The sequence below is a fragment of the Nocardia glycosmidis genome (assembly GCF_052545115.1).
On sequence record NZ_JBQWRH010000016.1, the window covers coordinates 1 to 57,671 of the forward strand.

48 protein-coding genes, 2 tRNA genes and 2 pseudogenes (1 of these 52 running past the window's edge) are annotated in these 57,671 nt (G+C 68.0%); 30 read left to right on the forward strand and 22 right to left on the reverse strand.

What is annotated here, in order from left to right; genetic code table 11:
- Positions 1–155: 155 nt before the first annotated feature.
- Positions 156–1,124, reverse strand: coding sequence for a M23 family metallopeptidase (locus ACT86A_RS19965; RefSeq protein ID WP_445093689.1), 969 nt, complete (start codon positions 1,122–1,124; stop codon positions 156–158).
- A gap of 51 nt (positions 1,125–1,175) precedes the next feature.
- On the opposite strand from ACT86A_RS19965, the gene ACT86A_RS19970 reads away from it, so the two are divergent.
- From ACT86A_RS19970 to ACT86A_RS20005, 8 genes and pseudogenes are all read left to right on the forward strand, one after another.
- The gene (locus ACT86A_RS19970; RefSeq protein ID WP_445093690.1) at positions 1,176–2,345 is read left to right on the forward strand and encodes a pyridoxal phosphate-dependent aminotransferase; all 1,170 of its coding nucleotides are present in this window, start codon (positions 1,176–1,178) and stop codon (positions 2,343–2,345) included.
- Positions 2,346–2,470: 125 nt separating this feature from the next.
- Positions 2,471–3,067: pseudogene (locus tag ACT86A_RS19975) on the forward strand (TetR/AcrR family transcriptional regulator); the annotation flags it as partial.
- A gap of 296 nt (positions 3,068–3,363) precedes the next feature.
- The gene (gene purB / locus ACT86A_RS19980) at positions 3,364–4,785 is read left to right on the forward strand and encodes an adenylosuccinate lyase (RefSeq protein WP_445093691.1); all 1,422 of its coding nucleotides are present in this window, start codon (positions 3,364–3,366) and stop codon (positions 4,783–4,785) included.
- 297 nt (positions 4,786–5,082) lie between these two features.
- On the forward strand, positions 5,083–5,505 hold the full coding sequence (locus tag ACT86A_RS19985) for an HIT family protein (RefSeq protein WP_445093692.1): 423 nt from the start codon (positions 5,083–5,085) through the stop codon (positions 5,503–5,505).
- Positions 5,506–5,595: 90 nt separating this feature from the next.
- The gene (locus tag ACT86A_RS19990; RefSeq protein WP_445093693.1) at positions 5,596–5,754 is read left to right on the forward strand and encodes a hypothetical protein; all 159 of its coding nucleotides are present in this window, start codon (positions 5,596–5,598) and stop codon (positions 5,752–5,754) included.
- Between the two features lie 10 nt (positions 5,755–5,764).
- Complete coding sequence (locus ACT86A_RS19995) at positions 5,765–7,942, forward strand: S9 family peptidase (protein ID WP_445093694.1); 2,178 nt, start codon at positions 5,765–5,767, stop codon at positions 7,940–7,942.
- Between the two features lie 171 nt (positions 7,943–8,113).
- Positions 8,114–8,743 (forward strand): TetR/AcrR family transcriptional regulator, encoded by a 630-nt coding sequence (locus ACT86A_RS20000; RefSeq protein ID WP_445093695.1) that lies wholly within the window; start codon positions 8,114–8,116, stop codon positions 8,741–8,743.
- A 459-nt stretch (positions 8,744–9,202) separates the two neighbouring features.
- Positions 9,203–9,904 (forward strand): DUF2334 domain-containing protein, encoded by a 702-nt coding sequence (locus tag ACT86A_RS20005; RefSeq protein ID WP_445093827.1) that lies wholly within the window; start codon positions 9,203–9,205, stop codon positions 9,902–9,904.
- Between the two features lie 80 nt (positions 9,905–9,984).
- Here ACT86A_RS20005 and gad read toward each other — a convergent pair whose 3' ends face one another.
- Together gad and ACT86A_RS20015 are read right to left on the reverse strand one after the other, a co-directional pair.
- Complete coding sequence (gene gad / locus ACT86A_RS20010; protein WP_445093696.1) at positions 9,985–11,376, reverse strand: glutamate decarboxylase; 1,392 nt, start codon at positions 11,374–11,376, stop codon at positions 9,985–9,987.
- Between the two features lie 412 nt (positions 11,377–11,788).
- On the reverse strand, positions 11,789–12,433 hold the full coding sequence (locus ACT86A_RS20015) for an MBL fold metallo-hydrolase (RefSeq protein ID WP_445093697.1): 645 nt from the start codon (positions 12,431–12,433) through the stop codon (positions 11,789–11,791).
- Between the two features lie 130 nt (positions 12,434–12,563).
- On the opposite strand from ACT86A_RS20015, the gene purS reads away from it, so the two are divergent.
- From purS to ACT86A_RS20030, 3 genes are all read left to right on the forward strand, one after another.
- Entirely contained in the window at positions 12,564–12,800 is a 237-nt protein-coding gene (purS, locus tag ACT86A_RS20020; protein ID WP_445093698.1) for a phosphoribosylformylglycinamidine synthase subunit PurS, read from the forward strand.
- On the forward strand, positions 12,797–13,474 hold the full coding sequence (gene purQ / locus ACT86A_RS20025; protein ID WP_445093699.1) for a phosphoribosylformylglycinamidine synthase subunit PurQ: 678 nt from the start codon (positions 12,797–12,799) through the stop codon (positions 13,472–13,474). The genes purS and purQ overlap by 4 nt, the downstream gene beginning before the upstream one ends.
- 152 nt (positions 13,475–13,626) lie before the next feature.
- Positions 13,627–14,922, forward strand: a complete 1,296-nt coding sequence (locus ACT86A_RS20030; RefSeq protein ID WP_445093700.1) for a M18 family aminopeptidase — start codon at positions 13,627–13,629, stop codon at positions 14,920–14,922.
- Here ACT86A_RS20030 and ACT86A_RS20035 read toward each other — a convergent pair.
- Entirely contained in the window at positions 14,871–16,181 is a 1,311-nt protein-coding gene (locus tag ACT86A_RS20035; protein ID WP_445093701.1) for a glycosyltransferase 87 family protein, read from the reverse strand. The genes ACT86A_RS20030 and ACT86A_RS20035 overlap by 52 nt on opposite strands.
- A gap of 270 nt (positions 16,182–16,451) precedes the next feature.
- Here ACT86A_RS20035 and purL point away from each other — a divergent pair, with 270 nt between their 5' ends.
- Positions 16,452–18,746, forward strand: a complete 2,295-nt coding sequence (purL, locus tag ACT86A_RS20040; RefSeq protein ID WP_445093702.1) for a phosphoribosylformylglycinamidine synthase subunit PurL — start codon at positions 16,452–16,454, stop codon at positions 18,744–18,746.
- 58 nt (positions 18,747–18,804) lie between these two features.
- On the opposite strand, the gene ACT86A_RS20045 is transcribed toward purL, so the two are convergent.
- Positions 18,805–19,095: a YiaA/YiaB family inner membrane protein gene (locus ACT86A_RS20045; RefSeq protein WP_445093703.1), complete on the reverse strand. Its 291-nt coding sequence runs from the start codon at positions 19,093–19,095 to the stop codon at positions 18,805–18,807.
- Between the two features lie 147 nt (positions 19,096–19,242).
- Here ACT86A_RS20045 and ACT86A_RS20050 point away from each other — a divergent pair, with 147 nt between their 5' ends.
- Complete coding sequence (locus ACT86A_RS20050) at positions 19,243–20,982, forward strand: alpha/beta hydrolase (protein WP_445093704.1); 1,740 nt, start codon at positions 19,243–19,245, stop codon at positions 20,980–20,982.
- The gene (locus tag ACT86A_RS20055) at positions 20,979–21,626 is read left to right on the forward strand and encodes a CPBP family intramembrane glutamic endopeptidase (RefSeq protein ID WP_445093705.1); all 648 of its coding nucleotides are present in this window, start codon (positions 20,979–20,981) and stop codon (positions 21,624–21,626) included. Before ACT86A_RS20050 ends, ACT86A_RS20055 begins: the two co-directional genes overlap by 4 nt.
- 252 nt (positions 21,627–21,878) lie before the next feature.
- Here ACT86A_RS20055 and ACT86A_RS20060 read toward each other — a convergent pair whose 3' ends face one another.
- Positions 21,879–22,301, reverse strand: coding sequence for a sterol carrier family protein (locus ACT86A_RS20060; protein ID WP_445093706.1), 423 nt, complete (start codon positions 22,299–22,301; stop codon positions 21,879–21,881).
- 161 nt (positions 22,302–22,462) lie between these two features.
- The gene (locus ACT86A_RS20065; protein WP_445093828.1) at positions 22,463–23,731 is read right to left on the reverse strand and encodes a YhgE/Pip domain-containing protein; all 1,269 of its coding nucleotides are present in this window, start codon (positions 23,729–23,731) and stop codon (positions 22,463–22,465) included.
- Between the two features lie 216 nt (positions 23,732–23,947).
- Between ACT86A_RS20065 and purF the strand changes: the two genes are divergently transcribed.
- The 3 genes and pseudogenes from purF (at position 23,948) to purM (ending at position 26,953) form a co-directional block, all read left to right on the forward strand.
- Complete coding sequence (gene purF, locus ACT86A_RS20070; protein ID WP_445093707.1) at positions 23,948–25,543, forward strand: amidophosphoribosyltransferase; 1,596 nt, start codon at positions 23,948–23,950, stop codon at positions 25,541–25,543.
- 31 nt (positions 25,544–25,574) lie between these two features.
- Positions 25,575–25,880: pseudogene (locus ACT86A_RS20075) on the forward strand (hypothetical protein); the annotation flags it as partial.
- Positions 25,877–26,953, forward strand: a complete 1,077-nt coding sequence (gene purM, locus ACT86A_RS20080; protein ID WP_445093708.1) for a phosphoribosylformylglycinamidine cyclo-ligase — start codon at positions 25,877–25,879, stop codon at positions 26,951–26,953. The pseudogene ACT86A_RS20075 and the gene purM, both read left to right, overlap by 4 nt.
- A gap of 146 nt (positions 26,954–27,099) precedes the next feature.
- Here purM and ACT86A_RS20085 read toward each other — a convergent pair whose 3' ends face one another.
- The 4 genes from ACT86A_RS20085 to ygfZ all read right to left on the reverse strand — a co-directional run bounded on the left by ACT86A_RS20085 (position 27,100) and on the right by ygfZ (position 30,339).
- Positions 27,100–27,312 carry a DUF3073 domain-containing protein gene (locus ACT86A_RS20085; protein ID WP_445093709.1) on the reverse strand — a complete coding sequence of 71 codons (213 nt, stop codon included), beginning with the start codon at positions 27,310–27,312 and terminating at the stop codon, positions 27,100–27,102.
- Between the two features lie 173 nt (positions 27,313–27,485).
- Complete coding sequence (locus ACT86A_RS20090; protein WP_445093710.1) at positions 27,486–28,439, reverse strand: asparaginase; 954 nt, start codon at positions 28,437–28,439, stop codon at positions 27,486–27,488.
- A complete protein-coding gene (locus ACT86A_RS20095; protein WP_445093711.1) occupies positions 28,436–29,143 on the reverse strand; it encodes an MOSC domain-containing protein in 708 nt (235 codons plus the stop codon). Before ACT86A_RS20095 ends, ACT86A_RS20090 begins: the two co-directional genes overlap by 4 nt.
- Before the next feature lie 101 nt (positions 29,144–29,244).
- Complete coding sequence (gene ygfZ / locus ACT86A_RS20100) at positions 29,245–30,339, reverse strand: CAF17-like 4Fe-4S cluster assembly/insertion protein YgfZ (protein WP_445093829.1); 1,095 nt, start codon at positions 30,337–30,339, stop codon at positions 29,245–29,247.
- A 284-nt stretch (positions 30,340–30,623) separates the two neighbouring features.
- Between ygfZ and ACT86A_RS20105 the strand changes: the two genes are divergently transcribed.
- The 5 genes from ACT86A_RS20105 (at position 30,624) to ACT86A_RS20125 (ending at position 38,234) form a co-directional block, all read left to right on the forward strand.
- Positions 30,624–31,544: an aminodeoxychorismate lyase gene (locus ACT86A_RS20105; protein ID WP_445093712.1), complete on the forward strand. Its 921-nt coding sequence runs from the start codon at positions 30,624–30,626 to the stop codon at positions 31,542–31,544.
- A 252-nt stretch (positions 31,545–31,796) separates the two neighbouring features.
- The gene (locus ACT86A_RS20110) at positions 31,797–33,287 is read left to right on the forward strand and encodes a cytochrome ubiquinol oxidase subunit I (protein ID WP_445093713.1); all 1,491 of its coding nucleotides are present in this window, start codon (positions 31,797–31,799) and stop codon (positions 33,285–33,287) included.
- Between the two features lie 9 nt (positions 33,288–33,296).
- Positions 33,297–34,328, forward strand: coding sequence for a cytochrome d ubiquinol oxidase subunit II (gene cydB / locus ACT86A_RS20115; protein ID WP_445093714.1), 1,032 nt, complete (start codon positions 33,297–33,299; stop codon positions 34,326–34,328).
- Positions 34,329–34,332: 4 nt separating this feature from the next.
- The gene (locus tag ACT86A_RS20120; protein WP_445093715.1) at positions 34,333–36,249 is read left to right on the forward strand and encodes an ABC transporter ATP-binding protein/permease; all 1,917 of its coding nucleotides are present in this window, start codon (positions 34,333–34,335) and stop codon (positions 36,247–36,249) included.
- Entirely contained in the window at positions 36,246–38,234 is a 1,989-nt protein-coding gene (locus ACT86A_RS20125) for an ATP-binding cassette domain-containing protein (RefSeq protein WP_445093716.1), read from the forward strand. Before ACT86A_RS20120 ends, ACT86A_RS20125 begins: the two co-directional genes overlap by 4 nt.
- Positions 38,235–38,747: 513 nt before the next feature.
- On the opposite strand, the gene ACT86A_RS20130 is transcribed toward ACT86A_RS20125, so the two are convergent.
- From ACT86A_RS20130 to ACT86A_RS20155, 6 genes are all read right to left on the reverse strand, one after another.
- Positions 38,748–39,455: a heme-binding beta-barrel domain-containing protein gene (locus ACT86A_RS20130; RefSeq protein ID WP_445093717.1), complete on the reverse strand. Its 708-nt coding sequence runs from the start codon at positions 39,453–39,455 to the stop codon at positions 38,748–38,750.
- A 203-nt stretch (positions 39,456–39,658) separates the two neighbouring features.
- Entirely contained in the window at positions 39,659–39,964 is a 306-nt protein-coding gene (locus ACT86A_RS20135) for a DUF1416 domain-containing protein (protein ID WP_445093718.1), read from the reverse strand.
- Positions 39,965–39,969: 5 nt separating this feature from the next.
- Positions 39,970–40,803: a sulfurtransferase gene (locus ACT86A_RS20140; protein ID WP_445093719.1), complete on the reverse strand. Its 834-nt coding sequence runs from the start codon at positions 40,801–40,803 to the stop codon at positions 39,970–39,972.
- Positions 40,804–40,860: 57 nt separating this feature from the next.
- Positions 40,861–41,430: a DUF4395 domain-containing protein gene (locus ACT86A_RS20145; RefSeq protein WP_445093720.1), complete on the reverse strand. Its 570-nt coding sequence runs from the start codon at positions 41,428–41,430 to the stop codon at positions 40,861–40,863.
- A gap of 286 nt (positions 41,431–41,716) precedes the next feature.
- Positions 41,717–42,175: a thioredoxin family protein gene (locus ACT86A_RS20150; protein WP_445093721.1), complete on the reverse strand. Its 459-nt coding sequence runs from the start codon at positions 42,173–42,175 to the stop codon at positions 41,717–41,719.
- Positions 42,172–42,972, reverse strand: coding sequence for an LmeA family phospholipid-binding protein (locus ACT86A_RS20155; protein ID WP_445093722.1), 801 nt, complete (start codon positions 42,970–42,972; stop codon positions 42,172–42,174). Before ACT86A_RS20155 ends, ACT86A_RS20150 begins: the two co-directional genes overlap by 4 nt.
- Before the next feature lie 293 nt (positions 42,973–43,265).
- Here ACT86A_RS20155 and ACT86A_RS20160 point away from each other — a divergent pair, with 293 nt between their 5' ends.
- The 6 genes from ACT86A_RS20160 (at position 43,266) to pstB (ending at position 49,196) form a co-directional block, all read left to right on the forward strand.
- Positions 43,266–44,030 carry a winged helix-turn-helix transcriptional regulator gene (locus ACT86A_RS20160; RefSeq protein ID WP_445093830.1) on the forward strand — a complete coding sequence of 255 codons (765 nt, stop codon included), beginning with the start codon at positions 43,266–43,268 and terminating at the stop codon, positions 44,028–44,030.
- 130 nt (positions 44,031–44,160) lie between these two features.
- Positions 44,161–45,081, forward strand: coding sequence for a mycothiol synthase (gene mshD, locus ACT86A_RS20165; RefSeq protein ID WP_445093723.1), 921 nt, complete (start codon positions 44,161–44,163; stop codon positions 45,079–45,081).
- Between the two features lie 241 nt (positions 45,082–45,322).
- A complete protein-coding gene (gene pstS, locus ACT86A_RS20170; RefSeq protein WP_445093724.1) occupies positions 45,323–46,435 on the forward strand; it encodes a phosphate ABC transporter substrate-binding protein PstS in 1,113 nt (370 codons plus the stop codon).
- An 88-nt stretch (positions 46,436–46,523) separates the two neighbouring features.
- The gene (gene pstC / locus ACT86A_RS20175; RefSeq protein WP_445093725.1) at positions 46,524–47,495 is read left to right on the forward strand and encodes a phosphate ABC transporter permease subunit PstC; all 972 of its coding nucleotides are present in this window, start codon (positions 46,524–46,526) and stop codon (positions 47,493–47,495) included.
- A complete protein-coding gene (pstA, locus tag ACT86A_RS20180) occupies positions 47,495–48,397 on the forward strand; it encodes a phosphate ABC transporter permease PstA (RefSeq protein WP_445093726.1) in 903 nt (300 codons plus the stop codon). Before pstC ends, pstA begins: the two co-directional genes overlap by 1 nt.
- A 22-nt stretch (positions 48,398–48,419) precedes the next feature.
- Entirely contained in the window at positions 48,420–49,196 is a 777-nt protein-coding gene (pstB, locus tag ACT86A_RS20185; RefSeq protein WP_445093727.1) for a phosphate ABC transporter ATP-binding protein PstB, read from the forward strand.
- 279 nt (positions 49,197–49,475) lie between these two features.
- Here the strand turns inward: pstB and phoU are convergent, their stop codons facing one another.
- The 5 genes from phoU to ACT86A_RS20210 all read right to left on the reverse strand — a co-directional run bounded on the left by phoU (position 49,476) and on the right by ACT86A_RS20210 (position 55,997).
- A complete protein-coding gene (gene phoU, locus ACT86A_RS20190) occupies positions 49,476–50,138 on the reverse strand; it encodes a phosphate signaling complex protein PhoU (RefSeq protein ID WP_445093728.1) in 663 nt (220 codons plus the stop codon).
- 309 nt (positions 50,139–50,447) lie between these two features.
- Complete coding sequence (locus ACT86A_RS20195; protein WP_445093729.1) at positions 50,448–52,193, reverse strand: LCP family protein; 1,746 nt, start codon at positions 52,191–52,193, stop codon at positions 50,448–50,450.
- A 742-nt stretch (positions 52,194–52,935) separates the two neighbouring features.
- Positions 52,936–54,078 (reverse strand): tRNA dihydrouridine synthase DusB, encoded by a 1,143-nt coding sequence (gene dusB / locus ACT86A_RS20200; RefSeq protein WP_445093831.1) that lies wholly within the window; start codon positions 54,076–54,078, stop codon positions 52,936–52,938.
- Between the two features lie 173 nt (positions 54,079–54,251).
- Positions 54,252–55,223 (reverse strand): acyl-ACP desaturase, encoded by a 972-nt coding sequence (locus ACT86A_RS20205; RefSeq protein WP_445093730.1) that lies wholly within the window; start codon positions 55,221–55,223, stop codon positions 54,252–54,254.
- 701 nt (positions 55,224–55,924) lie between these two features.
- Positions 55,925–55,997: transfer RNA gene (locus tag ACT86A_RS20210), tRNA-Lys, on the reverse strand.
- An 849-nt stretch (positions 55,998–56,846) separates the two neighbouring features.
- On the opposite strand from ACT86A_RS20210, the gene ACT86A_RS20215 reads away from it, so the two are divergent.
- A complete protein-coding gene (locus ACT86A_RS20215) occupies positions 56,847–57,512 on the forward strand; it encodes a TetR family transcriptional regulator (protein ID WP_445093731.1) in 666 nt (221 codons plus the stop codon).
- 93 nt (positions 57,513–57,605) lie between these two features.
- Positions 57,606–57,671, forward strand: a tRNA-Glu gene (locus tag ACT86A_RS20220); it runs 7 nt beyond the window's last position.

Sequence of the window (57,671 nt, forward strand, 5' to 3'; positions counted from 1 at the left end):
TCGTTGACAACGATGCCGATCGCAAGCTGGTTCGATGTGAGTACATGGAGTTGCGCATGTGCTTGCAAGATCAGCCGGCGGGTCTCGGAGGGCCGTTGTGTGCGGGCTGGGGGAGCCGGGGCGCGGGGTCGGCTGCTTCGTGGGACATCTGCGGGTCAGCTCAAGGTGAGCCCGCGTAGTGCGAGCCATTGCAGTGGGTCGACGTGCTGTCCGCCGACGATCACCTCGAAATGCAGGTGCGGACCGGTCGAGTCGCCGCGGTTGCCCATGCGGGCGATCTGCATGCCCGCGGGTACCCGTTCGCCGACCGAGACGAAGAAGTCGTACATGTGCCCGTAGACGGTGATGCTGCCGTCGTCGTGCCGGATCCGCACCCAGAGCCCGAAGCCCTGGGCCGGACCCGCGTCGATCACCGTGCCGTCGGCGACCGCGTAGATCGGAGTGCCGATCGGCGCCGCGATATCGATCCCGTTGTGGAACGTGCCCCAGCGGGAACCGAATCCGGAGGTGAAGACGCCGCGCGCGGGCAGAACGAAGACGGCGGTGCCCGGCGGCATCGTCCCGGGCTGGACCGGTGCGGTCGCGGTCATCCACGGTTGACGCTCACCGGCGGTCGCGGCGGCCGCTTCGGCCTTGGCGCGGTCCAGAGTGACGCGCGCGGCGGCGGCGACCACGGCCTGCTCGCGCAGTCGCTCACCGTCGGCGATCGCGCTCAGCAATCGGTGCGCCGACGGCGGTGTGCTCTGCACCTGCGGCGGATAGGCGATGGCGACGCGCTGCGCGCGGTCCGGGGCCGGGGTGAGTTCGGTGACCGTCTCGGCGAATGACGTGTCGCCCGCGGCGAACGCCGCAGCCGCGACGAGCGCGGCCAGCAGCACTTTGTGCGTACGCGCCAGGGCAAGCAGGTCCTCGCCGCTCGGCCTGCGCCGCCATAGGGCGGGAAGATCCGGTTTGTGTTTCCACCGGGCCCGCAGCTCGGATCGGCGCACGCGCGGGCGCAGTCTTTCGAACAACTCCTTCGGGAGGCGTTTCGGCGCTCGCGCACGCCAGTCTCGCGGAATGACCCCGATGCCACCCACTCCGCGCACTCGGTCGAGTCGTTCTAGTCGAGTTTTCTCGAGCATTACGCAGACCATAACCGCGATCACGCACAGTAGTGCTCTACCGTCTGTCGAGTGTCCAGAGAATCTCGCCGGTCGACCATTCCGCCTTTCTATGTGATGGATGTCTGGAAAGCCGCCGCCGAGCGCGCCAGAACCCACGGTGACGTGCTCGTCCTCGCCGCGGGGCAGCCGTCGACGCCGGCGCCCGCGCCGGTGCTGCGTGCGACGAAACTGGCCATCGAATCCGAATTACTCGGTTACACAGAGACTTTCGGCATTCTGGCGCTGCGCGAAGCGATCGCCGAACACCATCGGGAGACCTACGGCTACCCGGTCGACCCGGACGAGGTGGTGGTGACGACCGGCTCGTCCGGCGCCTTCTCGCTGCTCTTCCTCGCCGCCTTCGATCCTGGCGACACCGTCGTGGTCGCGCGCCCGGGCTATCCGGCCTATCGGAACACGCTCGCCGCGTTCGGTTGCCGCGTGCTGGAGCTGGACTGCGGCGCGCAGACCCGATTCCAGCCCACCGTCGCGATGCTCGAAGCTCTCCCGCAACCACCCGCCGGACTGATCGTGGCCAGCCCCGCGAACCCCACCGGCACCATGATCGCCCCGGACGAACTCGCCGCATTGGCCCGCTGGTGCGAGGAGCACGGCACACTGCTGATCTCCGACGAGATCTACCACGGCATCACCTACGACAACACCAGTGCCGACAGCCGGACCTCGTCGGCCTGGGCGACATCGCGGGAATCGGTGGTGATCGGGTCGGTGTCCAAGTACTTCTCCATGACGGGCTGGCGGCTGGGCTGGATGCTGGTGCCGAGCGGACTGCGGCCCGCACTGCAGCGGCTGGCCTCGAATCTGACCGTCTGCCCGCCCGCCATCTCGCAGTACGCGGCGCTGTACGCGTTCGGCGCCGAGGCCAAGGAAGAACTCGACGGGCACGTTCGGCGGTACGCGGTGAACCGGCGGCTGCTGCTGGACGGCTTGCCGAAGCTGGGCATCACCGACCTCGCCCCCGCCGATGGGGCCTTCTACGCCTACGCCGACATCGGCCACCTCACCGACGACTCACGGGCATGGTGCGCGGACGTGCTGCACCACACCGGCGTCGCGCTCGCGCCAGGAGTCGACTTCGATACCGTCAACGGGCATCACACGGTGCGCTTCTCGTTCGCGGGAGCCACCGCGGACATCGAGGCGGCGCTGCTGCGTCTAGGGCACTATCTCGACGCCTGAACCTGTGCCGTGCAACAACTTTCCGCAGTTCGGCACCGCGACCGCGCGGATGCGGTAGAACAACGGTGCTGTTTTCCTCACCGATTTCCCCTGGAAGAACTGATGACGACTGGCACGATGGCACGGTGATCACCGCGACGACCCCGAAAGGCGAACGGCGTCGCCAGGCTCTGGTGGCCGCCGCCGCCGAGTTGCTGCTCGAAGGTGGCTTCGAGGCGGTGCGGCATCGTTCGGTCGCGACCCGCGCTGATCTGCCGCTGGCGTCGACCACCTACTATTTCGAATCCCTGGACGACCTGATCGCGCGGGCGGTCGAGTTCAGCGGCAACGTCGAGCTGGACGCGATGCGCAAGCGGGTCGGGGAGGTGAGCCACCGCCGCCGCGGCGCGGAGGCCACCGTCGACCTGGTGCTCGATCTGCTGGTCGGGGCCGATAGCGCGGACGAGGTCGCGCGCGGGCAGCTGATCGCCCGCTACGAGCGTTCGGTCGCCTCGGCGCGACACCCGGAGTTACGTGAGGTGCAGCTGCGACTACGCGTTCAGCTGGACGAGTTGCTGGCCGACGTCCTGCGCCGATCCGACCGGATGGTGCGGGCGGAGCAACTGCGCAGGCTGGTCGCGGTGGTGGACGGAGCGGTGGTCGCCGCGCTCACCGAGATGGATCCCGAACCCCGGCGGATGGCCCGTGGTGCGCTGCTGGAAGTGATCGACATCGTCGCACCCCCGGCGCGCGCATCGGCTCCGGAGCCGGCCGCCACCGTCGCGGGCGCAGTGCGCGGGTCCGGCCCCGAGGCGGCAACCTGGGCGGCCACGGAGGGCTCTGCTCGCGCCGCGCTGCGAGCGCCCGGACCGGAGGGCGCGGGCTACCTGCCCGCCGAGGGCCCCCGGCGCACTGCCCCAGGCGCACCGCCCGAGCAAACCGATCGCTTCCGGGCACTAGACTGACCGGACGTGAGGCAGCGAACCATCAACCCAGCGCCGCAGGGCGCGCCGGCGCCGAGTGTCAGCGAGGCTCAGTCGTGAGTCTCGTTCCCAACGTTCTCGCCACCCGCTACGCCAGCCATGAGCTGGTGCACCTGTGGTCGCCGGAGCACAAGATCGGGCTCGAGCGACGGCTGTGGCTGGAGGTCTTGCGCGCCCAAGCCGAGCTGGGCGTCGATGTGCCGGACGGGGTCGTCGCGGACTACGAACGGGTGCTCGACGAAGTCGATCTCGCGTCGATCGCCGAACGCGAGCGGGTCACCCGGCACGACGTGAAGGCGCGCATCGAGGAATTCAACGCGCTGGCCGGGCATGAGCATGTGCACAAGGGCATGACCAGCCGCGACCTCACCGAGAACGTCGAGCAGTTGCAGATCCGGCGGTCGCTCGAGCACGTGCACGCGCACGGTGTCGCGATCGCCGCGCGGCTGGCCGAGCGCGCCGCCGAGTACCAGACGCTGGTGATGGCGGGCCGCTCGCACAATGTCGCCGCGCAGGCCACCACGCTGGGCAAGCGGTTCGCCTCCGCCGCCGACGAACTGCTGATCGCGCTCACCAGGCTGCGCGAGCTGATCGACCGCTACCCGCTGCGCGGCATCAAGGGTCCGATGGGTACCGCGCAGGACATGCTCGACCTGCTCGGCGGCGACCCGGCCCGGCTCACCCGGCTGGAGCAGCAGGTGGCCCGGCATCTGGGCTTCGCGACGGTGCTCACCAGCGTCGGCCAGATATACCCGCGATCGCTGGACCACGACGTGCTGTCCGCGTTGGTGCAGGTCGGCGCGGGCCCGTCCTCGTTCGCGCACACCATCCGCCTGATGGCCGGGCATGAGCTGGTCACCGAGGGTTTCCAGCCGGGGCAGGTGGGCAGCTCGGCGATGCCGCACAAGATGAACACCCGCTCCTGCGAGCGAGTCAACGGCCTGCAGGTGGTGCTGCGCGGTTACGCCTCGATGGCGGCCGAGCTGGCGGGCGCGCAGTGGAACGAGGGCGACGTGTTCTGCTCGGTGGTGCGCCGTGTCGCGCTGCCGGACGCGTTCTTCGCCCTCGACGGAATGATGGAGACCTTCCTCACCGTCTTGGCCGAATTCGGCGCCTATCCGGCCGTCGTCGCCCGCGAACTGGACCGCTACCTGCCCTTCCTGGCCACCACCCGCATCCTGATGGCCGCGGTCCGCGCCGGAGTCGGCCGCGAAACCGCGCACGAGGTCATCAAGGAGCACGCGGTCGCGGTCGCTCTGGCGATGCGGGAGCAGGGCCGTGAACCCGACCTCCTGGACCGTCTCGCCGCCGACGAACGCCTGCCGCTCGATCGCGCCGCCCTCGCCGAAGCGCTGGCCGACAAGTCCGCCTTCATCGGCGCCGCCGAAGCGCAGGTATCCGACGTCATCGGCCAGGTCCAGAAACTGGTCGACCGCTACCCGGACGCGGCCCGCTATACGCCGTCACCGATCCTCTAGCGGGACTGCGCCTTTCGCGACGAATTCGCTCGCAGGGTGGGAGCGGGCTCGGTATTTTCCCCACACCCAACCCGCTTTGTGGTGGCCAGATGCGATCGCCTGGGCATTCGGGGCGGGAGGTCGCTGGAAGGCAATGGTCTTGCCGCTGGTGCGGGCCGTGATCAATGTCGACGCTCGACCCTGACAGCGCGAAACCCGACTGCCCACCGTCCGGTGAAGAGCCGGGTCCACTTCTCCCAGCTAGTGCCAGGAGCTGAGTCGATGGTGCCACACCGATCAGCACATAGGCTGTGGACCGTGAATCCGTACACGATTTTCGCCGATATCGTTGCCGGGCGGGCGCCTTCGAGCAAGGTCTACGAGGACGATGATGTGCTGGCGTTCATGGACGTTCGCCCGATGACGCCGGGGCATGTCCTGGTGGTGCCCAAGGTTGCGGCGCGCAGCCTGGTGGAACTCGATCCGGTGATCGGGGGGAAGTTGTTCCAAGTGGGGCAGCGACTCGCGGTGGCGCTGCGGGCCAGTGAGGTGGGGTGTGACGGGGTCAATTTCTTCCTGGCCGATGGGGTGACGGCCGGGCAAGAAGTCTTCCACGTGCACCTGCACGTCATCCCGCGCACGCCGGGCGACGGATTCGGATTGCGGGGTCGTCCGACCAGCCCGCCCCGCGCTGACCTGGACTACCTCGCTGCCTCGATCAACCGTGCGCTCGGGGACTGACCCCGTATCCGGAGGGGGCGGTCGACCGGGTCCGGCGCGGAGGGCCTGCACAGCGACACTATCGGCGAGCTGCCGCCGTGCATCCATGACGTGGACGGCACGCCCAACGCCGAGGCAACGCCCTTCCTGGTGGAAAAGCTCACCGAGGACAGCGCCAGGATCGATCAGGCCCGGCGTGACCTGCGCCGGACCAGCGAGGTGCTCGACGGCGTCATCCAAGCGGCGTGCGGCACGGAGTCCGAACAGTAGGGTGGACGCCATGGCTCTCGACAGCGGAACGATCTCCGACTCCGGCAGCGGTGCTCCCGTCGTGGCGGCGCCGATCGCCAAGACGATCCCCACCGAGCGGGTGCACCACGGCGACGTGTTCGTCGACGAGTACGAGTGGCTGCGGGACAAGGAGAACCCCGACGTCATCGCCTACTTGGAAGCGGAGAACGCCTACACCGAGGCGCAGACCGCCCATCTGGCCCCGCTGCGCGAGACGATCTTCGACGAGATCAAGGCGCGCACCCAGGAGACCGACCTGTCGGTGCCGACCCGGTTGGGTGACTACTGGTACTACTCGCGCAGCTTCGAAGGCAAGCAATACGGCGTGCACTGCCGGTGCCCGATCGCCGCGGCCGCGGCGGGCCTCGACGCCTGGACGCCGCCGCTGCTCGACGCGGAGACCGAGGTCGCGGGCGAAGAGGTGCTGCTCGACAGCAACGAGCTGGCCGAGGGCCACGACTTCTTCGCACTGGGCGCGTTCTCGATCAGCCATGACGGCACGCTGCTCGCCTACTCGGTGGACAACGTCGGCGACGAGCGCTACGTGCTGCGGTTCAAAGACCTCCGCACCGGTGCGCTGCTCGGCGACGAGATCGCGGGTACCGCCCCCGGCGCGACGTGGTCGCTGGACGGCAGTCACGTCTTCTACCAAACCGTCGACGAGTCGTGGCGGCCGGACACGGTATGGCGGCACCGGCTCGGCGGCACCGAGCCCGACGTCAAGGTATTCCACGAGCCCGACGAGCGCTATTGGGTGAGCATCGGCGCGACCCGCTCGGAGAAGTACCTGATGATCTGGGTCGGCTCGAAGATCACCAGCGAGGGCTGGGTACTGGAATCGGACGATCCCGAGGGCGAGTTCCGCGTTCTGCTGCCCCGCCGCGAGGGCGTCGAGTACTCCGCCGAGCACGCGGTGGTCGGCGGCGCGGACCGCTTCCTGATCCTGCACAACGACGTGGTGGACGGGATCAAGGCGGAGAACTTCGTACTCGCCGAGGCGCCGGTGGACGATCCGTCGGACCTGACGCCGCTGATCGGCCATCGCGCCGACGTGCGGCTCGAGGATATCGACGCCTTCTGCGACCACTTGGTGCTCAGCTACCGGCGCGAGGCGCTCACCCGGATCGCGGTGTGGCCGCTGACCGAATCCGGCTACGGCGAACGCCGCGAACTCGACATCGATCTGGAGCTGTTCGCGGTCGGCGTCGGCGCCAACCCGGAGTGGGCGCAACCCACCCTGCGCATCGGGCTGACCTCGTTCATCACGCCCATGCAGGTGTTCGACTACGTCCCGGCCACCGGCGAGCTGCTGTTGCGCAAGGAGCAGCCGGTGCTCGGCGGCTACGACGCGAACGACTATGCGCAGCACCGGGATTGGGCCGTCGCCGCGGATGGTACGCGAATTCCGATTTCGCTGGTGCGGAAGAAGGACGCGGCCGCCGACGGGCCGAAGCCGCTGCTGCTCTACGGCTATGGCTCCTATGAGGCCAGCATCGACCCGGCGTTCTCGGTCGCCCGGCTTTCGCTGCTGGATCGCGGCATGGTCTTCGCGGTCGCGCATGTGCGCGGCGGCGGCGAGATGGGCAGATTGTGGTACGAGCACGGCAAGACGCTCACCAAGAAGAACACCTTTACCGACTTCGTTTCCTGCGCACGGCATCTCGTCGATTCCGGCGTCACCGCCGCGGACCGGATGATCGCGGATGGGGGTAGCGCGGGTGGCCTGCTGGTCGGCGCGGTGGCGAATCTGGCGCCGGAGTTGTTCCGCGGGATCCTGGCCAACGTCCCGTTCGTGGATCCGCTCACCTCGATTCTCGACCCGTCGCTGCCGCTGACCGTCATCGAGTGGGACGAGTGGGGAAACCCGTTGGCGGACAAGGACGTCTACGCGTACATGAAATCCTATGCGCCGTACGAGAACGTCGACGCCAAGGACTACCCGGCGATCCTGGCCATCACCAGCCTGAACGACACCCGCGTGCTCTACGTCGAGCCGGCGAAGTGGATCGCGAAGCTGCGGGCCACCGCGACCGGTGACGCGCCGCTGCTGCTCAAGACGGAGATGACCGCCGGTCACGGCGGCGTCAGCGGACGGTACGAGAAGTGGCGGGAAGTGGCTTTCGAGCACGCCTGGGTGCTCGATGCGGTTGGTCTCGCCGACGCGTAGGTCGTTCGCGGGCCGCTCGCGGGTCGAAGGAGCGTCATCGGACCGGCGTGTTCCGGTTCGGACCGTCAGCTGTGTGCCCGGGCAGTTGTGATACGAACACACCATGTGGCGGGTACGCACGTACCGTTTAGGCTGGTGGGCCTTCGATACGAAAGGAAGGCGGGAGGTCTCGTGCCTCGCTTGGTCGACCATGAGGTAAGGCGGCGGCAGATCACCGGCGCGGTGCGACGCGTCATCGTCGGCGGCGGGCTCGAATCCGTGACCTTTCAATCGGTGGCGGCCGAGGCCGGCATTTCGGTCAGACTGGTGCAGTACTACTTCGGAACCAAGAAGGAATTCCTGCTCGCGACCCATCGATCGGTGATGAACGACGTCGGCGACCGGCTCACGCAACGATGGGCCGCACTCGGCGAAGACGCGACGCCGCGCGACGCCATCCGCGCGGTGCTGACCGAGTTGCTGCCACTCGATGACCGCCGCCATGAGGAGGTCATCGTGCTGGGAGCCTTCAATACGGCGGCGATCAGCGGCCAAGGCATCACCGCGGACGAAACGCTGGCCGCACCGCGCGCATTGGTGGCCATCATTGTCGATCAACTCGAGCGAGCCCATCGCCTCGACCGGCCCGCGGATCGGGCGTCCCCTGCTCTCGGCCTCGACGCCGCGCTCATCGGGGCGGCTATCGGTGGATTGGCTCAAGGCATGCTCACCGGGTACGCCACCGCGCAGTCGGCGGTCGAACTCGTGGACCATCTTCTCGACCGCATGCTGGTACCGAAAGCTGACAACCGAACCGGGTGACTGGGCGCACACGCCGGCGAACTCCTCGTCAGCGGGATCCTGGCCGCGACTTCGCCCTGTGTTCGCGGACGTTCCGGCCGACTCGGATGTACGCGATAGCTCCGACCGGACTTGTTGTACATCAATACTTTTCGAGCCTGTCAGGTGTGAATCGCCGTTGCGTGGCAGTAATCCCGCCTCGTCGGCTGGTGCGGGGCGATGGCAAATCCGGAGCCCGGTCCGAGCGATTCGGGGGAGTATCCGCGGGAGAAGCCGACGTCACCCGGCGCGAACAGCTCGGAGCGGCACTGTCTTCGGGACGGCACTGTCTTCGGGACGGCGTGGTACCCGGCCGGTGCGGCCCGGTGGCTGGACGGTAGCGGTGGCGCGGTGTTCGCTCGCTGCAGGCGTGACGGACTGTTCGCCGCCTGGTCATTCGGGCTGCACGCCGAGGACATATGCGGCTGGCATCGTAGGTTCATGAATGCGCAGCTGATCGTATCGGTTTCCGGGATCAGGGATACCACTCGGGACACGGCGATCGAATTCGCCGCGGAGATGGATCGGCGCGGCGTGCCGCTCTCGCTGCTGGTCGCACCGCGGCTGAAGGGCAAATACCGGCTGCTCGACGACCCGGCGACGCAAGCCTGGCTGCGCGGGCGCCGGGCCAACGGCGACGCCATCGTGCTGCACGGCTACGACCAGGCCGCCACCAAGCGGCGCCGCGCCGAGTTCGCGACACTGCCCAAGCATGAGGCACGGTTGCGGTTGACCGCCGCCGACCGCGTCATGGAGCAGGTCGACTTACGCACCCGGCTGTTCGCCGCGCCACGCTGGAACGCTTCCACCGGAGCCCTCGACGCGCTGCCGGAGGTCGGCTTCCGGATCGCGCTCAGCCTCACCTCGATCATCGACCTGGAGCGCAATGTGGCGCAGAAATCCAGGGTGTACGGCATCGGTGAGGGCTTTCGCGCGGAGCCGTGGTGGTGCCGCGCCCTGGTGATGGGCGCCGCCCGCACGGCCCGCCGCGGCGGCGTGCTGCGCCTGGCCGTGTCCGCGGCGCAGCTGGCGCGCTCCGGTCCGCGCCAAGCCATGCTCGACGCCGTCGACCTCGCGCTGTTCCATGGCGCGGTCGGTACGACCTACCGATGGGAGCCGTTCTCGGCGGCCCGAGTCGCGTGAATGCCGCCGCGAGCGGTCGGCTGCGGCCGACCGGCGCCGCCGCCCGCGAATGGCGTAGCCGGGCGGCGGCGCTGTCGCGGTCAGGCGGAGGCGATCTTCGTCTGCGGGACCACGGGTGTCGCGTCGTGGGTGAACCCGCCGGCTTCCGCGCGGGTGAGTGAGGTGGCGAACGGGCGCTCTTGTAGCTGTTTCATACAGCGGGTGAGGTCGTCGAGCAGCAGATCGGCCATGTCGATGGAGAAACCGTGCCGGATCACCGCGCGCATGATCGTCTCGTCGCCGCGGTCGGCGGGCAGCGGATACGCCGGGATCAGCCAGCCTCTGGAGCGCAGCCGGTCGGACAGGTCGTAGAGGTTGAATCCGGGATCGCCGGTGAGCCGCCAGCACACCGCGGTGATGCCGCGCTGCGGATCACCGTCGTGGATCAGTTCGAAGGCCCCGAACTCGCGCAAACCCGCGGCCAGGTGCTGTGCCGCCCGGTAGATCGCCGACTGCACCCTGGCGTAGCCGGAGCGGCCCAGGCGGATGAAGTCGTAGTACTGCGTGATCGCCTGTCCGCCAGGTCGGGAGAAGTTCAGGTTGAAAGTGGCCATGCTGCCGCCGAGGTAGTCGACATTGAAGATCAATTCTGCCGGCAGGTCGGTCGCTTCCCGCCAGATCGCCCAGCCCGAGCCGAGCGGCGCGAGCCCGGTCTTGTGGCCCGAAGCGTTGATCGATTTCACCCTGGCCAGCCGGAAGTCCCAGACCAGATCGGGCGCGGTGAACGGGGCGAGGAAACCTCCGCTGGCCGCGTCGACGTGGATCGGGATGTCCAGCCCCTTTTCCTGCTGGAGTGCGTCCAGCGCCGCACTGACACCGGCGACGTCTTCGAACAGTCCGGTGTAGGTCTGGCCGAAGGTCGGCACCACCATCATGGTGTTCTCGTCGCAATGCTCGGCGAGGTCGTCGGGCCGCATGGTGAGCCGGTCGCCGCGCAGCGGAATCTGCCGTATCTCGGCGTCGAAATAGCGCGCGAACTTCTCCCAGCAAACCTGCACGGGACCGCAGACGAAGTTCGGCGTCCCGGTGCCGCCGCGCTTGCGCCAGCGGAATTTGGCCGCGAGGCCGCCGAGCATGGCCGCCTCGCTCGACCCAGTGGTCGAGGTGCCGTGGGTGGTGGCCGGGTCCGGCGCGTGCCACAGGTCGGCGACCATCCGGACGCCGCGGCGCTCCAATTCGGCGGTCTGCGGATATTCGTCCTTGTCGACGATGTTCTTGTCCAGGCATTCGGCCATCAGCCTGCGCGCCTGGTCGTCCACCCAGGTCGTGCAGAAGGTGGCGAGGTTCATCCGGGAGACGCCGTCGAGCATCAGTTCGTCGTGCACGATTTCGTAGGCGACCTGGGGAAACATCTCGTGCGCCGGAAATCCGGCGCGCGGCGCGGACCGGCTCAGCCCCGGCAGGGCGAACAGGTCATCGGCTCCTTCGGACATGAGTGCGGCCTCCCGATTCGGCTCGTGTGCGGTGTGCCTGTGCGGGCGCCGGTCGCGTGCGTCACCGGCGGCGTTGCCGTGCTTCGAGGATGCCGACCGCTGTCCGGCGCCCTCCCGCCCCAGCTTGACACACCGCGTTGCACCGTGGATGGACTTCACGTATCGACCAGGTCGCCGCTGCCGCGCCCGTCCCTGCGCGGCGTCGAACTCACCGGTGCCGGGAGCGTTGCCGACATGCTCTGGGCGCCCCCGGTGCTGGCCGTGCTCGGCATCGACGCCCTGTGCTGGGCGGCGAGGGACCGAAGTGCCTCATCACGCGCCGAACGACGCACGCGCCGAACGAGAGCGTCGGCCCGAAGGAGATCGAACACATTGCGCCGGCCGAGGCGGCGTTCCTTGGGCCTAGCCGGGTCTACAGTTCGGTCGCGTCCTCCGGCCTGAGCACCCGGAATTCGGTCCCGGCCGGCGCCATTTCGCTCAGACGGCCGAAGTAGATGCCGTACGCCTCGGGTTGGATGATGCCGAAATGAATGGGCAGTGCGACACGCGGACCGACAGCGCGCAGGTAATCGACGGCCTCGCTCAGGCGCATCCACGGCGCGACGGCCGGAGCGGCCAGCACACCGACCGGGACCGGCGGCACCCACAGTGCGTCGCCGGGGTGCACCAGCTGGGCCGGGTCGTCCGGGGTGCCCAGCTGGAAGACGGTGTTGTCGATCACGGGGATCTCGGGGTGGATGACGGCGTGCCTGCCGCCGCCTCCGGTTATCCGGAGATCGCCGAGCGTCAGCACATTGCCCGCGTGGACCGGCTCCCACGGCTCGCCGCGCTGCTGCGCTGTCTGCGGATCCGATAGTAATCGTGCGCTGGGATTGGCTTCGATGAGCGCGTCGATCCGGTTCGGGTCGATGTGGTCGGGATGCTGATGGGTCACCGCGATCGCGTCCAGGCCGGTGAGGCCCTCGAAGCCGTGCGAGAAGGTGCCCGGGTCGAACAGGATCTTCGCGCCGTGCAGCTCGACGAGGAGGCAGGAATGACCGAAGTGGACTATGCGCATGGCGCCATGCTATCGACGCCGGGGCGGTTGCGGCGGACCTCGCCGCCGCTTGGCCGACCCCGCGGATGCCGCGTCCGACCAGCACAACTACGCTGCTGAGGTAACCCCACAACCACATGAGGAGCAACGCGTGGCACGAGTCGTGGTCGAGGTGATGCCGAAGGCCGAGATCCTGGATCCGCAGGGGCAGGCCATCGTCGGTGCACTCCCGCGTCTGGGATTCGATGGTGTCTCGGATGTACGGCAGGGCAAGCGATTCGAGCTGGACGTCGACGACAACATCGACGACGCGGCGTTGGAACAGATCGCCGAGTCGCTGCTGTGCAACACGGTGATCGAGGAATGGAAGGTGGTCCGCGTCTCATGACCGCGCGGATTGGGGTCATCACCTTTCCCGGCACGCTCGACGATGTCGATGCCGCACGGGCCGTGCGTCTGGCCGGAGCCGAGGCGGTCAGCCTGTGGCACGCCGACGCCGACCTGAAGAGCGTCGACGCGGTGATCGTGCCGGGTGGCTTCTCCTACGGCGACTACCTGCGGGCGGGCGCCATCGCTCGGTTCGCGCCGGTGATGGGCGAGGTCGTGCGCGCGGCGGGTGCCGGGCTCGCGGTGCTGGGTATCTGCAACGGCTTTCAGGTGCTGTGCGAGGCCGGGTTGCTGCCTGGGGCGCTGACCCGTAACGAGGGCCTGCACTTCATCTGCCGGGACGAGTGGCTGACCGTGGAATCGGTGTCCACGGCGTGGACGTCCCGGTTCGAGCCGGGCGCCCAGATCCTCGTTCCGCTCAAGTCCGGCGAGGGCCGCTACCAGGCCTCGGCCGACGTGCTCGACGAGCTGGAGGGTGAAGGCCGGGTGGTCTTCCGCTACGCCGGCGCCAATCCCAACGGTTCGCAGCGCGGCATCGCGGGGATCGCCTCCGCCAACGGTCGCGTCGTCGGTCTGATGCCGCACCCCGAACACGCCACCGAGCCCTTGACCGGCCCCAGTGACGACGGACTCGGGCTGTTCCTCTCGGTGCTGGACACACTGGTCTCGGCCTAGATTTCGGCGGTATCCGGGCCGTGCGTGACACGGCAGTTCCGGCTGGCGCGGAATCGCGGGCGCCTCGCTTGCGTGACCGCGCGGCCGGACGATGTCCGCCATCAGCCTGCGCTGAGCGCAGCGACGGCGAGGCAGCACCTAGGATCGCAGTCATGCCCGTTTCCACCACCGGAGCCACGGCTGCCGGGCTGTGCGCATTCATCGATGCATCCCCGTCACCGTTTCACGTCTGCCGGACGGTTGCCGCGGAATTGGACGCGCGCGGGTTCGCCCGGCTCGCCGAATCGGAGCCCTGGCCCTCGGACGGCCCGGGCAGGCACTACGTGGTGCGTGGTGGGTCGCTGGTCGCCTGGGCGACCGCGGACCTGGGGGCGGCCCCGTTCCGGGTGGTCGGCGCGCACACCGACAGCCCGAACCTGCGCGTCAAGCAGCAGCCCGACTTGGCCTCGGCCGGCTGGCAACTGGTCGGCCTGGAACCCTACGGCGGCGCGTGGCTGAACTCCTGGCTGGATCGCGAACTCGGTGTGTCCGGGCGGCTGAGCGTGCGCGACGGAAATACGGTGCGCGAGCGGCTGGTTCGGATCGATGAACCGATCCTGCGGGTGCCGCAGCTGGCCATCCACCTGTCCGACGACCGCAAGGGTGTCACGCTGGACCCGCAGCGGCACGTGAACGCGGTCTGGGGCGTCGGGTACGAGCCCGGCGCGTTCCTCGATTTCGTCGCCGCGCACGCCGAGGTTCACCCCGGCGAGGTACTCGGCTGGGAGCTGATGACCCACGACTTGACGCCCAGCAGGCTGGTCGGCCGGGACCAGGACCTGGTCAGCGCGCCGCGCCTGGACAACCAGGGCACCTGCTTCGCCGGGCTGCGGGCGTTTCTGGCCGCGATCGAGGAGCCGGGTGCGGCGGTGCCGGTGCTGGCGATGTTCGACCACGAGGAGGTCGGCAGTCAGTCCGATCGCGGCGCGCAGTCGGATCTGCTGCCCGCCGTGCTGGAACGCGTCGTGCTCGCGCGTGGCGGCGGACGCGGCGACTACCTTGCCGCGCTGGCCGGTTCGGTGTGTGCGTCCGGTGACATGGCGCACGCGACGCATCCCAACTATCCGGAGCGGCACGAGCCCGCGCACCGGATCGAAGTGAACGGCGGGCCGGTGCTCAAGGTCAACCAGAACCTGCGCTACGCCACCGACGCCGCCGGTGCGGGCGCGTTCGCGCTGGCGTGCGCGCAGGCCGGAGTTCCCTTGCAGCGCTACGTGCATCGCGCCGATCTGCCCTGTGGCTCCACGATCGGGCCGATGACCGCGGCCCGCACCGGCATGTCGACCGTCGACGTCGGCGCCCCGCAGCTGGCGATGCACTCGGCGCGCGAACTGATGGGCGCGTCCGACGTCGCGGCCTACGCCGCGGCGCTGGCCGCCTTCCTCACACCCGATACCACCGGGCGGTAGGTGGCGACCGCGACGACGAACACCGCGAAAGTGGCCAGCACATAGTCGCTTCCGATGATCTGCTGCCACCAGACCCAGTCCAGTTCGCGGTCGCGCGAGTGCGGCAACAACCAATGCGGGCCGGCGAGGAACAGCACCGTACCCGCCGCGACCGCGACGATCATCCGCGGGCTGCGCGCGCCACGCACCATCAGGTCGGCGGTCACCACCAGGGCGGGCGCGATCCATACCCAGTGATGCGACCAGGACACCGGTGAGACCAAAAGAATCGCCGCGGCATTCACCAGCAGCGCCGCGACGGTCGCACCTGCGACGATCAGCCTGCGCATCCACACCGCGGCGAGCGCGACGGCCACCAGCGACAAGCAGATCCACAGCACCGTGGCCACCGAATCATGCACGCCGAGTCGGAAGGTCATGCCTTTGATGGACTGGTTGCCCGCGAAATAGGGCGGTCCGATCCGGCCGGTGTCCGCGAGTGCGGTGAACCAATAGTCGACCGAGTCGCTCGGAAACAACAGGAATCCGAGGCCGACCGCCGCGATGGCGGAGATCACCAGCGTGCCCGCGGCCTTCCAGTCTTTGCGCAGCAAGAAATACAGCAGGTAACCGGCCGGGATCAGCTTCACCGACACCGCGATGCCGATCAGCAAGCCGCGCGGCCAGAACGGCTTGCGCACCAGGCAATCCATCGTGATGGCGGCCATCAGCACCAGGTTGACCTGGCCGAAGCCGAGGGTCTGGCGCAGCGGTTCGAAGAATTGCGCCACCGCCGTCGCGGCGATGACCAGGGTGAGCACGCTGCGCCGGGACAGCTCGGGACGCAGGCGCGCCAGCACCAGCCACAGCGAGATGCCCAGGCTCGCCACCGACGTGGTGACCACCAGCACCTCGGCGACCGTCAGCGGCATCAGGGCCAGGGGCGCGAAGAACAACGCGGCCAGTGGGGGATAAGTGAACGGCAGCCCCATACCCTCGACCGCGGGCATCGGGCCGTACAGCTGCCCGCCGTCCAACCAGACCCGGGCGCCGTTGCGATAGACCTGCAGATCGATGTAGCCGTGCCACCAGTGCGCCAGCAGCGACACGAGTGCCGAAACCGCGAACAGCGCGATGGCGGCAATCAGCCAGCGCAGTTGCGGCGAGGACAGGTTCGGCGCGCGACCGGACGCGATTTCGGAAGCTTCGCTCCGGGCTCGCGCGGTGTCCGGGGCGATTGGCGGCGCCTCCGGATCCGCGACCCCCGATCCTTCGTTCACCGGCACAGAGTAGCCGGTGCCGCGCGGCCGCTCGGCTGGTCCACCCGGGGGCGCCGCGGTGCGCGGGACTGCCTCTGTACCGGGATCGAGCCGGCGCGCCGCCGCCGTGGCGGCCTCACCTGCGTCGCCCGTACGCACTGCCTTTAGACTGACTCGCAGGCATCTCGCCGCAACCCAGTGACAACGCTCGTCGCTTCGCTGAGTTCGCCCACCCCGCCGGCTCCGCCGGCTTGCCGACCCTCTGCCCGGCCGAAAGGACCCTGGTACTCCGTGACTCCGCAGGTCGACACCGTCAGCGCAGCCGCAGCAAACCCCGATGTGCCGCAACCCTACAAAGAATTGGGCCTCAAGGACGACGAGTACGCCCGCATCAAGGAAATCCTCGGTCGCCGGCCGACCGACGCCGAATTGGCGATGTACTCCGTGATGTGGAGCGAGCACTGCTCCTACAAGTCCTCGAAGGTGCACCTGCGCTACTTCGGGCAGACCACCACCGACGAGATGCGCGAGTCCATGCTCGCCGGTATCGGCGAGAACGCGGGCGTGGTGGACGTCGGCGACGGCTGGGCGGTCACCTTCAAGGTGGAAAGCCACAACCACCCCTCGTACGTCGAGCCCTACCAGGGCGCGGCAACCGGCGTCGGCGGCATCGTGCGCGACATCATGGCGATGGGCGCGCGCCCGATCGCGGTGATGGACCAGTTGCGCTTCGGCGCGGCGGACGCGGCCGACACCCGTCGCGTGGTGGACGGCGTGGTGCGCGGCGTCGGCGGCTACGGCAACTCGCTCGGCCTGCCGAACATCGGCGGCGAAACCGTATTCGATGCCTCCTATCAGGGCAATCCGCTGGTGAACGCGCTCTGCGCCGGCGTGATGCGAGTCGAGGACCTGCACCTGGCCTTCGCGTCCGGCACCGGCAACAAGATCGTGCTGTTCGGCGCGCGCACCGGGCTGGACGGCATCGGCGGTGTGTCAGTGCTGGCGTCGGACACCTTCTCCGGCGACGAATCCGGCGCCGGCCGCAAGAAACTGCCCTCGGTGCAGGTCGGTGACCCGTTCACCGAGAAGGTGCTCATCGAGTGTTGTCTCGAGCTGTACGCGGCGAAGCTGGTCGTCGGCATCCAGGACCTGGGTGGGGCCGGGTTGTCCTGCGCCACTTCCGAGCTCGCGGCGGCCGGGGACGGCGGCATGCACATCGAGCTGGACCGGGTGCCGCTGCGCGCGGCCAATATGACCCCCGCCGAGGTGCTCTCCAGCGAATCGCAGGAGCGCATGTGCGCGGTGGTCACCCCGGAGAACGTGGACGCCTTCCTGGCCGTGTGCCGCAAGTGGGACGTGTCGGCCACGGTGATCGGCGAAGTCACCGACGGCGACCGGCTGGTGGTCACCTGGCACGGCGAGACCGTGGTGGACGTGCCGCCGCGCACCGTCGCGCACGAGGGCCCGGTGTACGAGCGCCCGGTCGCCCGTCCGGCCGAGCAGGACGCGCTGATCGCCGCTACCCCGGACCGCCTGACCCGGCCGAAGACTGCCGACGAGCTGCGCGCCACCCTGCTGCAGATGATCTCCAGCCCGCAGTTGTGCAGCCGCAAATGGATCACCGAGCAGTACGACCGCTACGTGCGGGGCAACACCGTGCTGGCCGAGCACGCCGATGCGGGCGTCATCCGCATCGACGAGCAGACCGGCCGCGGTATCGCGCTGGCCACCGACGCGTCCGGCCGCTACACCAAGCTCGACCCGTACACCGGCGCGCAGCTCGCGCTGGCCGAGGCATACCGCAACGTGGCCACCACCGGTGCGACGCCGAAGGCGGTCACCAACTGCCTGAATTTCGGTTCGCCGGAGGACCCCGGCGTGATGTGGCAGTTCCAGCAGGCGGTGCGCGGCCTGGCGGACGGTTGTGTCGCGCTCGGCATCCCGGTCACCGGCGGCAACGTCAGCTTCTACAACCAGACCGGCCAGACCGCGATTCTGCCGACGCCGGTGGTCGGCGTACTCGGCGTGCTCGACGACGTGCACCGCCGCATCCCGACCGGGCTCGGCCTGGAGCCGGGTGAGACGCTGATCCTGCTCGGTGAGACCCACGACGAGTTCGGCGGTTCGATCTGGTCGCAGGTCGCCCACGACCATCTCGGTGGCGTCCCGCCGAGGGTCGATTTCGCCCGCGAGCAGTTGCTCGCGGAGGTGCTGACGGCGGGTTCGCGCGACGGCATGATCAGTGCCGCGCACGACCTTTCGGAGGGCGGGCTCGCTCAGGCTGTGGTCGAGGCCGCGCTCGCCGGTGAGACCGGTTGCCGCGTCCTGCTTCCCGAGGACGCCGACCCGTTCGTGATGCTGTTCTCCGAGTCGGCGGGGCGGGTGCTGGTCGCCGTGCCGCGCTCGGAGGAGACCAGATTCACCCGTATGTGCACGGCCCGCGAATTGCCGTGGGTGCGTATCGGCGTGGTCGACCAGGGCTCGGATTCGGTTGAGGTGCAGGGCCAGTTCTCGATCACCCTGGACGCGCTGCGCGCCGCGCACGAAGGCACGCTGCCGAAGCTGTTCGGCGCCGGCGCGGTCTGAACGCTCACCTGAGCGGGCCTGGACCCCTCGTCCACCGGGCCCGCCCAGGCGCGCGTGGTCAGGCGACGGATTGGAACGGATCGTGCTCGGCGAGCAGCCTTTCCAGCCGTGCCTGGTCGATGCGACCGTGCATGGTCGCGGCTTCGTGCTGGTCACGAACCACTTTCGCCAGGGTGAACGTGCTCGTGACCAGGAAAAGGACGGACATCGCCAGGAACCCGCGCTGCCAGATGTCCAGGGGCAGTGCGAAAATGCCGATGCCGATCCCGAAGAAGCTGATGCCGAAGGCGATCGCGGCTTGCGCGACGAAAGCGGCCGTGGCTTTCGAGCGTGCGTTCGGTGTGCTCATGGATCGGTAGTCTGCTGATCGCGCGGACTCCGCGCCCGCGTACAACTACTCGAGCGGACTGGGTAGTTGCCAGAGATCCGCTCCGATTGCACGCGCATTCCGTCGGCGACGCGCCGGGTCGTCGGTGGCGACCGCCATACTGGTCGAATGCTGGAGACCGCCGGGGCCATGCGGAGGCTGCGTACACGCACCGTCGCGGTGGTCCGGGCTGCGGAGAAGATCATCGACCTGAACTACGTCGGTCTGGTGGTCGCGACCGTGTTCTTCGCGCTGTCGGTGACGCCCTCCTTGCTGCCGCGCGATTGGCTGTTCCAAGGTTTGATCAGCGGGGTCAACGCCGCGCTCGGGTACGGGGTCGGCTGCCTGCTGGAGTGGCTGTTGCGGCGGTGGGTGCGTCCGAGGTTGAAGATTTCCCCGCCGCCCACCTGGGTGCGCTACGCGGCGAAGTCGGCGATCCTGTTCACCGCCGGGCTCAGCGCCGCCCTCATGCTGGTGCAATCGGCACGCTGGCAGCGGGAGATCACCGCGCTGATGGGGATGACCGGCACCACCACGCCCGCCTATCTGCGCACCGGACTGCTCAGCCTGGCCGTCGGCGCGGTGGTGGTCGCGGTGTACCGGACGGTGCGGGAGATCATCCGTTTCCTGGCTCGCCTGCTCAACCGGTGGGTGCGGGTGCCGCGCGAACTGGCGCCGGCCGCCGGGTTCCTCGTTCTGGTGCTGTTCGCCGTGACGATCTTCAACGGTGTGGCGGTGCGCGCGTCTTTCGCGGTGGCCAACTCGGCGTTCAGTGTGCGCAACGACTACACCTCGGTGAACGCGGTCCAGCCGCAGCAACCGGAGCGTTCCGGCAGCCCCGAATCGCTGGCGAAATGGGAGACGCTGGGGTTCGAAGGCCGGTGGTTCGTCTCGCACGGTCCCACCGCAAGCCGGATCACCTCGGTCACCGGCCGCCCGGCGAAGGAACCGATTCGCGCCTACGTGGGGTTGGAGTCGGTCGAAGGCGACGGCGATGTAGATCAGGCCGAACTCGCGGTGGCCGAGCTGGAACGGACCGGGGCGTTCGACCGGCAGGTACTCGTTGTGGTCACCACCACCGGTACCGGGTGGGTGAACTCGCTGGCCGCCGCCGCGATCGAGTACATGTACGACGGTGACACCGCCATCGTGGCCACGCAGTACTCGTACCTGCCGAGCGTGCTGTCGTTCCTGGCCGACCGCGGCAAGGCCACCGCGGCGGGCAAAGAAGTGTTCGACGCGGTCCACCGGCACTGGACTGCGCGTGCACCGCAGCAGCGGCCCAAACTGCTGGTGTACGGGGAGAGCCTCGGCTCGCAGGGGTCCGAGGCGGCGTTCGACGGGCTGGCCGAGCTGCGGGCCGAGGTGGACGGCGCACTCTGGGTCGGCCCGCCGAACTCCAACCGGCTCTGGCAACAGTTCGTCGAGCGCCGCGATCCGGGTTCGCCTGAGGTCGAGCCGGTGTACGCGGACGGTCTCGTGGTCCGGTTCGCCTCGGACAGCGCCGACCTGGCGCGGCCCAGCGCGGAATGGCGGCCGCCGCGCATCGCCTATCTGCAGCACGCGTCCGACCCGATCGTCTGGTGGTCGCCGGATCTGATCTTCTCGAAACCGGATTGGCTGTCCGAGCCGCGCGGCTCGGACGTGTCCTCGCAAATGCGCTGGTGGCCGTTCGTCACCTTCTGGCAGGTCGCCGCCGACCTCACCAACGCACAGGGCGTCACGGACGGACACGGGCACCGCTACGGCAGCCTGGTTTTGGACGGCTGGGCAGCCATCGCCGCGCCGCCGGACTGGACCGCGCAGCGGTCGGAACGCATCCGGGCCGAAGTGGAGACCACGGAAGATTCCGAGCGGAAGACCAAATGAGCGCAGTGCCGGTCGCGAGAACGGTTGCGGCCGTGGCGCTTCCGCTGGCCTGGAACAATATTGTGCTGCCCCGCCTCGGGCTCGGTGTGCGCGGCCGCACCGCCGCCAACGCCGGTTTCGCCACCGGATACACCCTCGCGCTGCGCGACGGGCCGAACCGGTGCTCGCGGGCCGGTCTGCGCTATGGGCTGCTCGCCGCCGGGGTCGTCGTGGCCAGTTATGGTGCTGCCCTTGCCTTTCCGGCGCTGCGGCGGCGACTGGGCGCGATGAGCGATCGAAGACCGGAAGTATCGGCGGTGGAGTGGGTGACCGTGCACGTCCCGATCGGCACCGTCTACACCGAAGAGCTCATCTTCCGCGGCTGCCTGGACCCACTGCTGGACAAGGCTTTCGGTCCGCGCGCGGGCGCGCTGCTCAGTGCCGCGAGCTTCGGCCTCTGGCACATCGCACCCGCGCGTGCGGCGGGCGACAGCGTGCCCGCGACCCTCGCCGTCACCACGGCCGGCGGCCTCGTCCTCGGGTCCTTGCGCCGCCGCGCCGCCGATGCCACCGCGCCGGCACTGCTTCACCTGGCCCTGAACGCGGGTGGAGCGATCTCACCGCGCCTGGCACGCCGCATCGGATCCGCCTTCGAGGAACGCTGACCGGCGCGACCAAGTGGTTCAGCGTGCCCGCCCGCACCGCCGAAGCCACCACGTCGGCACTGCTTTCACCTGGCCCTAGACGCGGGTGGAGGGATCACGCCGCGCCTGGCATGCCGCATCGGATCCGCCTTCGGCGAACGCTGACGACCGAGCGGTTCAGCGTGGTCGCCTGCGCTGCCGCGGCACCAGTTTCAGGGCGGTCGGCCGACCCCGGGTCAGCGCGCGCGAGCGCCAGCCTGCTGTCCGCAAGCGTCAGTCGGTCCCGACCCGGGCGATCGGCAACCAGTGCGCTATATCGGCCGCACGGGTGCCGGACGCGCTGACCGCCCCGGAGTCGACCGCGGCATCGAACTCGAGCAGACCCGTGGCCAGCAGCAGCCAAGTGCGCGGATCGGTCTCCACCACGTTCGGCGGAGTGCCCCTGGTGTGCCGCGGGCCCTCGATGCACTGCACCGCAACGAACGGCGGCACCCGGACCTCCACCGAGTGCCCGGGCGCCGAGGTCGCCAGCGAACGTGCCGTAGTTCGCACCGCCGCCGCGAGTTCGGTCCGAGCAGGCGTGTCCACCGACTCGTCGCGCAGCCACTTGCGCACCGCCGCCACCGCCGCCCACATCTCTGCTGGATCTACTGTCCCTCGCGCCACCAAGCAGACGTTACTTCCCGCTCCCGACATCCGCGCTCAGCACCGTGGCCCGGCACCGCTGCCGAGAGCCGATCCCGGCACCCATCGTGGGACACGAGCCCGAGTCGGTCGAGTTCGACCGAACAGCGGCGCAGGCCGACCCACGCCGGCGAGCACGGCCGATCGTCGGTGTCGGTCCGGCCGCGGGCCGCTCATGCTCGGACGCGGTTGCGCCGCTGCAGCCCCTTGCGGTCGTAGAAGCGGGTGACCACCGCGCCGAACACGAGCCCGATCGTGAGCCCGAGCACCGTCATCCACACACCGCGGGCGAGTCCGGCGTCGAAATTCGCGTCGAAATACAGGATCGACCGCACGCCGAGGAACACCTGGTGCATCGGCTCGAACGACGCCAGCCAGCCGAAATAGCCTGGCGTCGCCTCGATCGGCACGGTGCCGCCGGACGATGGCAGACCGAGGATGACGAACAGGATCAGGTTCACCAGCAGTCCGGCCGAGCCGATCGCCGCCAGCATGGACAGCCCGGTCACGCCCACCGCGGTCATGGCGAGCGCGCTGTAGAGGAACAGTGCGAGCGGATTGCTGATCGGCATGTCCAGCAGGGTGCCGACGAGCAGGAACACCCCGGCGACGATGTTCGCGGCCAACGCGAACACACCCCACTTGATCAGCAGCGTCGCGAACCGGGAGATCGGCGTCGGTGGATAGTGCACGTACCAGGGGCCGTATTCGGTCGGCACGAAACCGAGCTGAGCGTCGATCATGGTGTGGATGACCATCGCGCCGACCACACCGGCCACCAACAACAGCAGCGCGTAGAAGAAGGCAGTGAGGCCCTGACCGCTGCCGTCGGGCAAGGGGTGGTACTGCTGCACAACCACTTGGACCGGCGCGGCGAGCGCGAGCCTGGTCGCGCCGGACAGTTCGGGCCCCGGCGGGCCGCCGGGCCGCGGGGCCAGCTGCGCGGTGACCTGGTCGGTCAGCTGCTTGCCGACCTGTTTGTTCACCTCGGTCAGCGCTTCGTTGCCGATCCGAAGCACGATCTGGGTACCGAAAGCGCCGGTGCGCGGGTTCGTCTGCACGGTGATGATCGGCCGCTGGATGTCCCCGGGTATGACGCTGCCCACACCCAGAATGCCGAGTCGCTTACTGAAGTCGCTCGGGATCACGATCGCGCCGTAGACCTGACCGGACTGCATCTGCCGCTCGGCCTCGTTGACACTGATCACGCGCAGATCGACCTTGTCCGACGGCACGCTGTGCGCCAGCGCTTCGGTGATCTGGCCACCGAAGTTCACCTGTCGGCGTTCGTCCCCGGTGCCGAGTACGTCCCCGACGTCCTGGTTGACCAAGGCGACCGGGAAGTCGTGCAGGTTCTTCTCCGGGTCGACGACGTAGTCGAGATACATGATGCCCAGCAGTGCGGTCAGCAGCGTCAGCACCGCGACGGGGAGCAGCACCATGCGAGGCCACGGCCTGCGGTCGCCGGGCTGGTCGGGCGCCGGTTTGCCCGCGTTGTCCGTAGTCGTCACGCTGCGCACCGTAACAGCTGACGGTGGCCGAGATCCGTGCCTTTGCGCACCCTCGATTGCTGCTCGGATGCGGTGGTGGTGCGAACGTCTGGGCTCGCACCCGTAGAATGAAGTCTGCCCCCAGCCCGCCCGAACAGGGAGCAAACGGTGACCAACGCCGAACTGCCGGTCGACAACACTTCCGCCACCTCGTTTTCCGCCTCCCCGGATGTCGACGAGAGCGAGCCGCGTGAGGAGTGTGGTGTCTTCGGAGTCTGGGCACCGAGCGAAGAAGTGGCCAAGCTCACATATTACGGACTCTATGCGTTGCAGCACCGTGGGCAGGAGGCCGCGGGGATCGCGGTGTCGGACGGCGCGCAGATCCTGGTCTTCAAGGATCTCGGTCTGGTCAGCCAGGTGTTCGACGAGCAGACCCTGGCCGCGATGCCCGGTCATATCGCCGTCGGACACTGTCGCTACTCCACCACCGGTGGAGTGACCTGGGAGAACGCGCAGCCGATCTTCCGTACCACCGCGGTCGGCTCCGGGCTGGCGTTGGGACACAACGGAAACCTGGTCAATACCGCCGAATTGGCTGGTCGCGCACGGGAACTGGGTTTGCTCGGCGCCGCGGTTCGCGGCGGCCGCGCGCAGCCCGCCGCGGCGACGTCCGACTCCGACGTGGTTACCGCCCTGCTCGCGCACGCCGCGGCCGATTCCAGCATCGAACAGGCCGCGATGGAACTGCTGCCCACGCTGCGGGGCGCGTTCTGCCTCACCTTCATGGACGAGCACACCCTCTACGCCGCGCGCGACCCGCATGGCGTGCGCCCGCTGTGCCTGGGCAGGCTGGAACGGGGCTGGGTCGTTGCCAGTGAGACCGCCGCGCTGGACATCGTCGGCGCCGCGTTCGTCCGGGAGATCGAGCCCGGCGAATTGCTGGCGATCGACGCCGACGGCGTGCGTTCGATGCGCTTCGCCAACCCCGAGCCCAAGGGCTGCGTCTTCGAGTATGTGTACCTGGCCAGGCCGGATACTACGATCGCGGGTCGGTCGGTGCATGCCACCCGGGTCGAGATCGGTCGTCGGCTGGCGAAGGAGCATCCGGTCGAGGCGGATCTGGTGATCCCGGTCCCCGAATCGGGCACGCCGGCCGCGGTCGGCTTCGCGCAGGGCTCGGGTGTGCCCTACGGCCAGGGCTTGATGAAGAACGCCTACGTGGGGCGGACGTTCATCCAGCCGAGTCAGACCATCCGTCAGCTGGGCATCCGGCTGAAGCTCAACCCCCTGCGCGAGGTCATTCGCGGTAAGCGGCTGATCGTCGTGGACGACTCCATCGTGCGCGGAAACACGCAGCGTGCGCTGATCCGGATGCTGCGTGAGGCAGGCGCGCTGGAGATCCACGTCCGCATCGCCTCGCCGCCGGTGAAATGGCCGTGTTTCTACGGCATCGATTTCGCCTCCCGCGCGGAGCTGATCGCCAATGGCGCCGGTGCCGAAGACGACGTCGCGGACATGGTCGATGGTGTGCGCCGATCGATCGGCGCCGACACCCTCGGCTACATCTCCCTCGACGGCATGATCGCCGCGACCGAGCAGCCACGTTCCCGGCTGTGCTCGGCCTGCTTCGACGGCAACTATCCGATCCCGCTGCCCACCGCGGCGGCGGTCGGTAAGAACGTGCTCGAGGGCATGCTCAGCGGCCAGTCCGAGGCAATGCTGTTGAGCGAGAACGCGAATGCGAGCGCACTGAGCCGTCCGTGAGCACTGAGCCGTCCGTGAACGCGGACGGACCGGCGAGTGGGGCTTCGACCCGAACAAGGCGCTGCCGGATGTATCCAACGGCATCTGGTGGACCGGCATCTTCCCCGGCGTTTGGTGGCCGCGGTGCCGGTCCCGACCCGGTGCGGCAGCGTCGTCGCCGGGCGCGGATGGCCGGACGGTTCGAGGGGGCCGAGTCGGACCAACGGTCTGCATTACGGTTCGCTCTACCCTATTGTCAAGAGGGCGAGCCAACACCGGTGCGGGGGCGTTATCCGGTTCCGGTAGCGTGGGCAGGCATCTATCCGCCGATTCGGTTTGGAGCTTTCCCCGAAAATGACTGAACAGACCCCCAGTGGTGGTGCCTCCTACGCCGCGGCAGGCGTGGATATCGAGGCGGGTGATCGCGCCGTCGAGTTGTTCGGGCCATTGGCGAAGAAGGCGACCCGGCCCGAGGTTCAAGGCGGCCTCGGCGGCTTCGCCGGGCTGTTCGCGCTGAAGGGTGGCTATCGGGAACCGCTGCTCGCCGCCTCCACCGACGGCGTCGGCACCAAGATCGCGGTGGCGCAGGCGATGGACAAGCACGACACGGTCGGCCTCGACCTGGTCGCCATGGTCGTCGACGACCTCGTGGTCTGCGGCGCGGAGCCGCTGTTCCTGCAGGACTACATCGCGATCGGCAAGGTCGTTCCGGAGAAGGTCGCCGAACTGGTCTCCGGTATCGCCGAGGGCTGTGTGCGCGCGGGATGCGCGCTGCTCGGCGGTGAGACGGCCGAGCATCCCGGCCTGATGGATCCCGACGACTACGACCTGTCCGCGACCGGCATCGGCGTGGTCGAGGCGGACGCGGTGCTCGGGCCGGACCGGGTCCGTCCCGGTGACGTAGTGATCGCCATGGGCTCCTCGGGCCTGCACTCCAACGGCTACAGCCTGGCCCGCAAGGTGCTGCTCGACATCGACCGCATGTCGCTCACCGGGCACGTCGAGGAATTCGGACGCACGCTCGGCGAGGAACTGCTGGAGCCGACCAAGATCTACGCCAAGGACTGCCTCGCGCTGGTCGCCGAGACCGACGTGCGCACATTCGCTCACGTCACCGGCGGCGGTTTGGCGGCCAACCTGGCCAGGGTGCTGCCCGCGGGCATCGTCGCCGAACTGGATCGCGGCACCTGGAACCCGGCGCCGGTGTTCAAGATGATCGCGCAGCGCGGCCGGGTGGAACGGGCCGAGATGGAGAAGACGTTCAACATGGGCGTCGGCATGGTCGCCGTCGTCGCCCCGGAGGACGTGGACCGCGCGCTAGCCGTGCTCACCGCGCGGCACATCGAGTGCTGGACGCTCGGTACGGTCAAGAAGGCGAAGGACGCCGACGCCATCCGCGCCGTCTTGGTCGGCGAGCACCCGCGGTTCTGACCGGCGGAAGACACGACAGAGTCCCGCATCCGTATCCGATGCGGGACTCTGGCGTATTGCAAGCCTTTTCGGCGCCAGTCCGTCAACCCGCGTCAACGTCTGAAGGGGGAGGCCCGTCGGCCTCCCCCTTCAGACGTAGATCCGAGTCAGCGGCGCCAGTCGTCGTGGTCGTCGTCCTCATCCCAGCGGGACAAGGAGTCGTCCGCGTCGTGCTCATCGGACAGCACACCACCACTCCGCTGGGAGTTGGGACTTCCCGAAAGCTCGCGCTGAAGGCTCGCGAAGTCGGTCGTAGGCGAGCTGTACTTCAGCTCGCGTGCGACCTTGGTCTGCTTTGCCTTAGCCCGGCCACGGCCCATGGCTGACCCCCTCGCGTCACTGCGGGGCGGCCTGGGGTTTGGTGGCGGCCCCGTTCGAATTAATACTCTTCCTGACAGACACTTTAGCGTGTGTCTGCCGGTCTCGCTTCCAGGAGTGGGTGAGAACTCAGGACTGGTGCCGTTTGCGAGCTTGTCGTCCCGCAATCGGATCGCTACACCACCCCTGGTATGGCGCGGATCACACCCACTTGGGCGCCGCCGCCGAGCACCGCGGGCGCCGCCAGTTCCGCGTGGGCATCGGTCCATTCGATCCCCATCCGGTGGAGAATGGCCAGCGTCAGCGGCATACGGGCGCGGTCGTGACCGTCGTCGATCTTGTATGCGAAGGATGATCCGTCGGGCAGCGCACCCGCGTGCACGCCGTCCGCGCCGATCTTGCACAGCAATCCCGGAGTGGCCCGCATGGTGAGCAGGTCGGGTCCGTTCGTGCCGGAAATCACTCGGGGATGAGCGCGGATCGCGTCGGCAACCCGGCGTTGCGGGGTGCCGGGCTCGGCGGTCGCCATGGTCGCGAACACCCGGGCCAGGTTGACCAGCGAGACCGGGATGATCGGCAGTCCGCAGCCATCGATGCCCAGATCGGATTCCGGCTCGCCGGTCAGCTCGGCTACCGTGGCGGCCACCGCGCGCTGCAATGGATGCGCCTGGTCCAGGTAGCCCTCGCTGGGCCAGCCGTTGACCGCGCAGGTCGCGAGCATCGCCGCGTGCTTGCCGGAGCAGTTCATGTAGATGGGGTGGGGCTGTCGTCCGTCGGACAGCGCCGCGGCGCGGGAGTGCTCGTCGAATGGTAGGTCGGGTGGGCATTGCAGCGCCGCTTCGGAGAACCCGAAGCGGTCGAGCAGCCCGCGTACCAGCGCGATGTGGTCCGGCTCGCCGTAGTGCGAGGCCGTGGCGACGGCCAATTCGGCATCGTCGCGCGGTTCGAAACCGTTGCGCAGCAACGCGATCGCCTGCATCGGTTTGTTCGTCGAGCGCGGGAAGATCGGCAGGTGCACTTCGCCCAGTGCCAGGCTGGTTCCGCCGGCGGCGTCGAGCACCACCACCGAGCCGCGGTGCACGCACTCGCGCAAGCCCGAGCGGACGACTTCGACCAGTTCCACACTCACGGCTGCGCTCCGAAGCTCGGTTCCGCTGTGTCGTCCCGGCGTGCGGCCGCGCGCGCCGCGTTCGGCTGCCTGCGCATGTGGCGTTCGATCTGCATCCGCACGTCGTCCGAGATGGTCGGCTCGTCGGTGAGCAGGATCGCGAGCGAGTCGAGATCGGCGCCGGTGAACAGTTCGCGGACGGTGATGCCGTGCTCGGGGACGTGCACCACCGTGACCGGATCGCCCGCGCCGATCGTGCCTTCGGTGAGTACCCGCAGGTAGGCGCCGGTGTCGCTGCGCAGCGTGAACCGTTTCACCCACTGCTGCTCGCCGCTGCGGAACTGGAAGGTGGCGCACGGCACCCGCGGAGCGCTCACTTCCAACAGGGTGTCGCCGATCTCCCAGCGCGCGCCGATGACCGCGTCACTGACCGGAAGACCGACGATACGCAGGTTCTCGCCGAACCAGCCCGCGGGCAGCTCACGGCCGAGTTCCGCGCCCCACCGGCGGGCGTCCTCCTCGGCGTACGCGTAAACGGCTTGGTGGACGCCCCCGTGGTGCTCGGTGTCGCAGACGTGGTCGCCGTCCAAACCCAGGGCGCGCACCGCGACCCGGCCCGCCACCGGCCTCTTATCGATCGCGGTGCGACCGACTCGCCCCGGTACCTCGAGATCGGCGTGCACGACGCAGACGGCGAGGACCTCGCCACGATCACCGATGCGCATAGACAGCAGTCCTCTCGTCCTGAGTGGGGAGCTCGACGCTGAGCGGGAACGGGCATGCCGGGCGGGACACCCCACGGGCCGACCGGTCGTCCGTCAATGGTTCAGTGCCCGCGTAGCCGGTCGACCGCGATCCGACCCGCCTGCGGCACGTCGTCGGCGGGCACCGAATCGGGGTCGATGCTCGCCGCGACCGGGCCGGTGGCGAGTGCGGTGCCGGCCGGAACGGTGCGTTTGATCAGGGCCAGTGCGATGGGACCGAGTTCGTAGTGATCGATGACCGTACCGAGCCTGCCGACCGCGCGGCCGCCCGCGCTGACGTCGTCACCGGTGGCCGGTCGCTCGTCGGCCGAACCGTCCAGATGCAACAGCAGTAGATTCCGCGGCGGCTTGCCGAGGTTGTGCACCCTCGCGACGGTCTCCTGGCCGCGATAGCAGCCTTTGTCGAGGTGGACAGCGCCGTGTTCGGCGACACCACCGATCCACCGGGCCTCGTGCGGAATGGTTCGTTCGTCGGTATCCAGTCCGATCCGGGGACGAACGGCGGCGACGCGCAACGCCTCGAACGCCCACATCCCGGCGGGTGCGGCCCCGGCCGCGGTCAGTTGGGCCCAGCGATCGGCCAGCTGTGCGCGCGGGATGACCAGGTCGAAGGAGTCTGCGGTGGGCCACGGCATCCGGCGCAGGAATCCGCCGCTGGGCAGCGGTGTCGCCTGATAAACGCCGGGCAGATCACCGCCGGGCAGAGCTGCGATGCCGAGCGCCTCGGCCAGTTCGCCGACCTGTGGTCCGAGCAGGCTCAGCACCGCGTGGTCGGTGGCTTCGACCGGTTGTGCGTCGGCCCAGAACACCATCTTCCGCAGGAACGCGAGCAGATCGGGTCCACGTTCGGCCTCGGTGTCGATCCAGACCGTCCCGTCCAATTCGGTGAGCACGAAGTGATGCAGCACCCGGCCGTTCAGATCGAGGTCGAGATTCTCCGCGGACTGCCCGTCACCGAGCGTGGCGACATGCTGACTGGAGATGGTGTGCAACCAGGTGAGCCGCTCGGCGCCGGTGATGCGCAGGACGAACCGATGCGATCGGTCGACGATCGCGGCGCGGTCGACCGCGGCGCGTTGTTCGCCGAACGGATCGCCGTAGTGCCAGGCGACGGCGGCATCGGGCGAACCCGCCGCTCCCGCGACGGCTCCCGACATGCTGAGGATAGGGCTGGGTGCAACGACCACGGACACGTTTTCCACTCTAGGCGGCTGCCGAGCCTTCGCTCACCTCGGCGCGGGCTATGGACGGAATTCGCCGGGTTGCGGCTGTTCTCGTGGCCGGGCGGTGCTGGCCGCGCCGGACGCCGAGCGGGAGCTGGACATAGCAAATCGGCATTTCGCGAGTATTGAGGCCGACGCTGGTAGAAACATTGACAAAAGGCTTTGCGAAAGCGGCCGTGACGTAGGCATAGTGCGGTCCAACCGCCTAGGCTCGACGCATGGTGGATCGAGTTCTTGTAACACTCGACGGCGTGGTCCGGGATGCGGACGCGCCGTTGTTGTTTGCGGACGATATTGGCGTATTACGCGGCGACGGTGTCTTCGAAACGGTGCTGGTGCGCGGCGGAGTGGCGTGCGCGATCGAATTTCATCTGGGCAGATTACGTCGCTCTGCGCAGGCATTGGATCTGCCCGAGCCGGAACTGGGGAAGTGGCGTGAGGCCGTCGAGACCGCCGCGAAGGAGTGGGGCAGCGAGCGCGAAGGTTTGCTGCGACTGGTGCTGACCCGCGGCCGCGACTGCGAGCTGACCGGTGCGCCCGACCGGGTGACGACCGGTGACCTCGCCGCCGCCGTGCCGGTGCCGACGGCCTTCGTGCTGGTGGTACCGGTGCCCGAGCGCGTCGAGAAGGCCCGCACCGAGGGCGTCGCGGTGGTGACCTTGTCGCGCGGTATCTCGATCGACCTGGCCCAGGCGGCGCCGTGGCAATTGCTCGGGGCCAAGACACTGTCCTACGCCACCAATATGGCCGCGCTCCGGTTCGCCGCGCGAATGGGTGCCGATGACGTGATCTTCACCAGCACCGAGAACCGGGTGTTGGAAGGGCCTCGATCCACCGTGGTGATCGCGCGCGACAAGGAGTTGATCACGCCACCCGCGAAGAACGGCGTGCTGCCGGGTGTTACCCAGCGCGCTCTCTTCGCCGAGGCCGAGAAGGCCGGCTGGCGGTGCCGCTACGCCCCGCTGTTCACCGCCGACCTGCTCACCTGCGACAGCATCTGGATGCTGTCGAGCGTCTCGCTGGCGGCGCGGGTGAACTCGCTGGACGGCCTGCGGATGTCCGCGCCGGACAACGCCGGAGACATCATCGAACTGGTGAACCGCGGCATCGATCGGGCGGGCGCCGTCGGCGACTGGTGAGCGGCTTGCTCGTTACTCGAGCAGGACCTGAACGCCCAACCCGAGTCACCCAGGTGGCATGGCCTGAAGACCCGCAGCAGCGGGCAGCCCAAGTGATCTGCGTCCTACCCGCCCGGGCGCGGATGTCGGCGAGCATGGGAAACCGGCAATCTGGGCCGAAGGTCCAGGGTGTCGTGGCCTAGGACTCATTGTCGAGGCCCGGCTCCGGCGTAGTCTTTACTACGACACGTCGTAGATACGCAGGAGGTCGGCTTGAGCGCCCTGGACATCTCCCGATGGCAGTTCGGCATCACGACGGTCTATCACTTTCTCCTGGTGCCGCTGACCATCGGTCTCGCGCCGCTGGTCGCCGCCATGCAGACGGCATGGGTGATCACCGGCAAGCAGCACTGGCTGCGGCTGACCAAGTTCTTCGGCAAGTTGTTCCTGATCAACTTCGCGCTCGGCGTCGCGACCGGCATCGTGCAGGAGTTCCAGTTCGGCATGAACTGGAGCGAATACTCCCGCTTCATCGGTGACGTCTTCGGTGCCCCGCTCGCCCTGGAGGGACTGGTCGCCTTCTTCATGGAGTCGACGTTTCTGGGTTTGTGGATCTTCGGCTGGACCCGATTGCCGAAACTGCTTCACCTCGGGACGATCTGGATGGTCGCCATCGGTGTGAACGCTTCGGCGTATTTCATTGTCGCGGCCAACTCGTTCATGCAGCACCCGGTCGGCGCTCGGTACAACCCGGAAACCGGGCGCGCCGAGCTGGAGAGCATTGTCGCGGTACTCACCAACAACACGACGCTCGCCGCCTTCCCGCACGTGGTCGCCGGATCCTTCCTCACCGCAGGCACATTCGTGGCGGGCATCGCGGGCTGGTGGATGGTCCGCAACGCACGAACCCGCGACGAAACGAAGCTGGCCGAGGCGCGCACCCTGTGGCGGCCCGCCGCGCGGGCTGGCATCTTCGTGTTGATCGCATCGCTGGCCGCGCTGGTCTACACCGGCGATGTTCAGGCCAAGCTGATGTTCGTTCAGCAGCCGATGAAAATGGCGTCGGCGGAATCGCTGTGCCATACCGCGACCGACCCCGCGTTCTCCGTGCTCACCTTGGGCACGCACAACAACTGCGACAGCATCGCGCGCGTGCTCGAGGTGCCTTATGTGCTGCCCATGCTGGCTGAAGGCTCGTTCACCGGGGTGACCCTGGACGGCGTCGTCGACCTGCAGAAGACCTACAACGAACGCTTCGGTGTGGGCGATTACCGGCCGAACCTCTTTGTCACGTACTGGGCGTTCCGCGCCATGATCGGCTTGGCGGCGGGCTCGGCGCTGCTCGCCCTGGCGGGACTATGGCTCACCCGCCGCGGCAGGGTTCCGGACCAGCGCTGGTTCTCCTGGCTGAGCCTGCTCGTCATCCCGACACCGTTCTTGGCCAACAGCGCCGGATGGGTGTTCACCGAGATGGGGCGCCAGCCGTGGGTGGTCGTGCCGAATCCGACCGGCGACCCGAACCTGCGCCTGGCCGTGCAGCAGGGCGTCTCGAACCATTCGCCGGGCATAGTCCTGTTCTCGCTGATCACCTTCACGCTGCTGTATGGCGCGCTGGCGCTGGTGTGGTTCTACCTGATGCGCAGGTACGTAATCCATGGACCGGATCCCGCGGCGCCTGCCCCGGGCGAGTCGCGCGGCACCGACGAGATCTCGGGCGGCCGCGCCGAGGAACCTGCCGTCGAACAACTTTCGTTCGCTTACTAGGAGCCGGCGATGAGTTTGCAAGAGTTCTGGTTCGTCCTGATCAGCGTGTTGTTCACGGGCTATTTCGTGCTGGAGGGTTTCGACTTCGGCGTCGGAATGCTGATGCCGATCCTGGGCAAGGGGTCGGATACCCGACGGCGCGTGGTGCTCAACACGATCGGGCCGGTGTGGGATGCCAATGAGGTCTGGCTGATCACCGCGGCCGCCGGGATGTTCGCGGCGTTCCCGGAGTGGTACGCCAGCCTGTTCTCGGGCTTCTACCTCGCGCTGCTGCTGGTGCTCGTCGCGTTGATCCTGCGCATCTGCGCCATCGAGTACCGCGGCAAGATCGATGACCCGCGCTGGCGCGCCCGCTGCGACATCGGCATCGGCATCGGTTCCTGGATTCCGGCGCTGGCTTGGGGTTGGGTGTTCGCGAACGTCGTGCACGGGGTTCCGCTGGACGCGAAGAAGCAGTTCGCCGGCTCGGTGGCTGATCTGTTCGGGCCGTACGCCCTGCTCGGCGCCCTGGCGACCGGGCTGCTGTTCGCTCTGCACGGCGCGATGTTCCTGGTGCTCAAGACCGGCGGCGAGGTGCGCGAGGACGCGCGGCGCGTCGCCCGGCTGCTGCTGGCCCCGGCCGTTGCCGTGGTCGGTGGATTCGGGCTGTGGACGCAGTTGTCCTACGGGAACGGGTGGACCTGGATTCCGTTGGCGCTGGCGGTGCTCGGACTGGCCCTCACGGCCGCCGCCGATTTCGTCCACCGCGACGGGTGGGCGTTCACCGGGAGCACGGTCACCGTGGCGGCCGCGACCGCGTTGCTGTTCGGGTCGCTGTTCCCGAATGTGCTGCCCTCGACCATCGATGCGGCCTTCGATCTGACCATCCACAACGCGTCCTCGACGCCCTACACGTTGCGGGTGATGACCTGGGCCACGGTGCTCATCACGCCGGTCGTGCTGGTGTATCAAGGGTGGACGTACTGGGTCTTCCGCAAGCGGATCACCGTCGAGCAGATTCCGGCTTCGGTGGGCCTGCCCTTGGGCCCCGTACAGGATTGAGGCCATGGCCCGCCCGCCGATAGATCCACGCCTGTGGCGGTACGCCCGCTCGGCGCGTAGTTACCTGGCGCTGAGCGTCGTGCTGTCGCTGCTGATCACCGGTGCGATAGTGCTGGCGGCGGTGCTGATCGGACGGGTGCTGGCCGGGGTCGTGACCGACCCCGGCCAGCGCAGCCTCGGCGCGTGGACCAGCGAACTGACCGTCCTCGCGCTCGCGCTCGGGGTCCGCGTGCTGGCTACCTGGTTCCAGTCCCGGCTGGCCCATCGGGCGGGCGCGAGCGTGGTGGCGGAGCTGGAAACCGCGGTGCTCACGGCGGGCGCGCGGCTGTCCCCGCGGGAACTCGATGCGCGCCGGACCGAGTTGGCCGTGGTCGTCGGCACCGGACTGTCGGGGCTGCGTGGCTATCTCGTCGGCTACCTGCCCGCGCTGCTGTTGGCGACGCTGGTCCCGCCGATCGTGCTCGCGGTCATCGCGGCGCACGATCTGACCTCCGGCGTGATCGTGGTGATCACCTTGCCGCTGATCCCGGTCTTCATGATCCTCATCGGGCTGTTGACCCAGGGGCGGGCGGAAGCCACGCTCGCGGCCACCACCCGGCTGTCGGATCAGTTGCTCGACCTGTTCGCGGGCATGCCCACCTTGCGGGCGCTCGGACGGGAGACCGGTGCGGCGGAGCCCGTTTCCGGGCTGTCCTCGCACACCGGTGCTGACCCGTCGGGCCGGGCCGCCGGACGCGTGCACACCATGCAGCACCGCGTTCGGGAACTCGGCGACGCGTTGCGGCTGCGCACCATGCGCGCGCTGCGGATCGCCTTTCTGTCCTCGATGGTGCTGGAATTGCTCGCGACGCTGAGCGTCGCGCTGATCGCGGTCTCCATCGGGCTGCGTCTGGTATACGGGGAGATGAGCCTGTACGCGGGCTTGGTCGCGTTGATCCTGGCGCCCGAGGTGTACCTGCCGCTGCGCATGGTCGGCGAGCGATTCCATGCCGCTCAGGACGGTATGGCGGCGGCGGACAAGGCATTCGCGATTCTCGAATCGGCGCCTGCCACCGGTGATGTCGCGTCCATCCGGGAGGCAGCGGCGGACGATCCGGAGCAGAGGCGGCATGCTTCACACGCAACGATCGCCCGTGCGAACAGCAGCGGGGACGTTGCTCCGCGAGGAGTTTCCTCCACGTCGGTCCGAGACCACGCCATTCCAGGTGATCCCGCAGGTGATCCCGCAATGGGCGGCCTGGTCGACATCAACGACCTCTCCGTGCGTGCGCGGGACGGATTCGCGCCGGCGGGGCTGTCGGCGACTTTTCCACCCGGCGCCCTGACTGTGCTCGCCGGGCCCAACGGCAGCGGAAAATCGACCGCAGTCCAGGCGATTCTGGGCTTGGTCACACCCGATCAGGGGGCGGTGACCGTCGACGGGGTCGACCTGCGCGAGCTGAATCCGGAGCGCTGGTGGGCGCGCGTGGCGTGGCTGCCGCAGCGGCCGGTGCTCGTTCCCGGCACACTGCGGGACAACCTGGAACTCCTCGGCGCCCAGCCGGTGGACCGTGCGCGGGGAGCGGCCCGCGTCATCGACGACCTCGAGGCCGCCTGTATCGCCACCGGTTTCGACACGGTGCTCGATGAGCTGCCGGACGGGTGGAACACGGTGGTCGGCCCCGGCGGCGTGGGACTGTCGCTCGGCCAGCGCCAACGCCTCGCGTTGACCCGGGTACTGGCCGCCGACCGCCCGATCCTGCTACTGGACGAACCGACCGCACATCTGGACGCCACCGCGGAGGCCGCGGTACTCGCCGCACTCCAGGTACGAGCTCGCGCGGGCGCCACCGTGATCGTCATCGCACACCGGCCGACCGTGCTGGCCGCCGCTGACCACGTCGTCCGGGTTCGCTCCGACCGCGCGGAGGTCGTCCGATGAAAACGCGCAACGTCAGTCGCACCACACTGCTGGGAGATCTGCGCCAGATGTGGGCATTGCTCGAGTTGTCCCGCTGGCGGGTCGCGCTGGCGATCACCTGGGGGGTGCTCGCACTGGGCAGCGCGCTCGGTCTCGCGGCGCTGGCCGCGTGGTTGATCGCTCGCGCCTGGCAGATGCCGCCGGTGCTGGACTTGAGCGTCGCGGTAGTCGCGGTCCGCGCCCTCGGTATCGCCCGGGGCCTGTGCCGGTACCTGGAGCGCCTCGCCACGCATGACGTCGCGTTGCGTGCGATGACCACGGCACGGACGACGGTCTATCGAACGCTGGCCCGCTCGGACTTCTGGCTGCGTCGACCCGAACCCTCAGGCGGGGATACCGGCGGATCGAGCTCGCGGCATCGGAACAGCGGTGGTTCCGCTGCGCCGCGACGGGGTGATCTCCTCGTCCGCGTCGGCAGCGACATCGACGATCTGGGAGCGGTTGTGGTGCGGGTATTCGTGCCCGTCGCGGTCGCCGCGGTGCTCTCCGTTGCCGCCGTCGGGCTGCTGGCCACGATCTCGGTGGACGCCGCTGTGATCCTGGCGGGTGCGCTCGCGCTGTCCGGCGTGGTCGCGCCCTGGCTGTCGGCCAAGGCAGCGCGGGAAGCCGAGCGTGCCGTGCGCGCCGATCGCGCCGAGTTCACCGCGCAGGCCCTCACGGTGCTCGACCATGCGGCCGAACTGCGCGTTGCCGGACGACTCGGCGGCGCACTCGATGCGGCGGCGGACACCGCACGCCGAGCTGTCGCAGCAGAGGACACCGCGGCTTCGCACAGCGCCTGGTCGGCCGCTGCCACGCCGCTGTCGATCGGCGCCAGTGTGTTCGGTGCCTTACTGCTCGGCATCACCCTGTACGGCCCCGACGGCGGGACAATCGGCGCGATGACCCCGATGGCGCTGACCGTGCTGGTTCTGCTGCCGCTATCGGCGTTCGAGGCGGTCGGCCCGTTACCCGCTGCGGCGCAGGCGCTGACGACTGCCCGCGCGGCCCTGCACCGCATAACCGGCGCAGCCGGACGAAGCCCGGCCCCCGAACCGCGCCGGGCCGAGCCGAGGCGAACGGATAAGGGACCGATGCCGGCCCGCAGCCCGCGCCGGGCCGAACAAGGGCAACGCAGCGCGAGCCGGTCCGGAATCGAAGACGATTCCGCGACAAATGCCGCGATGACGCTGACCCGAACAGACAGCGGCGTGCAGCCTGGCCCGGATACCTCGGTGACGAGGACGGATGCGACGGCCGACGGTGCCGGTCCGCACGATGCCGCGCACGGTCTGGGGGCTACGCCGAAGCCGATGGCCGTTTCGGGCCCGGCGATCGGCGCCCGCGCGCCGGAGCTGCCGCAGGGGCGACGGATCGCCGTGGTCGGGCCGAGTGGCGCGGGGAAGACCACACTGCTGATGGCATGGGCGGGCCTGTTCGATACGCCGCGCCCCGGCGTCACTTTCTTCGCCGAGGACGCACACCTGTTCAGCACCTCGGTCCTCGAGAATCTGCGCGTAGCCCGCGGCGATCTCACCGAGGTGGAGGCCGAAAACGCCGTGCGGACAGCTGGTCTCGGTGACTGGCTGGACGGGCTGCCCGAGGGTGTGCACACCGACCTGATCGGGGGAGCCGCGGCGGTGTCAGGCGGACAGCGGCGGCGCATCCTGCTCGCCCGTGCGCTCGTGTCATCGGCACAGGTATTGCTGCTCGACGAACCGACCGAGCACCTGGAGGCCGAAGCCGGGGCGCGGCTGCTGCGCGAGCTGCTGGACGCCGACAGCGGCCTCGTCGAACCGGATCGTATTGTGGTCGTCGTCACACATCAACTGCCCCAAGATCATCGGGCCGACGTGGTGCTCCGAATCGACGTAACAGGCCAGGTAACAACCGATTTCGCGGCCGAAGGCGCGCGGCGCGCGGCCTCCGTTTGCGCCCACCGAGAAATTCCGTTGCCGACATCCTGATGGCTCGCTAGATTCGTTCGTACACGAGGAAGGAGGTGGTTCGAAGAATGAGTATTTCTAGGACACGTGAGGTGGCTGTCCGCTAGCGCCACCGCTGCAGGTGGATTTCGCCCGCGCGAGCGCTAGCGAATTCCAGGCAGTCACCCGGCCCCCGAGCCCCGGTCTGTCCGACCGGACCCGTGCGCGTTTACGCGTACCGGTACGGCTCGGGGGCTGTTCTGTGCTGTGCCGCCTCTTCGGGTTTTTAGGCCGTACGAGTTGGGGGTGCGGGATTCGCGTTCAGGTCCTCCGTTGGGTGCGGGTGAGTTTTGGGCGTGCCCGGTGAGTTACCCATGTGCTGACGAAATCAGTTGTTGCGTATCTGCGAAATCAGTTGTTGCGTATCTGCGGAGGCGGTTGCTGCCTGGGCAGAAAGGCAGCGGCAGTGCGTGCGTTGTCGGCAAAACGCCAGGGGGAATGCGCGGACGAACCGTGTCGTCGTAGTCGGCGATCGCCTCGAGTTCGCGCTGCGGCTCAGCCGATGTAGCGCCGCAAGCGGGCGGAGAGGCGGGGTTCGAGGGGGCCGTCGGCGACGACGCGTTCCTCGACATAGGCCAGATCGCCGCCTTCGACGATGCCGTAGAGGCGCTTGGCGCCGCCGACAACCACACCGGACTGGCTGCGGACCACCACGTCGGTGGCCAGCTCCCAGGACGATTGGGTCAACGCCTGCCCGTAGAACAGCTCGACGATACCGCTGCTGTGTGTGAGCAACAGTTCGATGACCTCGTCATTGCCGTCGATGCCGACCCGCCAGAAACCGCTCTCGCGCAGATCGGGGCCACCGTAGTTGCCCTCGGCGTCGATGACCCAGGACTTGGATTCCCAGGAGAGGAAGTCGCCGCCGTCATGCGAGACAACGATCTGCTGGCCGAAACGGTAGTCGCCGCGCTCGGGGGCGTTTCCTTCGCCCTCGCCGCGCCAGACGCCGACCAGCGGCAGCAGCGCCAGCATCGAGGCGCTCAGATCCGGCCCGAGTCGCAGATTGGCGGTGTCGTCGGGCAGCGGCAGGTCCGGCAGGACCGGGATATTGCGGGCGCCGGTCGATTTCGCCCGTTCGGCAGCGTCGGCTACGGCCTGGTCACCACTGCGGAGAGCGGCGGCGTCGGCCGCGGCGCTGCCGTTCAGTTGTTCACTCGCTCGCTCGGCCGGATCGGAACCTTCGCTCGCGAGTTCGCTCATGATTCCGTGAACAGCCGGTAGAAGACGTACAGGCCGAACCAGCCGATCAGCACGGCCACAGCCACCAGCAGAATCTCGAAGAAGAGGACCACGTTGTGGAGTCTATCGACACCGTCGCCACCGCGCGCAAACGGCCCCGTCGCTTCCGTAGCGGGAAGCTTCGGGGCCGTTCGGGTCGGTGCGGTGTCCGGTTAGTAGGGCGTCTACTTGGCGACTGCGACGTCGACCGTGTGGATGCCCGCGCCCTCGGGGCGGACCTCGGCGGATCCGTTACCCGCCGAGGACAGCGCACGGACGGTCCACGTGCCAGGAGCCGCGAAGAACCGGAAGTCACCGGTTCCCGAGGCGACCACCTCGGCCGTGAAATCACCGTTGCCGTCGAGCAGGCGCACGAATGCGCCGCCCACCGGCTGGCCATCGGTGCTCAGGACACGGCCGGTGATGACCGTCTCCTTCTCCACGTCGACGCCGGCCGGAATGGCCTGACCCTGTGTCGGTGCTGCACACATATTGATTACTCTCCCAACTCGATCGGTGCGCCGACGAGAGAGCCGTACTCGGTCCAGCTCCCGTCGTAGTTCTTGACATTCTGGTGGCCGAGCAGTTCCTGCAGGACGAACCAGGTGTGCGAGGAACGCTCACCGATCCGGCAGTAGGCGATGGTGTCCTTCGCGCCGTCGAGACCGGCTTCGGCGTAGATCTCCGCCAGATCGGCGTCGGACTTGAATGTGCCGTCCTCGTTCGCGGCCTTGCTCCACGGCACGTTGATGGCGCCGGGGATGTGGCCGGGACGCTGGCTCTGCTCCTGGGGCAGGTGCGCCGGCGCGAGGATCTTGCCGGTGAACTCGTCAGGGGAACGCACGTCGACCAGGTTCTTGGCGCCGATGGCCGCGATGACCTCGTCGCGGAAGGCACGGATCGACAGGTCCGGCGCGGCGGCCTTGTACTGGGTGGCGGGCCGGCTCACCGGCTCGGCGGACAGCGGGCGACCGTCCAGCTCCCACTTCTTGCGGCCACCGTCGAGCAGCTTGATGTTGTTGTGGCCGTACAGCTTGAAGTACCAGTAGGCGTACGCGGCGAACCAGTTGTTGTTGCCGCCGTACAGGATGACCTCGTCGTCGTTCGAGATGCCGCGCGCCGAGAGCAGATCGGAGAACTGCTCCTGGTTCACGAAGTCGCGACGAACCTGATCCTGCAGGTCCTTCTGCCAGTCGAGCCGGACGGCACCTTCGATGTGGCCACCGTCGTAGGCGGAGGTGTCCTCGTCGACCTCGACGAAGACGACGCCGGGGGCGTTGAGGTTCTCTTCGGCCCAGTCGACGGAGACCAGGACATCGGAGCGAGCCATTGTTTTCCTTTCAGAGATGACGTACAGGGCGATGACGTGCAGGGGATGACGCAGGGTTCAGTTCGATGCCGGGGACCCGGCGATGTTCGTGTCAGGGCCGGCGACGAGGGTTCGCGTGACCACGGAGGGCTTACGAACCTCGGCGACCGGGCCGGTCCGGCGGAGGCGGGCGACCAGCGGATAGATCCGGCAACCCAGGCAGATCCCGAACGCCGCGTTCAGGAACGCCGCGAACAGGGCGAAGCCGGCGAATACAGCGCCGACGACAGTGGAGCCGAGCGCGAAGCCCAGCAAGCTCCCGGCCGCGAAGACCAGGCCGAGCAACTGCGCGAACCGCAGCGGAGCCACCGGCTCCGTCGCGGTGGTCGGCGCGAGCCGCGGTGCGACGAACGTGGCGTAGACCCGGCCGTACGGATGGCGCCGCGGACCATAGGCGGCGCCCACAGCGAAGGCGACCCCCTGCAGGGCGATCAGCACCGCCGCGGCGACCGGCGAGAACGCGGCGGCGACCAGGACCAAAACGAGGACCCCGGTGGTGACCCACGCGGTGAAGCGCGGTCCGCGGACATCTACCTGGTCGCTGGGAGGGCGGATAGTTCCGGAACTCTTACGGATCTGGGTGGACATTGTGCGTACTCCTGCGCTGAATAAGTCTAATGACTGGAAATTTGCCAGTTCGCCGGGAATTGTCAGAGCAATCGCGCGGCGGTTGGCGGTCGGCGTCAGGAATCTGGGGAAGCCGACCGATCAGCGGCACAGGCAGCAACAACCACCGAGCCGACACAGATCCACTGTGCGGCGTCGGGTGAGCATCAGCTCGTGGTCGGTCAGCACGGCAAGCAGTTTACCCAATTCGAGAGACAAATTGGACCCGGGGGCTGTCGCATCCGTCCACGGGGCTTGTCGTCCCAGCTCAGACGGCTACGGTGAGCGGCTCGAGCGCGGAGTGCAGATCGGTGGTCTTAGGCACGCCCGAGATGCGGAACCGTTCTCTGCCCTCGACGTCGAAGACGAACGTGGTCGGCAGCGAGAGCACGTTCAACTCGCGCGCGAGCGCCGGTTCGGCGTCGATATCCACCTCGATGTCCTGCGGCGGTTGCGGCGATCCGGCCAGCCGGTCCGTCACGTCGGCAACCACTCGGCGAACCGCGTCGCACGGTCCGCACCACTCGGCGGAGAAATGCAGCACCGCCGGACCCGCGCCGGTCACGCCGACGGCCGCGAGCAGTTCGGCGCGCGCCGATTCGGACAGGCCGATGTCCTTCCCGGCCCAGTCTTTCCCGGCCCGCAGCTTGCCATCGCGGCCGCGCAGTAGAACGCCCACGGTCAGCGCGGCCAGCAGAACCACTGCCAGGATGATGATTTCGATCATGGTCGGTGCAATCGGTCGAGGTCGATCGTGACGTTCACGCCCTTGCCCTCCACGACGATCTGGCCGCCCTGAGCGGAGACCTTGGTGGGCCGGACGCCGAACGGCAACTCCTTGGTGTCGATGGTACGGGTGAACCGGGCGAGCACGGCCGGGCGATCGGCATCGGTGATCACCGCCACCGGAACTGTTTCGGTGCCGGGACTGCCGCGGTAGAACCCGGTCGCCACGATCTTGACCTGGTCACCATCGAGGAACAGATCGGCCTGCACGCTGACCTTTTCGCCGCTGTACTGCATGCCGGGGGTCTCCGGCAAGGTGCCGGTGAGCACCAGCGCGCCCGTGGTGGTCATGCCGGAGCCGCCAGATCCGCCGGTCCCGTCGGACTTGTCCGCGGGACGGGAGTGCACCTGCAGGTCGGGGATGGCGAAAAGTCTGCCGAGCTCGGTGGGCTCCACCCGCAGTCGGCTGTCCACCCGCTCCACCGGTGCACCGCGCAGGCTGCCGTCGACCAGCTCTCCCAACGGTAGGCGCACGCCGGTCAGTGTCGCTTCCAGTGCGGTCTCACCGGGGATGTCCTCGCGCTTGGCCCGCGCCCGGATCTCCACGCGCTCGAAGCGGCCGTCCCAGGACTGGCCGAGGAATGGGAAACCGTGAATCGTCACCTCGGGGTCGGCGGTGAGATCGGCGCCGTCCCGTAGCGCCCGGGACACCCGGTACTCGGAATAGGCCGCGGTGCTGAAGTCGGCGACGACCACGAATCCGGCCAGACACAGCAGGCCGATGATCAGCTTCCGCATGCTCCCCCGTCTCTCCGGGTCTCGGGCCGCGCCGGTCGAGCCATGCGCGGCGCGCATTCGAATTGCGTGGCGGGCAACCCGGAGGTGCTGGGCCTACCCGATGCATAACCCACCTGCGCACCCTATCGGTTGGCTCGATCCGGGTTCCCGGGTGTCCTCGGTGTGGTGGCCACACCCGGAATGGGTGGTCATCCGGTATTACGCGCTAATCTTGCATCCGATTACCTGTGATCAGCGACGTGGCTACGACAATGCTGCCGCACCCGCGACGCTACGAGATGGGAGGAGGGTTTGTGGAGCTGCTGCTGCTTACCTCCGACCCCAACCCCGAGTCGGTGTTGCCGTCGCTGGCGCTGCTTCCGCACAACGTCCGCCCGGCTCCCACCGAGGTGGCCTCGCTGCTCGAGGCAGGCACCGCGGACGTCGCCCTGGTGGACGCACGGACCGACCTGGCCGCCGCCCGTGGCCTCTGCCGACTGCTCGGCAGCACCGGTTCGTCCGTGCCGGTGGTCGCGGTGCTCACCGAAGGCGGTCTGGTCGCGGTGAACGCTGATTGGGGACTCGATGACATCCTGCTGCCCGGCACCGGACCGGCCGAACTGGACGCCAGGCTGCGGCTGCTGGTGGGGCGCAACGGCGGGGCGGCCAGCCCGGAGAACACCGGCAAGATCACCCTCGGCGAGCTGATGATCGACGAGGGCACCTACACCGCCCGGCTGCGCGGACGCCCGCTCGACCTCACCTACAAGGAATTCGAGCTGCTGAAATACCTGGCGCAGCACGCCGGCCGGGTGTTCACCCGCGCGCAATTGCTGCAGGAGGTCTGGGGCTACGACTTCTTCGGCGGCACCCGCACCGTCGATGTGCACGTCCGGCGGTTGCGCGCCAAACTCGGTAGTGAGTACGAGTCCCTGATCGGCACGGTCCGCAATGTCGGCTACAAGGCCGTGCGTCCTTCGCGGGCCACGACCAAGGGCGAACCGATGAGCTTCCCCGAGGACGCGAACGAGGACACCGACGACTCCTCGTTCGCGCCGATCAACGGCTCTGCGCAGTGAGTCGACGCGGCCGATGGTCGCGTTCGCTGCCCGCATCGGGATCAGCCGATGCCGAAATGCGGCCGGCCGTCATGACGTTATCTGGAGCGGGCCTTCGCACGGGGTCCGAAAGTTCGACGAACGGAGGCCGATGAGCGGCGCGACGACACAGTGGATCGACCGCCCGGACGAGGACGCGGCGCGGACGATCACCGATCTGCTCGCGCGGGCCACGGCCGCCGATGGTGTCGCCCCGATCTCGGAGCAGGCGGTGTTGTCGTTGACCTCCGGCGACCACGCAGGCACGCGTCACCTCCTGGCGCGGCGCGACGGTGTGATCGTGGGATACGCGAATCTTGTTCCCGCGCATGGCGAACATCCAGCGATGGTGGAGGTCGCCGTCGACCCAGCCGCGCGCGGCCACGGAGTCGGAGCCGATCTGCTCACGTCCGCGCTGGCCGCAGGCGGTCCGGGGGCGCGGGTGTGGGCCCACGGTGATCGGCCGGCGGCCAAATCCGTCGCAGCCGCGCTCGGGTTGCGGACAGTGCGTGAACTGTGGCAGATGCGGCGATCCTTGGCTACCCCAGAGTTACCCGAGCTGTCCGTGCCGGACGACGTTCTGTTGCGCACCTACGCCGGTCCCGCCGACGACTCGGAGTTGCTGCGGGTGAACCGGGCCGCCTTCGCCTGGCACCCCGAACAGGGTGGGTGGACCGAACGCGACATCGAGATCCGCTGCGCTGAGCCCTGGTTCGACCCGAAGGGCCTGTTCCTCGCCTTCGCCGCCGACGCGCCCGATCGCCTGCTCGGCTTCCATTGGACCAAGGTTCATCACGAGGAGAACCCGCCGCTCGGTGAGGTCTACGTGGTCGGCATCGACCCAGCGGCGCAGGGACGGGGGCTCGGCCGGCTGCTCACCCTGGCCGGATTGCGCCACCTGCGCGACCGTGGCTTAGCCGAGGTATTGCTGTATACCGAGGCCGACAACGCCGCCGCGGTGCGCACTTATACCCGTCTCGGATTCGCTACGGCCCATGTCGACGTCGCGTACGCGGCGGCCGAGGTTGAATAGCGAGAGGCGGTCTCGGTGTGCTCGAGTAAAGCTGGGGCAAACGTCACACAATCCGGGAGCAATCGCGCCGGGCTGTTCACGCTCCGTTCACTCAGGTCGATCCAACTGTCAACCACATCACCCTAGGTTGAGTGAGGGCAGCACACTGCTGCCTGGTGCGCAAGTTCCCCGCGAACAGCACCACAACACCCGTCCGGGCCGGTGAGGGACCGGACGAGTAGGACGCCATTCCGGAGGAATAGTGAATCTCAAGCGCAGCAGCGCCCTCGTTGGTGTGCTGGCCGTCGGTGCCATGACGCTCGCCGCCTGTGGTAGCGACGACAACACCGCGACCGACTCGAACAACGTCGCCAAGGTCGACGTCGCCTGTGGCGGTAAGTCCGCTCTCAAAGCCAGTGGTTCCTCGGCGCAGAAGAACGCGATGGAGCGCTTCATCGCCGCCTACGAGAAGAACTGCAACGGTGCCACGCTCAACTACACCTCGAGCGGATCCGGCGCGGGCGTGAGCGAATTCGTCGGCGGCCAGACCGATTTCGGTGGCTCCGACTCGCCGCTGAGCCCGAAGAAGGACGAGCCGAAGAAGGCCGCCGACCGCTGCGGCTCGCCGGCGTGGAACCTGCCCACCGTGTTCGGCCCGGTCGCGATCACCTACAACATCGACGGCGTGACCGACCTCGTGCTGGACGGCCCGACCGCGGCCAAGATCTTCAACGGCACCGTGACCACCTGGGACGCCCCTGAGGTCAAGGCGCTGAACCCGAACGCCAAGCTGCCGTCCGAGCCGATCGCCGTGATCTTCCGCAGCGACGAGTCGGGCACCACCGACAACTTCCAGCTCTACCTGGACAGCGCTTCCGACGGCGCCTGGGGCAAGGGCGCGGGCAAGGCCTTCGCCGGTGGCGTCGGCGCCGGTTCGAAGGGCAACGAGGGCACCTCGGCCGCGGTGAAGAGCACCAAGAACGCGATCACCTACAACGAGTGGTCCTTCGCGAAGGCGCAGAACCTGTCGATCGCGCGCATCGTCACCTCGGCGAGCAAGGACCCGGTGACGCTGAGCGTCGCGTCGGCGGGCAAGGCGATCGAGTCGGCGAAGATCTCCGGTCAGGGCAACGACCTGGTGATCGACACCTCCTCGTTCTACAAGCCGACGGTGGCGGGCGCGTACCCGATCGTGATGCCGACCTACGAGATCGTGTGCTCGAAGTACGCCGATGCCAACACGGCCCAGGCCGTGAAGGCGTTCCTCACCTCGGCGGTCAGCAACGGCCAGCAGGGTCTGGACGAGGCCGGGTACATCCCGATCCCGGAGCAGTTCAAGACCAAGCTGACCACCGCCATCAACGCCATCTCCTGATCGCGAATCCATGACCGTGCACGACGAAGTTGCCGCCGCTGGACAGCCGGACTCGACTGTCCAGCGGCCAGGTGGAGATACAGCGCTCATGCCGAGTAAGCCGAGCACCGAACCGTCCGCGCCGGGCGGACGCCGTCACAGCCCGCGGGCGGAGATCATCTTCCGTTCGCTGGCCACGGCGGCTGGGGCGATCATCGTCGCCTTCATCGCGTTGATCGCGTTGTTCCTGTTCATTCGGGCGATGCCTTCGGTATTGGCGAACGACGCGAACTTCTTCACCAGCACCGAGTTCAACACCAGCGATGCCAAGCACCTACGGTTCGGCATCCGGGATCTGTTCATGGTGACGGTGCTGAGTTCGATCTTCGCCTTGGCGCTGGCCGTGCCCATCGGCATCGGCATCGCGCTGTTTCTCACGCACTATGCGCCGAAGACGCTGGCGCGGCCGTTCTCGGTGCTCGTCGATCTCCTGGCGGCGGTGCCTTCGATCGTGTTCGGTCTGTGGGGAATCCTGGTGCTCGCTCCGCAACTGGAGCCGGTACAGAATTTCCTCAACGACAAACTGGGTTGGCTGTTCCTGTTCTCGGACGGCAATATCCCGCTGGCCAGCGGTGGCACGATCTTCACCGCGGGCGTGGTGCTCGCGGTGATGATCCTGCCGATCATCACGTCGGTCAGCCGCGAGGTCTTCAATCTCACTCCTCGCGCGCACATCGAAGCGGCGCAGGCGCTCGGCGCGACGAAGTGGGAGGTCGTCCGCATGACCGTGTTGCCCTACGGGCGCAGCGGCATGATCGCCGGAGCCATGCTCGGTCTCGGCCGCGCGCTCGGCGAGACGATCGCCGTGCTGATCGTGCTGAAGACCGCCGCGAATCCGGGGCACTGGTCGGTGTTCGACGGCGGCTACACCTTCGCCTCCAAAATCGCCTCGGCGGCGGCGGAATTCAGCGACCCGCTGCCGACCGGCGCGTACATCGCGGCAGGCTTCGTGCTGTTCGCGCTGACCTTCGTCGTGAACGCGCTGGCGCGCCTCGCTGCCGGTGGAAGGGTGAACGGGTAATGACCACCTCTACTTTGGACCGTCCGGTCAAAGCCCCCACCTTCCGGCATGTGAGTGTCGCGCGCCGGGTGCGCAACAACCTGGCCACCGCACTGGTGTGGCTGGCGTTCGGCGTCGCGCTCGTGCCGCTGGGCTGGGTGCTGATCATGGTGGTCACCAAGGGTTTCAATGCCGTCGTCCGGGCCGACTGGTGGCAGAACTCGATGAAGGGTGTGCTGCCCAACCAGATCGCGGGCGGCGTCTACCACGCGATCTACGGAACCATCGTGCAATCGCTGGTCGCGACGGTCATCGCGGTGCCGCTGGGCATCATGGCCGCGGTGTATCTGGTCGAGTACGGCCGCGGACTGCTGGCCAAGACCACCACGTTCATGGTCGACATCCTGGCCGGCGTGCCGTCGATCGTGGCGGCGCTGTTCGTCTTCGCGCTGTGGATCGCGACGCTCGGTTTCCCGCAGAGTTCGTTGGCGGTGTCGTTTGCGTTGGTGTTGCTGATGCTGCCGGTGGTCGTGCGCAGCACCGAGGAAATGCTCAAGCTGGTGCCCGACGAGTTGCGCGAAGCGTCCTATGCGCTCGGCATCCCGAAGTGGAAGACGATCGTGCGGATCGTGGTGCCGACCGCCCTGCCCGGCATGATCAGCGGTATCTTGCTGGCCATCGCCAGGGTGATGGGCGAGACCGCTCCAGTGCTGGTGTTGGTCGGTTACAGCAAGTCGATCAACATGAACGTCTTCGACGGCAACATGGCGTCGCTGCCGCTGTTGATCTACCAGGAGCTGGCCAACCCGGAAGCAGCCGGACGCGAGCGGGTCTGGGGCGCGGCATTGACCCTCATCATCATCATCGCCTTCCTGTACCTGGCGGCGGCCGCCCTCAACCGGCTGCTCACGCGGAACCGATAGAAGCGGAACGGATTACCGAAAAATGGCCAAGCGGATCGATGTCAAAGATCTGAATATCTACTACGGCAAGTTCCATGCCGTGTCCGAGGTTTCGCTGACCGTGCTGCCGCGTAGCGTGACCGCCTTCATCGGTCCCTCCGGCTGTGGCAAGTCCACCGTGCTGCGTTCGCTCAACCGCATGCACGAGGTGACTCCCAATGCGCGGGTCGCGGGCGCGGTGCTGCTGGACGGCGAGGACATCTACGGCACGCAGATCGACCCGGTGGGTGTGCGTCGCACCATCGGCATGGTCTTCCAGCGGCCGAACCCGTTCCCCACCATGTCCATCCGGGACAACGTGGTCGCCGGGCTCAAGCTGCAGGGTGTGCGCAGCAAGAAGGAGCTCGACGAGGTCGCCGAGCGTTCGCTGCGGGGTGCCAATCTGTGGAACGAGGTGAAGGACCGCCTGGACAAGCCGGGCGGCGGTCTGTCCGGCGGTCAGCAGCAGCGTTTGTGTATCGCGCGCGCCATCGCGGTGTCGCCGGACGTGCTGCTGATGGACGAGCCCTGTTCGGCGCTGGACCCGATCTCGACGCTCGCGATCGAGGACCTGATCACCGAACTGAAGAAGGAATTCACCATCGTCATCGTCACCCACAACATGCAGCAGGCCGCGCGCGTGAGTGACCAGACTGGCTTCTTCAACCTGGAGGCCCAGGGCAAGCCCGGAAAGCTGATCGAAATCGACGACACCGAGAAGATTTTCTCCAACCCTTCGCAGAAGGCCACGGAGGACTACATCTCGGGTCGCTTCGGCTGATTCGGGCCACCGAGCGCGTCCCGCTCGACGCGGCACAGTACGGCGAAAGTCCTGGCAGCAACTCGGCTACCAGGACTTCTCGCGTATCTGAGGCCATCCGAAACGGAAATGGTGGCAGCTGCTTCGGCCGATCCTGCCCTCTGGGCGGGGCAATGTTCGCGAGCGTGACCGGCAGGAATCGGGCATCCGAGCGCCGCCATAGGCGCTGCGTTCGGCCACCCGACTCCTCGCCGACCCGACGAATCAGGTTTGGTCGGCAGTCCGGAGACGGTGTTTCGGTTACGCCCCGCCATCCGGGTCGGGCGGAAGCACGCCGGTGACCAGGAAGATGACCCGGCGGCCGATTTCGACGGCGTGGTCGGCGAAACGCTCGTAATAGCGGCCGAGCAGCGTGACATCGACGGCTGCGGCGACGCCGTACTTCCAGTCGCGGTCCATGAGCAACGTGAAGAGGTGGCGGTGGAGGTCGTCCATCGCTTCGTCGTCCACGTTCAGTTGCGCGGCACGCTCGGGATCGCGGGTCTCCAGCACCTCCCGGGCGCCGGAGCCCATGTTCACCGCGATGCGGCCCATCTCGGCGAAATAGCCGTTGACCGATTCGGGTAGCGCGTGGTTCGGGTGCCGCCTGCGGGTAACCTTCGCCACGTGCAGCGCGAGCGCGCCCATCCGGTTCACATCGTTGACGATCTGGATCGTGCTCACCACCTGCCGCAGGTCACCCGCAACCGGGGCCTGCAGCGCGAGCAGCGCGAAGGCCCGCTCTTCGGCGCCTTGGATCATCTCGTTGATCCGGTCGTACTCACTGATCACCTGCTCTGCCAGAGCGAGGTCGGCCTGGAGCAGCGACTGGGTCGCCCGGTCCATGGCGGAGCCGGCCAGGCCGGCCATCTCGCCCAACAGGTGGGCGAGTTCGGCCATTTGCTCGTTGTAGATGACACGCATGTGTCCAGACACTAGTTCGCCGCGCTGACCAAGTCACGAACATGGAGTGAATGCCGGGTGTGACCGGTTAGCGCGCGTGTTGCGGCAGCCGGAATTCCCGCCGGACCGCGCCGCCGATCCGGTCGCGACGCAGCCGCGGGACCGTGGAAATGTGACCGGCATCGCAGGGCGGCTGCTTTCGAGGCGCGCTGATCGACGTCCTCGGCACAGGCCGCCGCCGAACGAGGGCTCATGCGAATATCTTTGCGGTAGAACGCGACTCGACGCGCGCATCGACAGTGCCGGGGTCCGGGTGATGCACCCGGACGGCTACTTGCAGATCTCGTCGGCCGCGTTGACGTGTTCCAGATCCGAGGGCAGTGCGGCCGGCGCCGAATCCGTCGAGGTACTCGTCCCGACGTTGGTGATCTCGTCACCGACCGGCGTCGGCGCCTTCACGGTGAGACCTTTCGTCGAGTCGGCTCCGATCACGACCTCGACAATGCCGCCGAGATCGTCGGCGGCCTCGATGGTCGCGCCGGGGATCGCGGTGGCCACGGTGGCGGCCTGAGCTTCGAGGCCTGCGGCGTAGCGGACCTTGGTCGTCGCGGAGGTGCCGTTGGCGTAGTTGCCGGTGTTGTAGATCGTGAAGCCCTGATTGCCGAGTTTGGTCGCGGCGGTGCGCGCCAGACCGTCGTAGCCGGAGCCGTTGGATACCAGCAACGAGACGGTGGAGGGATCTACCGCGGTGTGTTTTGCCGGTGTCGGCGCGGCCTGAGCGGGAGCGGGTGCGTCGTCTCGGGCAGTTGGTTTCTCGCCCGGCAGCGGCTGGTCGTCGCGGATCGCCTTGAAGATTGCCTTGATGTCGGATTCGCGGGGGATCTCGTTGCCGTAGGCCGTGGTACCCGCGGTCGGGACGGTGATGAAGGTGACCGCGCCCGCGTCGACCTTCTGCAGCGAGCGTCCCAGCATCAGTAGATCGTTGGAATCGACCTTGTGGACCCAGGTGTGCTCGCGGAACGCGGTGATGAAGCCGTTCAGCTTGCCCGGATCGAAAAGCACCTTGCTCGACAGCGCACCGCGCAGCAGTGAGGCCAGGAAGCGCTGCTGACGGTTGATCCGGTCGTAGTCGCTGCGCTCCTCACCGGAGACGTGCCTGGCGCGGACGTAGGCCAGCGCGGTCTCACCGTTGATGCGCTGCTTGCCCGGGTGCTCGATGACGGTGCCGAGAACGCCGTCGACGACCGGCCTGGCCGCGCACACCTCGACGCCACCGATCTGATCCACCATCGCCTCGAAACCGGCGAAGTCGATGCCGATGAAGTGGTTGATCGTGCTGCCGGTGAGGCGCTGGATCGTGGTGACGAGGCACTTCGGGCCGCCGAGGGCGTACACAGCGTTGAGCTTGTCGCCTATCGCGGAGGGGAAGGTCTCGTTCGTGTATGCCGATTTGTCGTTGTCCCACCCATTGCACTGTGGCCTGGTCACGTCCAGGTCGCGGGGGAAGGACACGACCACGACCCGGTTTCGGGCCTTCGGGATGTGGACGAGCATGGTGGTGTCCGCCCGGGAGCCCTCGGCGTCGTTCAGGGTGCCCGCGCCGAGCTGGCCGTTGGCTCCCGCGCGGGTATCGGTGCCGACCAGCAGGTAGTTCTCGTCGCCGAGCTGGGCGTTGGAGTCGATCACGTCGTCCGGATTATCGTCCAGCGCCGAGACCTGTGTGAAGCTGTTGTTGGTCGACCGAAGGTAGCTCCAGCCGCCGCCGGTCGCCAGCAGAACCAGCACGGCTACCACGGCTACCACGGACCGGCCGATGGTCGACAGGCGTTTGTTGCGGCGCCGCCGGGCGGCATCCAGGCGGGATTGCGCGGGTGTGCCCACCGGCTTCGGTTGGGCTTTTCCTTCCTTGGTCGGCCAGCTCGGGCTCTTGCGCTTGGCGCGGGTCGGCTCGGTCAGTGGGGGAAGAACGTCGGTGACTTCTTCGGCCCGTTCCGGCCCGGGGCGGATCGGAGCCGCGGAGTGCTCGGCGGGGCGACGGCGCGCCGGGGTCGCGTGTTCTCCGGTCTCCTGGATCACCGGAGAACTGCCGGTCTGTCGTGGTGGGGGCGTTTCGGAGGCACGGCGCGGGCCTGCTACGGCGCCGTGGCCATGGGGGGCATCCGGGGGGCGTCGGGTGGGCTCGGTGGTGTGCCGGGCGGGCTCGGCGGTGTGCCGGGGAGCTTCCTGTCGCGGCGCGGGCTCGGCGCGCGGGCCTCGTCCCGGCGGCGGGCCCGCCTCTGATAGTTCTGGCTCGGCGCGGCGACTGCGCCCCCGTTGACCGCCGGCGTCCGGTGGTGCGGGTTCGGGGTGGCGGTCTCGTGTCGGCGGAAGGCCCGCATCTGCTCGTGCCGGCTCTGCTCGGCGGCCGCGGCTCGGCGCGTCGCCGTCCGGCGGTGCGGCCGCCCGGCGGCCTCGACGTCCGCCGCGCTCGTTGTCGACCCGCTGGACGAGATCCTGGACCGTGAGCGGTGCGGAACTCTGGCCGGAAGTGGCGTCGGTATGTCGTGCGCGACGGGGCGCCCGCGCGGCGTCCGGTTCGGGGGAATCCGCCGTGGGATACCGCTCCCACGGGGCACGACCTCCGGGCCGTGGCGAATGCCCGTGCCGATCGTCACCCACCAACGAACCTCGCTTTTCGTCTTACTTTCGCCTCAGCTGCACTCGACCGGCAGCACCGATTCCGCAATGATAACGATTCCGCCACGGCGAGCCACCCGAGCGGGAAACCGGCGAGGTCGTGGCAATATTCGACACGGTCATTCGCTGCGGGATTGCCCGATCATCCGCCGCTATGCATCACATCGGCGCCATGTGGCACGTCCGGATCGTCAGGGTCGACGAGCCATCCGTGCGGCAGCGCGACCTTTCCCGGCGAGCCTTGGCGTCCGCGTGGGCCTTCGGCATCCTTCGGGAAAGGGGCGGTCGGATCGAGTTGTCCGACGAGATCTTCCAGTTGGGTGAGGCCGGCGACGGTCGCGAACGCGCGGCGCAGGTCGGCCCCGACCGGGAATCCCATCAGATACCAGGCCATGTGCTTGCGCAGGTCGCGCATGGCCTTTTCCTCGCCGAGATGCTCCGCCAGCAGTGCGCCGTGCCGGTACAGCACGGCGCCGACGCGGCCCAGATCGGGGGCCGCGGGCAGCGGCTCGCCGCGCAGCGCGGCCTGCAGTTCGGCGAACAGCCACGGCCGGCCGAGGCAACCGCGGCCGACGACCACGCCGTCGCAGCCGGTCTCGTCCATCATGCGAACGGCATCGGCGGCCGAGAAGATGTCGCCATTGCCCAGTACCGGGATGGTGGTCACAGCCTCCTTGAGGCGGGCTATCGCGGTCCAGTCGGCCTGTCCGGAGTAGCGCTGCGCCGCTGTGCGCGCATGCAGCGCGACCGCCTGCGCGCCTTCGGCTTCCGCGATGCGTCCCGCGTCCAGATAGGTGAGGTGCTCCTCGTCGATGCCGATGCGGAACTTCACGGTCACCGGAACACCCGCCGGCTCGGCGGCATCCACCATCGCGCGCACGATACGGCGGAACAGCGTCCGCTTATAGGGCAGCGCGGCGCCGCCGCCGAGGCGGGTGACTTTGGGCACCGGGCAGCCCAGATTGAGGTCGATGTGATCGGCCCGGCCCTCGCCGACGATGATTCGTACGGCTTCGCCGAGCGTCGCCGGGTCCACGCCGTAGAGCTGCATCGACCGCGGGTACTCGTCGGCGTCGAAGGACATCATGTGCAGCGTCTTCTCGTTGCGCTCCACCACCGCCCGCGCGGTGATCATCTCGCACACATAGATCGAGGTCGGGCTGCCGAACTCGCGGCACAACTTGCGAAACGCCAGATTCGTGATGCCCGCCATCGGCGCCAGCACGACCGGCGGATCGACCGAATACGGCCCGATCCGCAGTGTCGTCTTCGCCTCGGTAGTCATCGTCACGCCGACCAGTGTCTCATTTCCGCACGTAAGTTGGCCGGTGCGGGTCGGCGGGTCGGGCAGACGAGATCCACAACCCCACCGCCGGAGTCGCCGTCGTCCGAGTTGACGCCGTCCGAGTCGTCGCCGCCGCCCGAGTTCTGGACGGCGGCGCAGTTTGTGTCGGCGGGTCAGCCGACCGTGCTGACCGCCAACTCGCGGTCGCGCTTGGCGGCTTCGCGCGCGAGCATGCGGTCGCGCTGCTCCTCGAACTTGATTACGTCTTTGGCCAGCTTGTCCAGGAACAGGCCGAGGCGCTCGCGGACCGCTTCACCGCGCGCGGTGAAATCGGTGCGCTCGAAGATGTTCCACTTCTTCAGCACCGGCTGGACGATTTCCTCCAAATGCTGGCGCGGATCGTAGATGCCGTGCTTGGCCATGAGCACACCGTTGCGGCGGAAGTTGGGCATGCCGGCACCGGGCATCTGGAAGTTCTCCAGGATCAGCGTGATGGCCTCGAGGGCCTGATCCGGCACCAGGTCGAGGGCGGCGCCGCACATGTTGCGGTAGAAGATCATGTGCAGGTTCTCGTCGGCGGCGACGCGCTGCAGCATGCGGTCGGCGATCGGATCGTCACAGACCCTGCCGGTGTTGCGGTGGCTGACCCGGGTGGCCAGCTCCTGAAAGGTGACGTACGCGACGGAGTGCAGGAATCCGGCGTCGGCGTCGGCGGGAGAGGCGAAGCCGTTGGTCATGTGGACCATGCGAGCTTGCTCGAGGGCGACCGGATCGACGCCGCGGGTGACAACCAGGTAGTCGCGCATCACGATGCCGTGCCGGTTCTCCTCGGCGGTCCACCGGCCCACCCAGGTGCCCCAGGCGCCGTCCTGGGAGAAGTTCTCGGCGATCTCCCGGTGATACGAGGGCAGGTTGTCCTCGGTGAGCAGGTTGGTGATCATGGCTGCCTTCGCAACCTCACTGAGGCGGGACTGCTCAGGATCCCAATCGATGCCACCGAGTGCCGCGAAATTGCGGCCTTCGTCCCACGGGACGTAGTCGTGCGGATGCCATTCCTTTGCCAGAGAAAGGTGCCGGTTGACGTTTTCTTCGGCAACCGGCTCCAACTCCGTGAGCAGCTCGAGTTGAGTCAGATCCCTTGCCATGTATGAACCCTTCAGTGTGTGTCCCGGTCGTGCTCGTCATCCCAAAGTAGACCGATACCGATTCGGCCATACCTTACGGCACCGTAGGTGTGATGCGAAACGCATCCGTTGGACGATCGCGATGCCCTCGTGATTCACGTCAGCAGACTTCTCAGCCGTTCGGTGATCTACACGAGTGTAGGGGGTCGGCCCAGACTGAGAGGACTATCGCCGCCGGTCTCGGGGCTGTTAGCCAGGGTGCGGTAGCACACACTGCGTCGAAAATGGCAATGTCCGGTTGGCGTGGCGGTGCAAGGGGCACACCGCAGAGCGTGTCAGCCGCTATCCGGCGGCGCGTTGTCCATGTTCCGGGCCCATGCCGATCCGATGATGCCGATCCGATTATTTCGATCCGATGACGTCGATCCGATGATGTCGTCGGTGAGCCGGCTTCGAGATCGTCGGCGATGATCTTCGGTCCGCGGGTGTGTGCGCCTGCACTGGAATCGTGCGGTCCGTTCGGCTCGATGACTCGCCCGAACTGGTCCGCACCGCGCACGATCAGGCCCCGCACGCGCCGGTGCGGAAGCAGGCGTCCGCACCGCCGCCGTTTCCAGAGCTGGAGTGAGCGTGCGACCTGTTCTCCGTTGTGAGGTGCGGGGAAGCGGAAAACCCGGCGAAACCAGGTCGGGCGCCCGGGGAGCCCGGACGCCCGACGCGCGTGCCCCCAGTAGGGCTCGAACCTACGACCTGCGGATTAAAAGTCCGTAGCTCTACCAACTGAGCTATAGGGGCGCAGAGGATCAGTGTAGTGCGACCGGTGGGCGATACCCCAATCGGGGGAGTTCGTGTCGGTGGGGTGCGGTGGATTGGTGGGGTCGGCGTGACGCGGGGACGCGTTGTGCGCTGCCCGCGGGAGGGTAACGCGGTGCGGGCACACGGCGATGCAGCCGGTAAACATCTGCCACCCAGCTTTGTTCATCGTAACCGGATCTGGATATCATCCAAACATGTTGGCTGACAATATCTTTGGATTCGGCGGGGGTGAAGGGGCCGGACTGGGCGAGGTGTGCGGGCCGGGTTGGCCGGCGCGGCCCGCGTGGCGATCGGTCGCTCGGTCTGTCGGTCGACTCGGGTGAACATCGCTGGGCTGCTGATGAATTCGCGCCGCTGGACCGCGCGGATAGGTTGCGGATTATTTGCTGCAAAGAAAGCGAAATCGAGTGGCGAGCCGACTCTTCAGTTTGTCGCGTGTCGTATCGGGATTCCGGGTACGGTGACGCCTTGGTGAATTCCGAAAGGATCGCCGATTCGGTTGGCGCTGCGGAATCCGGCTTGTCGTTGTTGTGTCCGAAGGGGCCGCGGCCGGCTCGGCCGGGCGTGTCTCGGTGGAACTCGACGCCGCAGGAGGAGGCAGATCTGAAACGAAGAAATACCCGGATGCGCACCCCCTGCGGCGCACCCGGGCAGGGAAACTATACCAGCCGGTGTGTTTCAGGTTTCTCGCGAGTTTTCGTACCGAAGGTTTGAAGCGGGCTCGAAAACCCGGTTTGCAGTATTGATAAAACCATGAATTCGCGCCAAGGGTCCGTTCCTTTGGGGGTGGCTGCTTGGCGACGAGTAGGCTTCGGAGGCGTTTCGAGCATGGCACGGCAGCAAGAGCGGGCCCGCCGGACACGGGCGGCGATTATCAGGTCCGCCGCCGTTGAGTTCGGCAAGAGCGGCTATGCCGCGGCATCGCTCAACCGCATACTGGAAGGGTCGCGTGCCACCAAGGGCGCCATGTACTTCCATTTCGATTCCAAGGAAGACCTGGCACGCGCGGTGCTGGGCACCGCGGTGGAGCGCTACCGCGCGTCCGCCGAGCGATGGCTTGCGCGAACGGATCTCAGTCCACTGGACATCCTGCACGGGATGCTCGACGAGATCGCGTTGCGGCTGGAGCACGACATCATCGTGCAAGCGGAGTACCGGCTGATCATCGAGCCGGATTTCCGCGGTGACATAGCAGCCGGCGGCGGGGGCATCCTCGGCCGGACGACCAAGGTGCTCACGGTGCGCGCTATCGACCAGGGTCAGTTGCGCGCCGACGCCGACCCGGACCGGTTCACTCGCACGCTGGCGGCGGCGCTCGCCGGTCAGCGATACCTGGTGGATCTGCTCGCTGGTCAGGCCGATCTGCGGTCGCGTTTCGAGGAGGCGCTCGAGGTGGTGGTCGAAGCGATGGCCACGCTGGACTGGCTGCAGCAGTTCCGCAGCGCGGGCTGGCGCGAACGGGCACGTTTGGAGGAGCTCGGTTTGGGCCTCTGACCAGCCGGTTTGGGATTCGAGTCCGGTCTGTCATAAGCTATCCCAGCTCCCAACGGAAAGCCGTTGAAGCCGGTCCGGAGAAATCCGGGACGAGCCCCCTTCGTCTAGCGGCCTAGGACGCCGCCCTTTCAAGGCGGTAGCGCGGGTTCGAATCCCGTA

Bases quoted from the DNA above. Each gene is read 5' to 3' on its own strand.
- ACT86A_RS19965 (WP_445093689.1), bottom strand. From the start codon at position 1,124: ATGCTCGAGAAAACTCGACTAGAACGACTCGACCGAGTGCGCGGAGTG.
- ACT86A_RS19995 (WP_445093694.1), top strand. From the start codon at position 5,765: ATGGCTCTCGACAGCGGAACGATCTCCGACTCCGGCAGCGGTGCTCCC.
- ACT86A_RS20005 (WP_445093827.1), top strand. From the start codon at position 9,203: ATGAATGCGCAGCTGATCGTATCGGTTTCCGGGATCAGGGATACCACT.
- gad (WP_445093696.1), bottom strand. From the start codon at position 11,376: ATGTCCGAAGGAGCCGATGACCTGTTCGCCCTGCCGGGGCTGAGCCGG.
- ACT86A_RS20015 (WP_445093697.1), bottom strand. From the start codon at position 12,433: ATGCGCATAGTCCACTTCGGTCATTCCTGCCTCCTCGTCGAGCTGCAC.
- purQ (WP_445093699.1), top strand. From the start codon at position 12,797: ATGACCGCGCGGATTGGGGTCATCACCTTTCCCGGCACGCTCGACGAT.
- ACT86A_RS20030 (WP_445093700.1), top strand. From the start codon at position 13,627: ATGCCCGTTTCCACCACCGGAGCCACGGCTGCCGGGCTGTGCGCATTC.
- ACT86A_RS20045 (WP_445093703.1), bottom strand. From the start codon at position 19,095: ATGAGCACACCGAACGCACGCTCGAAAGCCACGGCCGCTTTCGTCGCG.
- ACT86A_RS20050 (WP_445093704.1), top strand. From the start codon at position 19,243: ATGCTGGAGACCGCCGGGGCCATGCGGAGGCTGCGTACACGCACCGTC.
- ACT86A_RS20055 (WP_445093705.1), top strand. From the start codon at position 20,979: ATGAGCGCAGTGCCGGTCGCGAGAACGGTTGCGGCCGTGGCGCTTCCG.
- ACT86A_RS20060 (WP_445093706.1), bottom strand. From the start codon at position 22,301: ATGTCGGGAGCGGGAAGTAACGTCTGCTTGGTGGCGCGAGGGACAGTA.
- ACT86A_RS20065 (WP_445093828.1), bottom strand. From the start codon at position 23,731: ATGGTGCTGCTCCCCGTCGCGGTGCTGACGCTGCTGACCGCACTGCTG.
- purM (WP_445093708.1), top strand. From the start codon at position 25,877: ATGACTGAACAGACCCCCAGTGGTGGTGCCTCCTACGCCGCGGCAGGC.
- ACT86A_RS20085 (WP_445093709.1), bottom strand. From the start codon at position 27,312: ATGGGCCGTGGCCGGGCTAAGGCAAAGCAGACCAAGGTCGCACGCGAG.
- ACT86A_RS20095 (WP_445093711.1), bottom strand. From the start codon at position 29,143: ATGCGCATCGGTGATCGTGGCGAGGTCCTCGCCGTCTGCGTCGTGCAC.
- ygfZ (WP_445093829.1), bottom strand. From the start codon at position 30,339: ATGTCGGGAGCCGTCGCGGGAGCGGCGGGTTCGCCCGATGCCGCCGTC.
- ACT86A_RS20105 (WP_445093712.1), top strand. From the start codon at position 30,624: ATGGTGGATCGAGTTCTTGTAACACTCGACGGCGTGGTCCGGGATGCG.
- cydB (WP_445093714.1), top strand. From the start codon at position 33,297: ATGAGTTTGCAAGAGTTCTGGTTCGTCCTGATCAGCGTGTTGTTCACG.
- ACT86A_RS20120 (WP_445093715.1), top strand. From the start codon at position 34,333: ATGGCCCGCCCGCCGATAGATCCACGCCTGTGGCGGTACGCCCGCTCG.
- ACT86A_RS20125 (WP_445093716.1), top strand. From the start codon at position 36,246: ATGAAAACGCGCAACGTCAGTCGCACCACACTGCTGGGAGATCTGCGC.
- ACT86A_RS20130 (WP_445093717.1), bottom strand. From the start codon at position 39,455: ATGAGCGAACTCGCGAGCGAAGGTTCCGATCCGGCCGAGCGAGCGAGT.
- ACT86A_RS20135 (WP_445093718.1), bottom strand. From the start codon at position 39,964: ATGTGTGCAGCACCGACACAGGGTCAGGCCATTCCGGCCGGCGTCGAC.
- ACT86A_RS20140 (WP_445093719.1), bottom strand. From the start codon at position 40,803: ATGGCTCGCTCCGATGTCCTGGTCTCCGTCGACTGGGCCGAAGAGAAC.
- ACT86A_RS20145 (WP_445093720.1), bottom strand. From the start codon at position 41,430: ATGTCCACCCAGATCCGTAAGAGTTCCGGAACTATCCGCCCTCCCAGC.
- ACT86A_RS20150 (WP_445093721.1), bottom strand. From the start codon at position 42,175: ATGATCGAAATCATCATCCTGGCAGTGGTTCTGCTGGCCGCGCTGACC.
- ACT86A_RS20155 (WP_445093722.1), bottom strand. From the start codon at position 42,972: ATGCGGAAGCTGATCATCGGCCTGCTGTGTCTGGCCGGATTCGTGGTC.
- mshD (WP_445093723.1), top strand. From the start codon at position 44,161: ATGAGCGGCGCGACGACACAGTGGATCGACCGCCCGGACGAGGACGCG.
- pstC (WP_445093725.1), top strand. From the start codon at position 46,524: ATGCCGAGTAAGCCGAGCACCGAACCGTCCGCGCCGGGCGGACGCCGT.
- pstA (WP_445093726.1), top strand. From the start codon at position 47,495: ATGACCACCTCTACTTTGGACCGTCCGGTCAAAGCCCCCACCTTCCGG.
- pstB (WP_445093727.1), top strand. From the start codon at position 48,420: ATGGCCAAGCGGATCGATGTCAAAGATCTGAATATCTACTACGGCAAG.
- phoU (WP_445093728.1), bottom strand. From the start codon at position 50,138: ATGCGTGTCATCTACAACGAGCAAATGGCCGAACTCGCCCACCTGTTG.
- dusB (WP_445093831.1), bottom strand. From the start codon at position 54,078: ATGACTACCGAGGCGAAGACGACACTGCGGATCGGGCCGTATTCGGTC.
- ACT86A_RS20205 (WP_445093730.1), bottom strand. From the start codon at position 55,223: ATGGCAAGGGATCTGACTCAACTCGAGCTGCTCACGGAGTTGGAGCCG.
- ACT86A_RS20215 (WP_445093731.1), top strand. From the start codon at position 56,847: ATGGCACGGCAGCAAGAGCGGGCCCGCCGGACACGGGCGGCGATTATC.